The organism is Gemmatimonadaceae bacterium (genome assembly GCA_036496605.1).
Taxonomy (GTDB): domain Bacteria; phylum Gemmatimonadota; class Gemmatimonadetes; order Gemmatimonadales; family Gemmatimonadaceae; genus AG2.
In genome coordinates this window covers 1-57,671 of record DASXKV010000046.1, presented here as the reverse complement: position 1 = coordinate 57,671, position 57,671 = coordinate 1, and the positions used below count along the sequence as shown (strand labels likewise).

41 protein-coding genes and 1 pseudogene (1 of these 42 running past the window's edge) are annotated in these 57,671 nt (G+C 63.5%); 9 read left to right on the top strand and 33 right to left on the bottom strand.

Features of this window, described 5'->3' with window-relative positions:
- Both VGH98_17905 and VGH98_17900 read right to left on the bottom strand, forming a co-directional pair.
- Window positions 1-340, bottom strand: partial view of a hypothetical protein gene (locus tag VGH98_17905; GenBank protein HEY2377852.1) — the 5' end (the start) only. 2,264 nt of this gene lie to the left of the window's left edge; 340 of the gene's 2,604 nt are visible here — the first part of the coding sequence; it begins with the start codon at window positions 338-340; the stop codon falls past the left edge of the window.
- Window positions 337-3,609, bottom strand: coding sequence for a hypothetical protein (locus VGH98_17900; GenBank protein ID HEY2377851.1), 3,273 nt, complete (start codon window positions 3,607-3,609; stop codon window positions 337-339). The genes VGH98_17905 and VGH98_17900 overlap by 4 nt, the downstream gene beginning before the upstream one ends.
- Before the next feature lie 145 nt (window positions 3,610-3,754).
- On the opposite strand from VGH98_17900, the gene VGH98_17895 reads away from it, so the two are divergent.
- From VGH98_17895 to VGH98_17885, 3 genes are all read left to right on the top strand, one after another.
- Window positions 3,755-5,086, top strand: coding sequence for an amidohydrolase family protein (locus tag VGH98_17895; GenBank protein ID HEY2377850.1), 1,332 nt, complete (start codon window positions 3,755-3,757; stop codon window positions 5,084-5,086).
- A gap of 425 nt (window positions 5,087-5,511) precedes the next feature.
- Window positions 5,512-5,964 (top strand): SRPBCC domain-containing protein, encoded by a 453-nt coding sequence (locus tag VGH98_17890; GenBank protein ID HEY2377849.1) that lies wholly within the window; start codon window positions 5,512-5,514, stop codon window positions 5,962-5,964.
- A gap of 96 nt (window positions 5,965-6,060) precedes the next feature.
- A complete protein-coding gene (locus VGH98_17885; protein ID HEY2377848.1) occupies window positions 6,061-6,594 on the top strand; it encodes a DinB family protein in 534 nt (177 codons plus the stop codon).
- 73 nt (window positions 6,595-6,667) lie between these two features.
- Here the strand turns inward: VGH98_17885 and VGH98_17880 are convergent, their stop codons facing one another.
- The 20 genes from VGH98_17880 to VGH98_17785 all read right to left on the bottom strand — a co-directional run bounded on the left by VGH98_17880 (window position 6,668) and on the right by VGH98_17785 (window position 31,324).
- On the bottom strand, window positions 6,668-7,888 hold the full coding sequence (locus VGH98_17880; GenBank protein ID HEY2377847.1) for a hypothetical protein: 1,221 nt from the start codon (window positions 7,886-7,888) through the stop codon (window positions 6,668-6,670).
- Between the two features lie 17 nt (window positions 7,889-7,905).
- Window positions 7,906-8,391, bottom strand: a complete 486-nt coding sequence (locus VGH98_17875) for a hypothetical protein (GenBank protein ID HEY2377846.1) — start codon at window positions 8,389-8,391, stop codon at window positions 7,906-7,908.
- A gap of 34 nt (window positions 8,392-8,425) precedes the next feature.
- Complete coding sequence (locus VGH98_17870; protein ID HEY2377845.1) at window positions 8,426-8,986, bottom strand: DUF1629 domain-containing protein; 561 nt, start codon at window positions 8,984-8,986, stop codon at window positions 8,426-8,428.
- Between the two features lie 47 nt (window positions 8,987-9,033).
- Window positions 9,034-10,023: a hypothetical protein gene (locus VGH98_17865; GenBank protein HEY2377844.1), complete on the bottom strand. Its 990-nt coding sequence runs from the start codon at window positions 10,021-10,023 to the stop codon at window positions 9,034-9,036.
- 58 nt (window positions 10,024-10,081) lie between these two features.
- Window positions 10,082-10,465 carry a DUF4150 domain-containing protein gene (locus VGH98_17860; GenBank protein HEY2377843.1) on the bottom strand — a complete coding sequence of 128 codons (384 nt, stop codon included), beginning with the start codon at window positions 10,463-10,465 and terminating at the stop codon, window positions 10,082-10,084.
- An 8-nt stretch (window positions 10,466-10,473) separates the two neighbouring features.
- On the bottom strand, window positions 10,474-11,535 hold the full coding sequence (locus tag VGH98_17855) for a beta-ketoacyl synthase N-terminal-like domain-containing protein (GenBank protein HEY2377842.1): 1,062 nt from the start codon (window positions 11,533-11,535) through the stop codon (window positions 10,474-10,476).
- Window positions 11,532-12,551, bottom strand: coding sequence for a DUF2169 domain-containing protein (locus VGH98_17850; protein ID HEY2377841.1), 1,020 nt, complete (start codon window positions 12,549-12,551; stop codon window positions 11,532-11,534). Before VGH98_17850 ends, VGH98_17855 begins: the two co-directional genes overlap by 4 nt.
- A 7-nt stretch (window positions 12,552-12,558) precedes the next feature.
- On the bottom strand, window positions 12,559-14,667 hold the full coding sequence (tssI, locus tag VGH98_17845) for a type VI secretion system tip protein TssI/VgrG (protein ID HEY2377840.1): 2,109 nt from the start codon (window positions 14,665-14,667) through the stop codon (window positions 12,559-12,561).
- A gap of 26 nt (window positions 14,668-14,693) precedes the next feature.
- Complete coding sequence (gene tssH / locus VGH98_17840) at window positions 14,694-17,510, bottom strand: type VI secretion system ATPase TssH (protein ID HEY2377839.1); 2,817 nt, start codon at window positions 17,508-17,510, stop codon at window positions 14,694-14,696.
- A gap of 63 nt (window positions 17,511-17,573) precedes the next feature.
- Entirely contained in the window at window positions 17,574-18,599 is a 1,026-nt protein-coding gene (gene tssG / locus VGH98_17835) for a type VI secretion system baseplate subunit TssG (GenBank protein ID HEY2377838.1), read from the bottom strand.
- 44 nt (window positions 18,600-18,643) lie between these two features.
- Window positions 18,644-20,509, bottom strand: coding sequence for a type VI secretion system baseplate subunit TssF (gene tssF / locus VGH98_17830; GenBank protein HEY2377837.1), 1,866 nt, complete (start codon window positions 20,507-20,509; stop codon window positions 18,644-18,646).
- Window positions 20,502-21,035: a type VI secretion system baseplate subunit TssE gene (gene tssE, locus VGH98_17825; protein ID HEY2377836.1), complete on the bottom strand. Its 534-nt coding sequence runs from the start codon at window positions 21,033-21,035 to the stop codon at window positions 20,502-20,504. Before tssE ends, tssF begins: the two co-directional genes overlap by 8 nt.
- Window positions 21,032-22,822, bottom strand: coding sequence for a type VI secretion system protein TssA (gene tssA / locus VGH98_17820; GenBank protein ID HEY2377835.1), 1,791 nt, complete (start codon window positions 22,820-22,822; stop codon window positions 21,032-21,034). Before tssA ends, tssE begins: the two co-directional genes overlap by 4 nt.
- 8 nt (window positions 22,823-22,830) lie before the next feature.
- Window positions 22,831-23,550, bottom strand: coding sequence for a type VI secretion system accessory protein TagJ (locus tag VGH98_17815; protein ID HEY2377834.1), 720 nt, complete (start codon window positions 23,548-23,550; stop codon window positions 22,831-22,833).
- Between the two features lie 173 nt (window positions 23,551-23,723).
- Window positions 23,724-24,212: an Hcp family type VI secretion system effector gene (locus VGH98_17810; GenBank protein ID HEY2377833.1), complete on the bottom strand. Its 489-nt coding sequence runs from the start codon at window positions 24,210-24,212 to the stop codon at window positions 23,724-23,726.
- A 171-nt stretch (window positions 24,213-24,383) separates the two neighbouring features.
- Complete coding sequence (gene tssC / locus VGH98_17805) at window positions 24,384-25,871, bottom strand: type VI secretion system contractile sheath large subunit (GenBank protein ID HEY2377832.1); 1,488 nt, start codon at window positions 25,869-25,871, stop codon at window positions 24,384-24,386.
- Window positions 25,864-26,382 carry a type VI secretion system contractile sheath small subunit gene (gene tssB, locus VGH98_17800; GenBank protein ID HEY2377831.1) on the bottom strand — a complete coding sequence of 173 codons (519 nt, stop codon included), beginning with the start codon at window positions 26,380-26,382 and terminating at the stop codon, window positions 25,864-25,866. The genes tssC and tssB overlap by 8 nt, the downstream gene beginning before the upstream one ends.
- Before the next feature lie 259 nt (window positions 26,383-26,641).
- Window positions 26,642-28,249 (bottom strand): methyltransferase, encoded by a 1,608-nt coding sequence (locus tag VGH98_17795; GenBank protein HEY2377830.1) that lies wholly within the window; start codon window positions 28,247-28,249, stop codon window positions 26,642-26,644.
- Window positions 28,233-29,687: a type VI secretion system contractile sheath large subunit gene (locus VGH98_17790; protein ID HEY2377829.1), complete on the bottom strand. Its 1,455-nt coding sequence runs from the start codon at window positions 29,685-29,687 to the stop codon at window positions 28,233-28,235. Before VGH98_17790 ends, VGH98_17795 begins: the two co-directional genes overlap by 17 nt.
- Before the next feature lie 83 nt (window positions 29,688-29,770).
- A complete protein-coding gene (locus VGH98_17785; protein ID HEY2377828.1) occupies window positions 29,771-31,324 on the bottom strand; it encodes a class I SAM-dependent methyltransferase in 1,554 nt (517 codons plus the stop codon).
- A gap of 143 nt (window positions 31,325-31,467) precedes the next feature.
- Between VGH98_17785 and tssK (VGH98_17780) the strand changes: the two genes are divergently transcribed.
- Window positions 31,468-32,829: a type VI secretion system baseplate subunit TssK gene (gene tssK / locus VGH98_17780; GenBank protein HEY2377827.1), complete on the top strand. Its 1,362-nt coding sequence runs from the start codon at window positions 31,468-31,470 to the stop codon at window positions 32,827-32,829.
- A 160-nt stretch (window positions 32,830-32,989) separates the two neighbouring features.
- Here the strand turns inward: tssK (VGH98_17780) and VGH98_17775 are convergent, their stop codons facing one another.
- Window positions 32,990-34,498 carry a hypothetical protein gene (locus VGH98_17775; protein ID HEY2377826.1) on the bottom strand — a complete coding sequence of 503 codons (1,509 nt, stop codon included), beginning with the start codon at window positions 34,496-34,498 and terminating at the stop codon, window positions 32,990-32,992.
- Window positions 34,499-34,685: 187 nt separating this feature from the next.
- Here VGH98_17775 and tssK (VGH98_17770) point away from each other — a divergent pair, with 187 nt between their 5' ends.
- The 3 genes from tssK (VGH98_17770) to VGH98_17760 all read left to right on the top strand — a co-directional run bounded on the left by tssK (VGH98_17770) (window position 34,686) and on the right by VGH98_17760 (window position 40,394).
- Window positions 34,686-36,032: a type VI secretion system baseplate subunit TssK gene (gene tssK, locus VGH98_17770; protein ID HEY2377825.1), complete on the top strand. Its 1,347-nt coding sequence runs from the start codon at window positions 34,686-34,688 to the stop codon at window positions 36,030-36,032.
- A 135-nt stretch (window positions 36,033-36,167) separates the two neighbouring features.
- Window positions 36,168-36,896, top strand: a complete 729-nt coding sequence (locus VGH98_17765) for a DotU family type IV/VI secretion system protein (protein ID HEY2377824.1) — start codon at window positions 36,168-36,170, stop codon at window positions 36,894-36,896.
- Between the two features lie 42 nt (window positions 36,897-36,938).
- Entirely contained in the window at window positions 36,939-40,394 is a 3,456-nt protein-coding gene (locus VGH98_17760) for an ImcF-related family protein (GenBank protein ID HEY2377823.1), read from the top strand.
- A gap of 52 nt (window positions 40,395-40,446) precedes the next feature.
- On the opposite strand, the pseudogene metK reads toward VGH98_17760, so the two are convergent.
- The 6 genes and pseudogenes from metK to VGH98_17730 all read right to left on the bottom strand — a co-directional run bounded on the left by metK (window position 40,447) and on the right by VGH98_17730 (window position 46,830).
- A pseudogene (gene metK, locus VGH98_17755) lies at window positions 40,447-41,529 on the bottom strand (methionine adenosyltransferase).
- Between the two features lie 286 nt (window positions 41,530-41,815).
- Window positions 41,816-43,639: a hypothetical protein gene (locus VGH98_17750; GenBank protein HEY2377822.1), complete on the bottom strand. Its 1,824-nt coding sequence runs from the start codon at window positions 43,637-43,639 to the stop codon at window positions 41,816-41,818.
- A 104-nt stretch (window positions 43,640-43,743) separates the two neighbouring features.
- A complete protein-coding gene (locus VGH98_17745; GenBank protein ID HEY2377821.1) occupies window positions 43,744-44,886 on the bottom strand; it encodes a glycogen-binding domain-containing protein in 1,143 nt (380 codons plus the stop codon).
- 87 nt (window positions 44,887-44,973) lie between these two features.
- Window positions 44,974-45,642: a hypothetical protein gene (locus tag VGH98_17740; protein HEY2377820.1), complete on the bottom strand. Its 669-nt coding sequence runs from the start codon at window positions 45,640-45,642 to the stop codon at window positions 44,974-44,976.
- Window positions 45,639-46,241 carry a glycogen-binding domain-containing protein gene (locus VGH98_17735; GenBank protein HEY2377819.1) on the bottom strand — a complete coding sequence of 201 codons (603 nt, stop codon included), beginning with the start codon at window positions 46,239-46,241 and terminating at the stop codon, window positions 45,639-45,641. The genes VGH98_17740 and VGH98_17735 overlap by 4 nt, the downstream gene beginning before the upstream one ends.
- Complete coding sequence (locus VGH98_17730; GenBank protein HEY2377818.1) at window positions 46,234-46,830, bottom strand: RNA polymerase sigma factor; 597 nt, start codon at window positions 46,828-46,830, stop codon at window positions 46,234-46,236. The genes VGH98_17735 and VGH98_17730 overlap by 8 nt, the downstream gene beginning before the upstream one ends.
- 158 nt (window positions 46,831-46,988) lie before the next feature.
- Between VGH98_17730 and VGH98_17725 the strand changes: the two genes are divergently transcribed.
- Window positions 46,989-49,343, top strand: coding sequence for a prolyl oligopeptidase family serine peptidase (locus VGH98_17725; protein HEY2377817.1), 2,355 nt, complete (start codon window positions 46,989-46,991; stop codon window positions 49,341-49,343).
- A 77-nt stretch (window positions 49,344-49,420) separates the two neighbouring features.
- On the opposite strand, the gene VGH98_17720 is transcribed toward VGH98_17725, so the two are convergent.
- The 4 genes from VGH98_17720 to VGH98_17705 form a co-directional block, all read right to left on the bottom strand.
- The gene (locus VGH98_17720; protein HEY2377816.1) at window positions 49,421-51,700 is read right to left on the bottom strand and encodes a hypothetical protein; all 2,280 of its coding nucleotides are present in this window, start codon (window positions 51,698-51,700) and stop codon (window positions 49,421-49,423) included.
- Between the two features lie 192 nt (window positions 51,701-51,892).
- Complete coding sequence (locus tag VGH98_17715) at window positions 51,893-54,430, bottom strand: protein kinase (protein HEY2377815.1); 2,538 nt, start codon at window positions 54,428-54,430, stop codon at window positions 51,893-51,895.
- Window positions 54,431-54,594: 164 nt separating this feature from the next.
- On the bottom strand, window positions 54,595-54,876 hold the full coding sequence (locus VGH98_17710) for a hypothetical protein (GenBank protein ID HEY2377814.1): 282 nt from the start codon (window positions 54,874-54,876) through the stop codon (window positions 54,595-54,597).
- Window positions 54,877-54,965: 89 nt separating this feature from the next.
- Window positions 54,966-57,065, bottom strand: a complete 2,100-nt coding sequence (locus tag VGH98_17705) for a beta-N-acetylhexosaminidase (protein HEY2377813.1) — start codon at window positions 57,063-57,065, stop codon at window positions 54,966-54,968.
- A gap of 258 nt (window positions 57,066-57,323) precedes the next feature.
- Between VGH98_17705 and VGH98_17700 the strand changes: the two genes are divergently transcribed.
- Window positions 57,324-57,671 (top strand): hypothetical protein (locus VGH98_17700; protein ID HEY2377812.1); only part of this gene is annotated, 348 nt, incomplete at its 3' end.

Genomic DNA, 57,671 nt, shown 5'->3' with positions numbered 1-57,671 from the left:
CGGTGTACCCGTTAGGCGCTGGAACGAGCGCGTCGACCTGGACGGCACGAATCGCACGACGGAGCGGACGATCCGGCTCGTCGATCAGTGCATCGTGAAGTTCGGCGAAGAGCGTGTCGTACGTGAGGCCGTGGCGAGCCGTGTTCGAGAGCGTGTAATGCGGGAGCACCGCGCCTAACGCGACAAAGCCGACCACGGTGAGCAGCAGAAAGATGAGTCCGACCTGTGCCGACGACGGCAATCGTGCTTCGCGCTTCGCCGGCGCCTCCGGGTGGACCTCGACAAGCGGCGCGAAAGCTTCGCTCCTCGCGATTGGAAACTGTGTCTTCGGAGTCGTCATGCGTCCCTCTGCTTGCCTTCGGCGCGCCAGAGGGCAACAACCATCGCCGAGATTATCGCGCTGACGAACGACACGTCGCTCCAGGCGTTGAGTCCAAGGAAGGGCATGTTCTGTCCCGTCAGCGGCACAATGCCCAGATTCGACGCCGCCACGTACGCCGCGGGAATCGTCAGCATCAACGCACCGCCGACGACGACAGCGAGCGGGCTGTCGTCGGAAGGTTGACGCGTGGCGCCATCTTTCTCACCACGCGACACTCGCCACGTGTAGAGCACGACGACGAGCACGACCCACACGTAGAGCAAGAGCACAGCGATCCCGCCTAACAAGCCGTGCTCGGACAACACGTAGACCGAGAAGGTGTTCTCGGCGTACGAGATCGGAACCGGTACGCCGCGTCCAATCACGGTCGGGCCAGCGAGCCCTTCGCCGAACAGTCCAGAGGCTGCGTACGCTCGTCCACCCCACGCTTGCTCCATCGAGCGCAGGATCTCGTCGCGCTCCGGGGAGGGCGCGGCACTCACGAGCACCCGCTCGAGAAGCTCCGGATGCGTTGCTGAAAGCCCGCGCACCACTGCCCGGATCACCGGATCCGCCGTGAGCGGCCAGTGACGCAACGGGCCGCCGAGATCGGCGAACGCCGCGGATCGCGCCGCCGGAGAATCGGCGTGCTGCAGCGTCGTGAGGTGGGGACGGAGCACAGGCTCGGCGAGCGCCACGATGAGTGCGATGATCACCGCAAACGTCGCCGCCACGCTACGCGGCAGGTACGCGAGTCCCATCGCCAGCAGCAACGTCACGACGAGCGGCAGACTGAACACCAGGCCGAGGCCAAAGTCGGCGCGCGTCGCGAGGAGGGTGGCCGCGAGTGGAATCCCGAGCACGGCAATCGCCGCCCGGCCCCTGCCCAACGCGAACGAGACACCGGCGTCGCGCCCGTTGCGAACGATCAGGAGGAAGAGGAAGAAGAGCGCGGCGAAGAGCAGTGTCGGTCCGTCCAGTCGCCTAACGAGCACGACGAAATTCAGCGCACCGAGAAGCGCCAGCGTCAGGAGGGGCGCACCAAGACGAAGCCTCGGCGCGACGTCGCTGCGGCCGAGTGCACCACGCTTCAGTCGCCAGAGCAGGAGGCCGATCGCGTACAGCACGACCAGCGTGACCGTCGCGAACACCGCGAGTTGTCGGGCGATCACACTGAGGGGAACACCGCACGCCGCGATGATGATCGCAGCGCGGCGAGCCCAATCGTCGTCGCTGGGGTCGGCGCGCAGCACTTCCGCGGGTGTGGTCGCCGGCTCACGTCCGCGACGCTGTGGCCGCAGGTATTCGACGCCGATCCACGCCAGCATCGCCACGAACACGACGAGCAGCGCGCCGACCACCGCTGACGGCCGGAGCACGCCAAGCACACCGAACCCGATGAGCATGAACAGGAGCCCGAGTGCCGTCGTGCGTTGATCGGGGAGCTTCGCGGCGGCGACCGCGCCGGTGTAGCCGGTCGCCGGTTCGCGGCGCAGGCCCGCGACGATTCGCGCGGCACGATCCTCGACGCGGAGCATGAACCTGACGACGCGCGGCGCCCACGTGCTCCATTCGAGTAGCATCACCGTGCCGACAATCGTCGCGATCCACGCACCGACCGCCGAGTCGGCGCCGCGCTCGTAATACGGGGTCGCATACGTGATGCGATAACCGAGCACGAGCCGGACGCCGAGGAAGACGAGCGCGAGGTTCGCGAGCGTCCACGCGGCCGCCGTCGACGGACGGGCGCTGAGCGCCGCCGAGCTGATTCGCGGATCGGATCCGAGCAGCAGGAACGCGCCCGTGATCAGGAGCGCCAGGCCAGCGAACGTGAGATTGAGGTTGATGATCTCTCCGGTCGCCACCTTGTGAATTCTCAACAAGTATCCCGCCGTGCGGCGCGGATCGGCCGAGCGTGCCCAAACCGTCATCACCGAATCGACCGGTGCCGTGTACACGCTGTCGGATGCGATGACCTGCGCCGTTCGGTCATTCACCATGCGCACGCGGCCGAGGAATGCATAACGAGTCGTGTCGAGGCCGAAGGCGCCGAGGTAGAAGTGCGGCACGGATGGCGGAAGCCGTGACGACGACACGAGCGTGCAGCGTCGTTGCGTGCCGCAGACTTCGTCCGAGGGCAGCCAGCCGAGACGGGGGTCGGGGCCGCGAACGAAGCGCACGGCCACGCCCGGATCGCGGTTCGGTCCGCGCGAGTGATCGGCGAGGACGAAGGACCATCGCCGACCGTGTGACACGACTCGCACCGTATCGCCCATCGTGAGGAACGGTCGCTCGACTGCTGGCTTGTCGGCTTTCGTGACCACCCATTCGCCGTCACGTGATGCCAGGCGAAAGAGCAGAGGCGGCACCAGGCCCCAGCGCTCGAGCGGCTTCAGTCGCGCCTGCGGCTCGTAGATCAGTGTCAACACGAGGTCGCGGGCGGCACTCGTGTCGGGGACGTGCGTCCACGAGAGCTCGCGGAGTGGCAGCCCCTCGCCGAGCTTTCTCGTTAGGCGCCTTCCGAGGACCTCGAGCGCGGGGGAGGAGTCGGGAAGAACGAGGGTCGCGCGCTCACCGTTCCATTCGAGAAAGCGGCCGTCGCTGGACTCGATGAGACGGAAATGATGAGTCGGCCCGCCGGCACGCGCCGCCATCGCGTTCACCTCTGGCGAGGAGAGACTGAGCTCGTCGCCCCAGAGCTGCACCCACGCGGGATCGAAGCGCACGACACGGTCCCACAACTGGCGCGATGGCGATCGACTCCAGTCGCGCTTCTGCTGCAGCGACTCGACCCCTTCCATGCTGTCGACGACGACGCCGTGTCGCGCACGGTCTCGACGCAGCGTCACCGCCCAACGCTGCGCGACGTCGGGAGAGGCCTCGAAGCGGACGTCGAGCGAGTCCGGGACGCTCCCATCGGCGCTGAGATCACCGGCGCCAATGCGGAAAATACCCGAGCGCGGCGGAGTGAGATGAACGCCAACGACGTCGAAGCGCTCACTCCGCTGCCGTTGGATCTCGACGTAGTAGCTGTTGACCGCGAAGACCCAGACTGCGGCGAAGAGCGCGAGAAAGTACGCTGGCCGCTCGTTCCCGCGGTCTCGCACTCCCAGCCCCGGCAACACAGCCGCCGCACCCAGCAAGGCGACCCAGATCGCGAACCATGGTTCATCGACGTCGACAAACGAAGCGACGACGAACAACGCGATCGCGGCGAGCGCCACGATCCGGAGGCGTCGACCCAGCATGCAAGTCTGGTCTAAGGGACGAACAAAGCCGGAGATCCCCGCGGAGCGTGATCCCGGTCACGATCGGTTTGACACCGCTTCGGCCCACTACGTTGCGACTCACGCCCTGGTTCCGGGGCGAAAAGGCCAAGCGCATATTCTGCCCGTGATTCTCACGACACTCGTGGTCGCCATGCAGATCGTCGCCATCACCCATGTGACGGTGGTGGATGTCGAACGCGAGACGTCGCGGCGCGACGTCACGGTCGTAATCGTCGGCCCACGGATCACCGCCGTCGGCCCAGCCGCATCGACCAACGTCCCAGTAGGCGCGCGAGTGATCGACGGACGGGGCAAGTGGCTGATCCCCGGCCTCTGGGACATGCACGTCCACACGGCCGTTCCAACGGGACGGGCTTTGTTGAGCCTTTACGTCGCCAACGGAGTCACGGGCGTCCGCGACATGGGTGGCGATTTCGCCCTCATTAATGGTTGGCGGCGGCAGATCGCGGCCGGCACGCTCGTTGGACCGCGCATCGTCGCCGCGGGTCCTTATCTCGAAGGACACGATTCGCCGATCGCGCACATCGAGGTACACACTCCCGAGGACGCGCGCCGCGCCGTCGACTCACTCTCCGTGCTCGGCGTCGACTTTGTGAAGGTGCACAGCGCGCTGCGGCGCGAGACGTTCTTTGCCGCCGCGCGCGAAGCGCGAGCAAAACATCTCGCCCTCGCCGGTCATCTTTCGCGCAACGTGACTGTCGAGGAGGCGTCCGACTCCGGCCAGCGGAGTCTGGAGCATCTGCTCGGCTTCGTGAACGTGTGCACGCCAGCGGAGTCGGTGACATTTGCCGCCGCCGATCCGTTGCGACGGATCGTATTCAATAGTTGCACATCACGGGATCAGCGCGCGGTGTACGAACACCTGGCGCGGAACGGCACGTGGGTCACGCCAACGATGACGCCGGCGTGGGAGTTCGCGGTGCTGCCGCGCCACGACGTCCCGGGCGACTCGCTCGCGCGATTTCTCTCGGACAGCCTGCAACGGTACATGGTCGCGATCTTCGATCCGCCGCCCGAGCTACCGGCGAGCGCGACGATCCTTGGGCAGCGCATGTTCGCGAAGCGGCACGAGCTGGTGCGAGCGCTACACGAGGCGGGAGTGCCGCTGCTTGCGGGGACCGACGCACCGATGCGCAACAGTCCGCCGGGCTTCGGGCTGCACGAGGAGATCCTCGAGTTCGTGCGCAGCGGACTCACACCGGCTGCCGCGCTTCGCGCCGCCACGTACGAGCCGGCGCGGTATTTTGGCGCGCTCGATTCGTTAGGCACGGTCGCGCCGGGAAAGCTCGCCGATCTCGTCTTGCTCGACGGGGATCCGCTGGTGCGAATCGAGAGCGCTCATCGCATCGCGGCAGTGTTCACGCGGGGGCACGTGTACGACCGCACGGCCCTCGATCGGATGCTCGCCGACGCGGCTCGTGCCGCGGGAAAGTAGTTGTCATCCTGTGCGAAGCGACCGAAGCGCTTGCGAAAAAGCCGCGGCGGCGTAATACTAAACCGCATGGTTTACCACGCCAGCAGCCTCGATCACACGTTCGCCGCGCTCGCGGACCCGACCAGGCGTGCGATCATCACGCGCCTCGCGACCGGCGAGCGAACGATCAGCGATCTCGCGTCGCGCTTCGCGATGTCGCTCCCCGCGGTGTCGAAGCATATTCGCGTGCTCGAGCGCGCGGGGCTGGCGCGTGTGCGCCGCGAGGGCCGCGCTAGGCGGACGACGCTCGTCGCGGCGCCGATGCGCGACGCGTCGGCGTGGATCGAGCGCTATCGCAGCTTCTGGGAATTCCAGTTGGATCAGCTCTCGGCGTATCTCGCCGCGAGCGGCGCGTCAGGCGAAGCATCGACAAGGGAGGAACGCTCATGGCCACCGCCGCAAAGAAAGAAGAGCGCGCCGAAGCCACGCTCGAGATCCGGCGCACGATCCCCGCGCCCCGCGAGCGCGTCTTCGAAGCGTGGACGCAAGCGAAAGAGCTCGACCGTTGGAGCGCGCCGTCGCCGATGACGCCGACGGCGGAGGTGGATCTCCGTGTCGGCGGCCGCTATCGGATTGTCATGCGTGGACCCGATGGTGCCGAGCATCGCGTGGGTGGAGTTTACCGTACGATCGATCGGCCATCCAGGCTCGTGTATACGTGGAAGTGGGAAGACAGTCCGATGCCCGATTCTGTCGTCACCGTCGAGTTCCACGAACGCGGCAAGGAGACGGAAGTTGTGCTTCGGCACGAAGGCTTGACCGATTCGGAGAGCCGCGGGCGTCACGAGCACGGGTGGAATGCGTGTCTCGACAATCTCGTCACGATCATGACTCGATGAGGACGCGGCGACGCCGGCATGTTGACGAGTGTCCGTGCTATGGATAACTCAGAGGTTCAGCGAGCCAGTTCAACCTTCAACCATGAAGAGGCCTCGATGACTGCTCCTACTGCGACACCACCAGTTGGCTCGACGGCGATTCCGAGCCAGAGGCAGCAATTCCTCGATGTTCTGAAGAAGGAGCACGAGACGACGCGCAAAGTCGTCGAGGCTTATCCGGCCGATCAATCGGAGTTCAAGCCCCATCCGCGATCGAAGGCCGCGCGTGACCTCGCCTGGACGTTCGCAGTCGAGGAGGCGTTGATCCTCAAGGCACTTACGAACTCACTCAACGTCGGTGGCGGATTGCCGAAGGCGCCGGATTCCTGGAACGACGTTGTTGCGGCGTTCAAGCAGAATCACGCCGGCGTCATCGACGCGCTCGAGTCGGCGCGCGACGACGACGTGTTCGGAACCGTGAAGTTCTTCACGGGGCCGGGGGCGATTGGTGACGTGCCGAAGATGGATTTCCTGTACTTCATTCTCTCCGACCAGATCCATCACCGTGGTCAGATGACTGTTTACTTACGCATGGCTGGTGGGAAGGTGCCGTCGATCTACGGACCGTCGGCGGACGAGCCGTGGTTCTAGAGGGCAGAGGGTAGAGGGTTGCGAGTAGAGGGTGACTGCGTACCCTCTGCCCGCGACACTCTGCCCTCAACCGCTACGCCCGAAGAGGAAATTCCTCGAGCATTAGCGGTGTACCCGTCCACCCAGACGTAAGGCGGGCGCGCAGACAGAGCTCACGGCGTGACTCCATGTCCAGGAGGCCGAAGGTCTCGCGGGTGATGCCGGCACTAACGTCGACGCCATGAGCGACACGAGACGCCTGGGCGAGCTGCGGCTTGACCTTCTCCCAATGCTGTCGCGCCTTCGGCACATCGGGGAGCTGCACCTCGTCGAGGAACTCGGCCTCGAACTCGTCCGGCTCGCCGCCGTTCGGTAGCGGTACCGTCGCGCGTTTTCCTGATTCGATCGCGACGCCGAGCATCTTGCTGAACGCCGCGCCGGCTCCGGCTGCGGTAGCGGGATCGGGATTCTCCATCTCGCCGAGGAGAAACTCGATCATCACCGGATGCGCGAAGGCGGCAGCGATGCGATAGCGACCCGGCCCGAATGCCGTCGTCGACACAAAGGCGGTGACCGCCTTGTACTCGTGCGGCGGCATTGCGGCCGCGAGCATGGCGATGAGATCGACACCATCGGGGTTGGGCTGCTTGGCGATCCGATAGCAGTGCGAGAGCCAGCCCTGATGGCCATTCCACGCGGCGGCAACGAGGGCCGTTCGCTGCACATTGGGGTCGTCGTCGCTCATGCCCGCGTCGTAGGCGGTGGCCCCGACAGCGAGGCCAGTGTTCGTCACGATGCGCCAGGCGGCCTGCCTAACGGCAGGGTGCTCGTCGCGCAGGAGCGGTACGAGTTGCTCCGGTGTGACGTTCAACGCGCGATGAAACGCCAGCGCTTCGCCAGCGACGACGGCGACTGGTGGCGGGGCCGAAATGAAGAGCGACTGGAGGAGTGGAATGAGCGGTTGCGCGGGACCGTGCGCCAACGCTTCGCCGATGCCCTGCAGTCGCTTCCCCTCGGCGCCAGCGAATGCGTCGCGCACGCGCGCAATGGCATCAGGTGTGCCTAACCGCAGTAGCGCGTATGCGGCTGCGAAGGCGGGCATGGCGTCGTCGCCGTCGAGCGCCTTGCCGACGAACTCGAGCAGGTGGTCACCGAGGACGAGCAGTCCTTGCGTGTGCGCTTCAATGCGCTCATCGAGCATCCCTATCTCGCGCATGGTGTATGCGGCCGAGCGCAGCGCGTTACGGCGCTGCGACCAGAGGAACTGGAGCTCCTCGAAGTGTTCCTCCGCGATATCGGGGATGAAGGTGAGCATATCGTTAGGTGGAACGGTCAATTGATCGAGACGGCGCCGCCTTTGATGCGGTTCATGCGTTGGGCGTGGGAGACGAGGTCTTTGCCTTTGATGAGGATCTTGCCGTCTTCACGGATCGTTATGCTCCCGTCGCCGACGCGAAGGGTCAGGGAGTGCTTTGCCTCGAGGACTAGCGCATCCGGCGGAACCGTCTGGGGAGTGGAGTTAGCGGAAGAACGATCAATTTGCTGAGCGGCCGATTCCAGAGGGGGCGCACCCACTCGCCCGAGAATGAGCGCCTGCGCGTCGCCTTCGTCTTCGACCCAGCAGAGGACTGGATCTCCAACACGGAGCAGTATTGGATTTTCTGAAGCAACTAATTGGTCGGCAAGCAGCAAAGAGCTGCGATCACCGTCTCCGAGCTGAATTTCGAACCTCCCATCGGTTCGCGCCTCGACGACTATACCGCGGGTAAGCCGCCGCTCGCTAACGCTCCACGCAGACAGAAGTGAATCTTCCATCATAAGAAAACTCCATCTTTGGGGTGTTCGCGCATTCTCAACCTGACCACTTTTCAGGCTTGTAAAATTCCATCCCCGGGATGTTGCGACGCCTAACTTCACCTTTCACGATATCATCAACGATGATCGCGCTGACACTTTCTGCCAACCGAAAGAGTCGAAAGGGCATTGCCTTGCTCTCATCAATTGCAAGACTTTGGAAATCCACATCGATCATGGTAGAGTCTGTGGTCGGCATTCGAACCGACCGTGCCATGTCAGCAGCGGCCACGACGCCAACGATGTTGAAGGCCTTGTAATTGTTATGTTCCTTGTTCGTTGCTGGATCCGTTAGTGTGGCTGGAAACAATTGAAGATTGTCCACCCCCACTGCCTTGAGCGCATCTACCAAGTCATCGCGCATCAGTGGATAGGCGGTGTCGTCATACATCGCCTTTGGGGTTCCTGGGCGCGCTGGGTCTAGCGCGTAAACAACCGGAATCGGAAAATCCCCTGCTATGCGACCTCCATGGAACCAGGGTGCCTGGTTCATCGGAGGCCCTTTCCCGAGCGCGGCGCTTGGATATTCACCATCACACGTCATGACGAAAAATGGCATTGCGATTCCTGACTCCGTTGGCGACGAATTAAATCGTTATTCCGCAATCATAGGTCAATAACCTTCGATTCGTTGTAGGCTTTGACAAAGCCCTCTGTAATCTCGCCATCCTGGAAGTACTTCGCTTTCCATCTCTGAGAAGTGAACCACGGTGCAATCCACGCTTGCGGCGGACCCGTAACGAAGCCCCTGAGGGTGCGCGACAAAGCATAAAGCCGTTGCTTGATGCGGTGCGGCGGCGGCAGCACTTTCTCCTTCTTTGCGCAATCCTCGCAAGGCCCATCAAGATGCGTGCTTAGAGCAGTGACGACTTTGATGAGATTTTTCCGAACGCTCGCGCTATAAGGGTCTTCGTGCGAATCGTGGAACTGCCCTTTGCCTGCCTTGCACGTTCCAGCAACGTATTGGTACTGCCACTCTTCGTACAGTTGCGACCAGGGCTTGCCTTCGATCGGCGTAGTCCCTTCTTGCGCCGGAATTACGGCGCCGTCCTTCCTTTTTCTCTCGGGACGGGCCGCTTTGATCGCGTAATTTCCTGGTAACCAGACTCCGTTATGTGATCCGTTAACGTCATAACCGATGTGGCCCTCGATCTTGTAGCTCTTTCCGGCCGCCGTTTCCACTGTCCTACCATCTTCCATGTAGTTGATGAGCTTTACCTCATCCTTGTACAACGATGCATTACCCGGTATGAGGTGATGCGCGGCGACGGTAAAAGGAAAATCCCCAGCTACGGCGTCCTTGAACTCATCCAAGCGAATCGCAGTTCTAACGCCGTGCTTGGAGTCGTTAGGCACTTCCCTAACGAGAAACTTCGTTGGCTCAAATGGACCCTCCGTCCCATCGCCTGGCTTCGCACCTTCAAGGTTCTTACCCAGTATGCCGCCGTCGTTCTCCGGCAATCCTTCCTGGTCGTCATTCGCGATATCTTCGCCTTTCTTCGGATTGCCGCCCTTCGGCGCGTTCGTGAAAGGGCACCTGTGTTCTAATTCGGCGTCCAAGGACGGAGCGGTGATTATCTCACCGAGCTCGGGCATTTTGAGACCTCCTAAGACTCCAATGTTTCGCAACGCGGCTAATGCGTGCGACAGCAAATCAGGCAACAATGTTCTTCTTATTGTGAAACAGCGAATCGCCCATTCGACAGACGTTATTGCCTTCGAATTTTACATCGAATGAGTACAGCATAAACTCGCATTCGCTCATGTTCACGTTTGACGCAACTCCGCCGAGCGTCCCCGCTTCGTCGCCTGACGAGCGAGAATACTTAGCACCTTTAACCATTGGCATCTGCCCGTCTGTCGTCACGCTGCTCGGGCCCTGGGATGTGTCCGATGCCTGCCCGATGTTTGGGTAGGGAATCGGGATTGGCGGAGCAGGAGGTGCCGGCGTCTTACAGACATCGGGAAATGCGATGCTCATCCCTCCGCTGCCTTTGTGCGCGATCCCCCGCATGTTGCAGAATGTGGTTTGACCCATGGGCTCTCCTACGCTGTAATGACCATTGCGGCGCGAGCGCCGCGATCCGATGATCCGTACGCCAGGGCAGGGCTGCGCCGATAACGCTCATTTATGCCTAACGCGGCGAGACCGACCATCAGCGGCCCACTGGCGGCGCCAGTCTCACCGAAGCAGTCAGCCGGATGGTGCATGCCATGTCCTTCACGAAAAGCGCCGCGGGTCCGCATAAATGCTACGCCCCATTCCTTCACCCAGTGGCTCTCGCCGGTCATCGACGAATAAACCTCAGCGATGGGCGCATCGACCTCACCACGCGCGACTAGGTGTTGAAAGGTCATCGCCAGCCCATCCCCTCGATACAATTCAGAACTATAGAGGTGACCGGGTTCGAATCCCGTGACGATAGGGGTGACGCGCGCTAACACAGGTAGGCGCTGAGCAGCTGCGGCGCGAGCGCTGGCGAGCAGTAGAAAGCCCGCGGCTTCGCCCGGGATGAATCCATCGAGGTTTGATTCGGACTTCACGCGCCGCTCTTTGTCGAGCGTGCCGAGGACGAACAGGTCGCGATAGCTGTCGACACCGCCGGCGATGATAAAGTCAGCGAGTCCGGCTTGAATTGTCAAAATGGCTTGACCGATAGCTAGCAACCCGCCGGCACGTCCGACATGCTGCGCGTCGCTCTTCGCGGGGTCGAAAGGCACCCCCGTCTGATTCGCAAGATGAGAGAGAAATGCTGCGGAATCGATTCGACGCATCGTCTCCTGTTCTGGGAGCGCCAGACACAGCGCGAGCGTGACCGGCAAGGCGGTCAAAGGTCCGAAACATTCCCTCAGAGGAGGCGTCGCGAGCCTAAGCAGGCGCCGTTCACGATCGGAAAGCGAGTTGACATCGTGCAACGACCCAGCAAGCGGCGGCAGTGCATCGTTAGGTACTTCCGCGATCGTGAATGGTCGGAATTGCTTATCGCGTGCAGGAATGGCTATAAATCGGGCCGTTGCGGCGCGCACTGACGCGGCGGTCTCCCGCGCTGAAACGCCGACCGAAGTCATCATTCCAAGACCGACGATTACAACCGAATCGGCACTCATACGGCCACCACCGCGTCGCCACCGGCATTAATTTCCACTTCACGCACCTTGAGCGCTTGCTTATCACAGGGTAGCGCGGTACGCCAAACGAGGACGAGCCGGGCATTATCGGGCTCGATGATGACGGTATCCATTGATGCCGGACGCGTCTCGGTCTTGTTCGGGAGATGATACTGCGCCTCAATGCTTATACTTGGTAAAGCGAACCGCGCGAATCCCGATGGCGTCACCCCGCGAAGTTCAACGATCTCTCCGCCCTGAAGCATTCCTGGCATAACGAGTCCGAGCGGCGCGATTTGGCAAAAACGGGGGTCGAAGTCGTCCGGCAGGTAGGGGGCGCGATCGCGCTCCCACTGCTCGTCATATGTACCTGCGTATTTTCGGCGCGGCAGCCAGTGCGCGGGAACAGGACCAAACCCTGCCGGCGACGGCGTCTGCGTTGCAGAAGAGATGAGCGTCCCAGGATCCTCGATGTTCGCAATTGGGGAGCCCGTGGTTGATTTCGAGCTACCTTTGGCACGGAATCCAACGCCCACTGGGTTGCGCCAGTCCGCGACAAGTCCCTTCTCACCGATGTCGCTGCCGCCGTATGCACGCTCCCACACCAGTGGCATGCGCACGAAGGGTGCAATCCAACTTGCCGTCGTGCCGGCAACTCCTGACTCCCACACGCGATCGGCAGACACACGAACAGTTCGCGTCACCGATGCGACGGATACTGACGCGTCGGACTGCCACGCTGGATCACCGTTAGGCGCCCAGGCGCTCCCAACGAGTACCACGTCTGTCGCGGGCTTCTCGAGTGAAACATCAGAGGGCGTCCGAATACTACTCGTTGCCGGGTCACCGTGATGTTTGTCCTCCACGACGATCGGCACCTGCTCAGGCGAGAGCCTCACTCCGTCGTGGTAGGTGAATGTGCCCTTGATGATCGCGTACACAGTGTCGATGCCCTCGCGGTTCGCGAATAGCATTAACTGGGTTTTGAAGGGCGTCACGTTATTGATCTGAAGCATCGCGAACTCAGTTTGCGGCGACCTTGCTTCCTTTCAGCACTAGATCAGAAGAAGCCTTCACGTTGATTTTACCCGAACCCTCGATCGTGATGTCCTTGCCTTTGATCTGGATCTCTCCGTTTTTTTTCATTGTGATTGAGGCATCGCCCGTGGTGATGGTGATCTCGTCGCCTGCGGTAATCTCGAGCTTCTTTGATACCTCGAGAGAGTCGTTCTTCCCAACTGTCGTCGAGCGGTCCTCGCCAACCGAGATCGTTTCATTCTTCGCCACCGTCACATTTCGGTCCTTACCAACGTCGAGAGTGTCGCCTTCACTCACCGTGTGCGATCGATTTTTCCCGACGCTCACAGTCTCGTTCTCCCCAACAGTCTCCGAGCGATTCTTATCAACGCTTGTCGTTTCGTTGTTGCGTACCGCTTTTGTCCGATCATGACTCACCGTCACCGTCTGATCCTTCCCGACGCTGATTGACTGATTTCCCTTCACGCCGAGGGATTGATCATTGTCAACTGTGATCGTCTCGTCGTGACCGACCTTCTCAGTGTTATCATGTCCGACCGATGATGCGCGATCATTTTCCACAACGATCTTCTTGTCCTTCTCCGCGTGGATATAAAGTTCCTCACTACCTTTTTTGTCCTCGAACCGAATCTCGTTGAAGTTGTCCGGCGAACCCGACAGCGTGCTGCGCGTCTTCATCCCGCTCTGCGTCTTGTTCGCCGGTAACGCATACGGCGGCATCTGCTCGGCGTTGTACACGCGCCCAACGATGATCGGATCCTCGGGATCCCCATTCACGTACGCGATGAGCACTTCCTGACCGATCCGCGGCGTGCTGATCACACCCCACCCCTTTCCTGCCCACACCGTCGACACGCGCACCCAGCACGAGCTCTTGTCGTCCTTCTTGCCGCGACGATCCCAGAAGAACTGCACCTTCACTCGACCATACTTGTCGGTGAAGATCTCCTCGCCCGCCGGCCCCACGACGACCGCTGACTCGTAACCGTACGCGCGCGGCGCCTTCGCCGTGCGGTCCGGCCGATACGGCGTATCGAAGGGAATCGCCGAGAAGCTGCTCATGAACGCGAGACCCGAATCGCCTCCGGTGCGAAAGTCGCCGAGCTTCGCCGACTGCTTCACGCTCGTGACGAAGTAGGCTGCGTTGAGCGCCTTGTTCGGATGCTTCGCGAGCTCGATCTTGCCGCCTGCCTTGAGTGCACGACAACGACCCGCACCCTCGGCCTCCACCTGCTCGGCGACGATCTCCTGGTATCGCAGGGCCGCCAAGGGATCGGCGTCGTCGCGCTTGTCGAAGCCGCCGGGAAACTCCACGACCTCCGACGCGTGCTTGCCGCTGTGCTGGCCCTTGAGCTGTGTCGATGGCGTTTCGAAGTTGTAATCGATGTGCGTGTACTTTCCCGGACGCACGTCCTGGCTCACGTTGAACCACTGGAGGACGTCCTCCTCTTCAGTATCGTGCGCGATCCCCGACAGGCGCAGCTTGAGCGGTGTCTTCGCGACGCTGTTGTCGTCGGCCATCACCATGTTGCACTTCTCACCTTCGTGCTCGGCAAACCAGAAGATCCCCTCCTCCTCCATCAAGCGAGCGATGAAGTCGAGGTGCGACTCGCCGTACTGCACCCGATACTCGTGAGGCTTGTGCGGCTTCGTGAGACGAGGAACGAGATCGGAGAATCCCTGCTCGCCGCACACCGCTTTGACGATGTCCGGCACCGATTTGTCTTGCCAGATGCAGAAGTCGCTCGTCAGCGAAAGGAACCAGAACCACGGACGGATCTCCGCCTCGTACACGGTGAGCCCTTCGGCCTGATCGAGCTGCACGAAACGGCTGACGAGACCCGTGATCACGCGATCGGATCCGTCGCTGAGATGAATCGTCACGGTCATCGGCGTGCGAATCAATTTCGCCGCACCGATGGCGGGATCCTTCGCGAGCAGTCCGAGCCTGTATTTGAAACCGCCCGCGATCTCCTCCTCGCCTTCGATGCTTTCGAGGAGCAAGGCATCCGGGCCGAGCGTCGTCTTGACGCTGATCGCGCGGCCCTTCTGCGTGTACGTGAGGCTCGACGTGGCTTCCAATTGCGTGGGCATCGTTCACACCCTCCGAAGTTCCGAGATCACGCCTGCACCGTCGGCTCCGCCGCCGGCATCGTGTAAGATGGAGCCGAGACGGCCGGCGGTGTCGCCACGGCTGCGCGACCGTCGACTCGATAGGCAAACGCGCCGTCGTCCGTGACGCCAACGCTGATCGCCAGAATCTCGTCTCCAGCAGCCAACTGTTCCAGAATGCGGACCGAGACCTCGGGAAGCAACGTGTTCGTGAGAATGTTGTCGACGTTGCGCGCGCCGCTCTCGACTTCGGTGCAGCGGGCGGCAACGGCGTCGACGAGCGCCTCGTCGAAGCTGAAGCGGACGTGGTGCGTCTGCTCGATCCGCTTCTGGATCTTCGCGAGCTTGAGCCTGACGATTCTCTTCATGTTCTCGTCGCGCACCGGGAAGTACGGAATGATGACCATGCGGCCGAGGAATGCCGGCTTGAATGTCTTGTCGAGCTCGGGCTTGAGCGCCTTCACCAGCCCATCGTGCGACGGAAGCGTCTCGGGATCGGCCGTGAGCTTCATGATCGTGTCCGTCCCGGCATTCGTCGTCAGGATGATCACGGTGTTCTTGAAGTCGATCTGACGCCCTTCGCCGTCCTCCATCCGCCCCTTGTCGAAGACCTGGAAGAACAGCTCGAGCACGTCGGGGTGCGCCTTCTCCACCTCGTCGAGCAGCACGACCGCATACGGTCGACGCCTAACGGCTTCGGTGAGCACGCCCCCCTCGCCGTATCCCACATAGCCCGGGGGCGAGCCCTTGAGCGTCGAGACGGTGTGTGCCTCCTGGAATTCGGACATGTTTATTGTGATGAGGTTTTGCTCACCACCATAGAGCAGGTCCGATATCGCCAATGCCGTTTCGGTTTTGCCGACGCCGGATGGGCCGACGAGCATGAACACGCCCTTCGGCTTGTTCGGGTCCTCGATCCCCGCGCGCGTCGTGCGCACGCGGCGGCTGATGTACTCCAACGCGTGGTTCTGACCGATGACGCGCTGCTCGAGGTGACGCTCGAGCTGCAACACCATGCTCAGGTCGTCGCGCAGCATCTTGCCGACGGGAACGCCCGTCCACCCCGACACGACTTCACCAACAAGAGACGCGTCCACACAAACGCGCATCAGCGGCGCGTCGCCCTGCACGGTCTCGAGCTGCATCGTCAGGCCAGCGAGCTCCGCGCGGAGCTCGTCGGCGCTCGCCGTCGCCTGGGCTTCCGCCGTTTCTGCGTCCTTCACCGCCGCGGCGTTCGTGGCAGCGCCATCGGTCGTCACGGCCGCGATCTGCGCCGACGCGCGACGCTTTTTCGTCACCTGCTGCTCGAGCTGCTCGCGGATCTCACGAATGCGCTCGACGAGCCCCTTCTCCTGCTCCCAGCGGGCATTGAGCTCGGCGAGCTCGTTCTCCGTCTTTGTGCGCTGCTGCGCGATCGACGCCAGGCGCTCATCGTGGTTCGCGCCGACAGCAGCTTCACGCTCGAGCACGCGGCGCTGCACAGCGAGATCCTCGAGGCGGCGCTGCGCTGCCTCGATCGCCGGCGGTGTCGTATTCTGGCCTAACGCGAGCCGCGCGCACGCCGTGTCGAGAACGCTCACCGCCTTGTCCGGAAGCTGGCGGTCGGGCAGATACCGGTGCGAGAGCCGCACCGCTGCCTCGAGACCGTCGTCGAGAATGCGAACCGTGTGATGGGCCTCGAGCGACGGCACGACGCCGCGCAACATAAGCGCGCACACCTCCTCGCTCGGCTCTTCCACTTTTACGAGTTGGAAACGCCGCGCGAGCGCCGGATCCTTCTCGAAGTACTTCTTGTACTCTGACCAGGTCGTCGCCGCGAGCGTCCGCAGCTCGCCGCGCGCCAAGGCGGGCTTGAGCAAGTTCGCGGCATCATTCTGGCCCGCGGCGCCACCCGCCCCGATCATCGTATGCGCCTCATCAATAAAGAGAATGATTGGCGTTGGCGAGTTCTTCACCTCCTCGATCAATCCCTTCAACCGGTTCTCGAACTCGCCTTTGACGCCCGCGCCCGCCTGGAGCAGCGCGAGGTCGAGCGTGCGCAGCGTGACGTTGCGCAACACCGTTGGCACGTCGCCGTTGGCGATGCGCAGCGCAAAGCCTTCTATTACCGCTGTCTTTCCCACGCCGGCTTCCCCGACAAGAATGGGATTGTTCTGCCGACGGCGAAGAAGAATGTCGATTACCTGGCGAATCTCGAAATCCCGGCCGAGCACCTGATCGATCTTCCCCTGCTTCGCGCGTTCGGTGAGGTTGACCGTGTACGAATCCAGATTCGGCGTTTTCCCGCCGGCGCGCTGCGCGTTAGGCGCGGCGCCTTCCTCCGCCGCGGCGGCGCGCTGCGTGAACGCCTCTTCGGAAGAGTGTGCAGTGATCGCCGGCAAGTCTTTTCGCAGCGACTCGACGGGGATTTTCGTAAACTCGCGGCTGATCTCTTTCACCATCCTGCCCAGATCCTCATCGGCCAGGAGGGCCAGCACAGTATGGCCGGTCCGGACCTGTCCCGCGCCGTAATCGACAGACCCCAGCGTCCACGCTTCGGTGAGCATGCGCGCGAGGTGCGGGCTGAACGCCGGCGTGCGCGCGTTGCCCGTTTTCAGGTGGTCGAGACTCTTCGCGAGATCCGATGCGAGACGTGAGCGATCGATCGCGTACTGCTTGAGGATGAACGCGAAGTCGCTGTCGGTCGCGTCGAGGAGCTTCACGAGGTAGTGCTCGACCTCGACGTCGTAATGCGTCCGCGAGAGGCAGAGCCCTGCCGCCGCTTCCACAGCGCCGCGCGTCGTGGGGTTGAGCTTGGCGATGAGTGCACGAAGGTTGACGGGCATGAGACGAGGGGCTAGGGGCTGGAAAGTGTCAGGTGCTGGGTGCTGGTTGCAGGCACGCGGTGATCAGAGGGCGAACTGGGTATCATCTGCATCTTTGCCTAACGGTTTTGTCGCCAGCCAGGTACACCAGCTGAGCGGCAGCGGCGTCTCGTCGGCGATCCGGAACAGCGGCACTTCGTCCTGCGCGAGCACGAGCTGAATATCGAAATCGATCAGGTCGTTCGTATACAATCGCGTCAACGCCCGGAGCGGCTCGTGCGCGCTGCCGCCGGGCAAGAATTCATCGTATTGCCTTCGCGTGAGCGGTCCGATGCGGACGCGAGCGCGCGATTGCTGATCCCAGATTTCGTCGCCAGCAACGGCACCGAACCCCAGCTGCGACGACTCGCTGTCGTCGTCGCCGAGCTCGGACTGGGTGGCGCGTTCGAGCGGATACCATGCGCCGACGAACTGTTCGATGCTCACCGGCACGCCGAAGAAATCAGCGAGCAGTTGCTCGAGAGCGCCCGCCGGGCGTGTCGGCAGCGAGAGCAGGCCCGCGTAGAAAAGCAGTGCCTGGTCGCCGAGCGGCAACCGATCGCGAAGCGCCTCGTTCCCGAGCCCGACGATGTCGAGCAGATGCCGAGTCAACCAATCGCGTTTTTCGTCGCCGTGCGAGACGCTGATGTGCGTCTTTTCCCATGCGCGATAGAAGAGCGATAAGACGCGATGGTCGAAGATGCCGAGAAAGTCCTTGAGTGCGTGGTCGCCGGCGCGGACACGTTCGGCCACGTACAGGCTGTACGCGAGCGGCAACGCTCCTTGCGGGCCGGTGAGGCCGAGGAAGTTCACGGCCATGCGCGGCGGCGTCGTTGCCGTATTGAGCGCCTGGATCTCGCTCGCCGGGAACGCGACACTGGGGCTCGCCGTTAGGCGCACCGCCTCCTGCCGCGGATCGGCGAACTCGCCCACGGACGCGCGGTCCGGTTGCAACCGCTCGAGCAGGTGCAACGCCTGGAAGAAGTCGAACGACCACGGCTCGGCGTAGAGCCGCTCGAGCAGACGACTCTCTTCCGCCGCGCGCGGCGCGGCGGAGGCAGCGAGCGCCACGTCGTCTCCAGCCGAAGCCGGAGGGACGTAGGGGAGCGCGCCGCCTACAGCAGCGGTTTCCAGCCTGCTCTCGCGGGCCATTCGCGTATCCCCCCCTTTCGCTGCCGCGACCGCGCGGTGAGCGTCGAGAAGCTGTTGATCGAGGCGTACAGCCCGAAGAAATGTTCGAGCACACTGGCGAACAGATAGGCGCCAGCGCCTGTGAACTGCTCCTCGTCCAGCTCGAGCTCCACGCGGCGGCCGCGCGCGAAGCTCAGACCATGTTCGGTGGCGATCCGGGCGAACGCGGGCCCGCTGCGCACGGCGAGAACGCCTTCGATTTGCCGCCTAACGGCTGGCGACCCGCTGAAGTCGTGGAGGCGAAGCACTTCGCGCAACGCTTCCGTCCCGCGTCCGGCGCCGTCCTCACCGACGCTCGCTTCGGTGTCGGTGAGTGACAGATAATTCAACGAGAGTTGCGACACGAGGCGCCAGACCTGCGGTGATCCCAGCGGCGGCTGAATGACGCGCGTCGGCTTCACCAGCGCGACGATCGCGCTCACCGGTCCACCTCGATCGAGCTCGAAGTCGCCCCGCTCGTTCCCGAATGGCAATCGGCTCGGCAGATCGCTATTGAAGCACGTCAGGCGCGCCGTGACGACCTCGAACTCGGGATACACGACGCGGCCGGAGAGATCGACGAAGGAGAGCGAGACGTCGGTTCCGACGTCGCTGCGCCAACCACTGAAGTGACGATTCGCCGTCCAGAATGCCGTGTTGCCGTTCGTCGCGTGGCGGTGCGAATAGAGCGGCTCGAAATGCTGTGTTGTGCCCGAATCCGCGGCGATGGCGACGACGTCATCGATCGAGAAGACCTCGGTCGTGACGCGGCGGTGTGCGTCGGGAACGAGCGTGTACTCATGGCGGCGCTGCGTGAGCAGCACCGGCTCGGCGACCTGCGGAAAGAGATTGACGATTGGCGTACACCCGATCCGAATCGTCGACTCGCTGATGCCAGCCTCGAGCATCTGTCGCCATTCGGTTCGCTCGAAGACGCCAATCGGCACGATGATCTCGATCGCGCTGCCCAAGCCGGACGAGCGCAGTGCCTCGAGGCCACCGAGATCGAAAAAGAGATACTTCTCCGGGAACGCAAAATATTCCTGGAGGAGGCGATAGGCTTGAAACGACCTGCCCGGATAGGGCAGCATGCCTTCCTCGGCGCCGAACCCGGTGGGCTCGAGCTCGTCGGCGTCGATCGTGATCGATCTCGGCTTCGCGACTCCTGTTTCACGAATGATCAAGTCGCGGCGGTGGCTGGCGAGCAGCTCGTACAACGGGTATACGAGATTGCTCTCGCCGTTGAGGAAGAAGCGGAGCGTCTTGATGTCGAGCTGCGAGAAGGTGACGCCGGGCAAGCAGCGCAGCTCGATGCGCAACGCAGCGATGGCGTCGCCCAATCGCACCGCCGGTTTGAGCCGGTCCGGCGTGAGCCATTGCACGCCGGTGACGGTGAACGGCCACAGCGTCGTGTCGTAGCAAGTTCTAAACTTGCACGGGACGCCGTCGACGGGCCGCGAGTAGAGCGGCGTTCCGCGCGGCACGCGGAAGCCCGTTGGTGGCACGCCCTGCTCGACATCGATGCGCATTTCGGCGATCGACATCGACGGGATCGGCCGCACATAGTGCGGGTACACGATGTTGAGGATCGACTCCGTGACCTCGGGGAATTCGTCGTCGATCTTCAGGTGAACGCGCGCGGTGAGAAACGCAAAAGCCTCGATGAGCCGCTCGACGTGCGGGTCCTCGCATTTCGTCGGCTCGAGCTGGAGCCGGCTTGCGATCTTCGGATAGCGCTGCGCGAATTCCGCCCCCATGCGGCGGACGTATGCGAGCTCGCGCTCGTAGTAGTGAAGGAGCTCCTCACGCACCGCGACCAGCTCCCGCAGAGGGCGCCTTGTCGCCTCCCGCTCCACCGACTTCGTATTCGCCGCTCGAGAAATGAAGCACCGTGTCGAAGATCACCTGCTCCGGCGTCGGATCCATGAGGAGCGTGCCTTCGACATGGAAGCGCAGCTCGCGACGATGCTCCTCGCCCTCCACTTCGAAAACGTTGATCGCGACATTGTCGAGTCGCGGCTCGAACAGCGCGATCACGTCCTCGACACGGCGGACCAGACGATCGCGGGCCTCGTGCGAATCGCGACTGATCGACGTGAGATCCGGCAGACCGTAGTGATAGACCGAGCGCGTTAGCTCCTCGAATTCTTCCGGCGCCGTGACCGGGATGCGCCGTGTGTTGAGCAACCACTCGAGATCACGCTGCAGTCCCATCTTGAACTGTCGAACGGACTCGAGATAGCCCACGCGGCCCTCGCTGTTGTTGCGTGGCTCGTAATCCGTCAGACGGTCGAGCAGTGACGGCTGGACGGTGCGCTCGATCTCACGCTTCGTCATGCCGACGCGCCTCCGCCATTGGCAAAGCCAATTGCCTGCACCGGATCGAGCCGGCAGATGCGAAGGTAGAGTGCCTGACGAGTGCTCGGGTCTCCGTCGACCCGCTCGAGACAGCGATAGAGTAGCGCGAGCGGTTTGGCGACGACGTCTCCGCTCTCCCAATCCTCGAGCTTGTGCCCTTCGACATGCGCGATGAGCTCTTCGAGAATCGGCTGCGCGACGACGTGATGTCCACCATCGACCATGATGCTCGCGAGCTCGGTCTGTACCAGGAAGCGCCCGCGTTTTGTCTTTTCGCTCGCCGCCTCACGCATGAGCAGCGCGATGGCGCGATCGGTGCGGCCCGCGCGCACCTCCGCCATCGCCGCGCTCCGGCCGCCGCGTGGGCGCAACGGCTCGTGCGCGACTTCGTCCGCGCTCTGATCAGCGGCAGGGACGGCGACTTCTGCGTCGACGATCGCGCCTAACCATTTGCGCGTTTCCGCGTTCGCCGTCGGCGTGTCGTCCATGAGCGTCATGTCGACAAGGCCGGTGAGGTCGGCGAGCAGCGATCGGAGCGCGCCTCTCAACGCCGCGCCGACGATCTGGAACTCCGCACCGAGCTGCTCACACGCCGTGAGCGCGTAACGCTGGAGGTCGAGCCAGCCGCGACCTTGCGGCGTGGCCATGACGCCTTCGCAGGCTTCGAGCAGCTGTTCCCACTTCGAGTCGAGAAGGAGCGTCTTGAGGTGAGTGCGCGTCGCGGTCGCGGGCGCCTCGAGTAGTCGTGGATCGGGGGAACTGCCGGACGCGCGTAGCTCACCCCAGCGGAGTCCACGCAACAGAAGGTAGGCGGCCGGATTTGTCGGATCGGTTTGCCGCAGATACTTGGCGCTCGCCGCAATTCGACTCGCGGCGTCCTCACGCGACGTGGGGACGGCAGACAGCTGCGCGCCGACGGACCCCGGCAAGAGCATGCCCTCGGGCACGACGACTGGAGCATCCGCTTCAGTCGCCGTCGTCCCAACTGGATCCGGCTCGACCTCGAGCTTCCGCTTGAGTAGTTGCTTCGAGGTGCGCTGCACCTCCTCGAGCGCCTTGCGGACTGGTTCGTAACTTGGACCGTCATTCTTGAAGCGCTCGGCACAGACCTCGTCCAAATTCTGAAGGAGCTGGAGACACCCATCGATGTCAGATACGAGCGCCTTGAACCAGGGCTTTGGCGTCGCCCGGAAACCACTCTCGACATCCTCGGGCGTCGCCCTCCCTTCGGCGACGAGCGTCTGACGAAGCTCCGCCTTTGTGGAGTCGTTGGCGGCATCGGCCTCGGTCGGGACGCGGTTCGCTTGCTGAATCTGACCCACGTCGTGTCCAGCCTTGTTGAGCGGCAGGCGACGGACGCGCACGGCCATTTTTTCGCCGCCTAACGAACCGAGGGTGTTGGCGCGTGCCTCGGCATCGCCGTCGTCGATCTCCGGGTAGAGGTGTTCCCAGTGTTGCTCGAGCAGGCCGACGATGGTGTCGAGTGCATGGCGGAAGCCCGCGAACCCTTCGCGGACGAGGATCGCCTCGGCCATCCACACAGCGAGCTGAAGGTCCTTTGATTTATTGGCGATCGCGTCTTTTGTCAGCTTTATGACTTGCGACCAGTCTGCCGTCTTGCGTTCGGTCTCCCAGCCGCCTTGCGGCATGTCGTCGTCTTCGCGCCGCGCAAATTTGATCTTGTCGTAGACAGGATCGGAGCGCAGCTCGATCCCGGCAGGATTCCCGCCTGGAATTGGCGTCAGGAGTTCGTCACGCAGCGACATGGTGATACTCAATCAGCGGTGGTTGGTGCGGATGACGTAATCGTCAGCTCACGGACTTCGAGGATCGGAAACTCCTCGCCGTCCACGAGCAGCAGCTTCTGGCCGATGGGTGCTTCGGTATCGTCGTCGAGCAGCTGCCACTGCGTGACGCGACCGAGCCGCACCGGTCCGTCCGCGTGACGCCAGGTGAGCGGCGCGATCGCCGGAACAATGACCTCGCCCATCTCCATGCCAGAGAACCGTTCGTTAGGCCGAACGATGGCGGGCGCCCAGAGCATGTCGCGCAAGCGCTTCGGCGGCAGCATCTGGACCGTTTCGACGTGCTCGAAGGGAAGCCAGGTATACTGGCCGGCGGCGAAGAGCTCGAGACGCGCTCCGATGCGAGGATCGGCGTCGGTGAGCGATTCGAAGGGCTGCCCGTTTAGCGTTCCCGAAACTGGCTTTGGAGGCGTGCTGAGCGGGAAGGCGTTCTGCTCGAACATTTGCTGGCGGAGCCGTTCCGCGTGAAGCGCGCTGTGATAGAGGAGCGCGCCCATCTCGGCTTCCTTGCCTCCCTGGCCGACGACGTCGAGCTGCTTCTCGGCGCGATCGTACTTGCCGGCGAAGCAGAGGAGCTCGAAGAGGAACGTGCGCCGGCGCGAGTCAGTGGGATTGTCGCGCAGCTCGGCACTGAGCGCGTCGATGGCTTCGTCCAGCCTACCGGCCTGCAGAAGATCGCGAGGAGTCATTGTCGTACCCATGAACGAAGGAGCTAATTACGCGTGCCAAGGAGCAGGAGCGAGTGCGAAGCACGAGCGACTTCGAATAGACTTGGCGCGAGCGCCAGCGAGCAGCCTGGGAAGGCAACGGCCGGCCGCCCCTGGCGGCCGGCCGTTTGCCTTCAGCAGCGAAGCGAAGCTGCTCAGACCTTCTTGTTGGCCTTGATGTCCCAGCCAGCTTTCGCCGGCGAATCGAGCGTGCCATCCGCCTTCTGTGGCTTATACTCGTATTCGATCTTGCTGAAGTTGAGCGAAATCGAATTGACCGGGATGATCTCGGCGCCCGCGCTACCGCCCGTCTGATACGAGCTGACGAGGAGATCCGAGAACTTGATGACGAGGAACTCCTGCTGATCCTTGCCCGCCTTGCGGCAGGTGAGCTGCGCCTTCTTGATATGATCGCCGCCGGCGCACGCCAGCATCAGAAGGGGCGAGGCCTTGTTCTCGGACATCGTGAAGTGGAAGTCCTGCATCTGGACTTTCCCGGCGCCGCCGCCAGCACCGACCGCGTGCGAGCCCGAATTCGCCTCACCCCAGCTCCAGCTCGAAATCTCGATCTCGTCCTTATGCTTGTGGTCCTGAGATTCGCCGGCAATGCCGTCGATCTTGAGGAAATAGTCAACCGAAGCCATGGGAGTTCTCCGCCAAACGTGATGAGGTGATGAACCGGGAGTCTTCGCGAGGGCCCTCTGTGCTTTGCGCGCGAACACAGTAACACTGCGTCCTCGCGCGTGCCGTATCGGCGGTCACGAGCGCGTTGTGAATTTCAGTGATGCGCTCGTGACACACCGCGACAGCGACTGCTACTTCGCTGGTGCCGGCAGATCGGCGACCAGACGCATCGACATCGTCAGCTCGTCCAGCTGGAAGTGCGGCCGGAGGAACGCCACCGCGCGGTAGCAGCCCGGTTTCCCGGGAATCTCCACCACCTCGATGCGCGCTTCCTTCAGCGGATTCTTTGCCTTCATCTCGAAGCCGACGTCGTCGTTCGCTACCGTGTAGTTGTTGATCCAGTTGTTGAGGAAACGCTCGACTTCGGACCGCGACGTGTAGCCGCCGATCTTGTCGCGCATCATCGCCTTCAGATAGTGCGCGAACCGAGACACGGCGAAGATGTACGGCAGCTGCGCCGAGATGCGCGCGTTGGCCGTTGCCGCGTCGGAGTCGTAGGTCTTCGCCTTCTGCGCCGACTGCACGCTGAAGAAGGCGGCGTAGTCCGTTCCCTTGCAGTGCACGAGCGGAACGAAGCCAAGATCGGCCAGCTCCTTCTCGCGACGATCGGAGATCGGAGACTCCGTCGGGCACTTCATGGCGACGTCGCCCGACTCCGTCTTGAAGTTGTGGACAGGCAGCCCCTCGACGAGGCCGCCGCTCTCCACCCCACGGATCGTGGCGCACCAGCCGTAGAGCGCGAACGACTGCGTAATGCGCGACGCGAGCGCCCACGACGCACCGGCCCAGGCGTACTTCGAGTGATCCGTGCCGTCGACCTTCTCCTCGAAATCGAAGTCCTCCACCGGCACCGTGTCGCGGCCGTAGGGCTGGCGAATCAGGATGCGCGGCAGGGTGAGGGCGACGTACCGGGAATCCTCACTCGACCGGAAGCTCTTCCACTTCGCGTACTCGGTCGTGTCGAAGATCTTCGCCATGTCCCGGGGAGCGTCCAACTGGGTGTAGCTCTCCATGTTGAACATGTCGGGATTGGTATTGGCGATGAATGGCGCGTGCGCCGCCGCCGCCACCTGCGAGATCTTCTCCAACAGCTCCACGTCCTGCCCGCCCCTACCAAACTCGTAATCTCCGACGAGCGCACCGAAGGGCGTGCCGCCGAACACGCCGAACTCCTCCTCGTAGACCTTCTTGAAGAGCGCGCTCTGATCGAACTCCGGCGCCTTCTGGAGGTCCTTGAGCAGATCCTTCTTCGAGACGTTGAAGACCTTGATCTTCAGCTTCTCGCCCGTCTCGGTATTGCCGAGCAGGTACTTGAGACCGCGCCACGTCCCTTCCAGCTTCTGAAAATCGGGGTGGTGCATGACCTCGTTGAGCTGCGTCGAGATCAGGTCGTCGATCTGCGCAATGCGGGCGTTGATCATCGCCTCCGTATCGGCGGCGATCGTCACCGTGCCCTTGAGCACCTCGGTGACGAAGTTCTTGACCAGATCCTTGCCCCGTTCTTTGGCGGCAGCGTCACGGCCGAGCCGCCCCTGGTCGACAATTTTGTCGAGAAGACTGCCTTCCGCCGCGGCGTCGAAGGTGGTCTGTTGCTGGCCTTGCGCCTGCATCTCAGGCATCGGAGCCTCCCTGGAGTCCGACCTCCGACTCGAGCTTCTTCATCGCGTCGGCGTTGTTGAGCGTACTCTGAAGAATCTCCTCGAGCTTGTCATTGCCCTGGAGACTGCCGCGGAGATCCGCAAGCTTAGTCCTCAGCTCGAGCAGCTGTTTGAGCGGACCGACGTTCTTTGCCACTGATTCCGGATTGAAGTCGTCGAGCGACTCGAACGTGAGGTCGACGCCGATCTTCCCGCCCGACTCCGGGTTCAGCTTGTTCGCGACGGTGAACTGGACGCGCGGCCTCATGCTCTTGAGGACCGAATCGAAGTTGTCCGGGTTGACCTCGACGAACTTCCGATCCTTGAGCCGCGGCAGTGCCTCCGCCGGATTCCCGCTGAGATCAGCGAGAACGCCCATCAAGAAAGGAAGCTCCTTCGTCTCGACCGCGCCGCCGGTCTCCACATCGTAGCTGATGTTGACGCGTGGCGGCCGGACACGCTCCAGCTTTTTCTGTGTGCCCTCGCGTGCCATATGGTGCTCCGGGTCTTGGGAAAAAAGTTGCAGCGTCACGCTCGAGGGGGCGCAACGTGCTTGATGTCTGCGCCGCGTAATGCCATCGAGGGGTGCTAACACACTCGCCGGTGATCGTGCGCGGCCGCACACTGATGTCGACCGCATTGGTGACTAAGCGGTCGTCAGTGGGGCCTATCATGCACTCGTTGCGGCCCATCGTCAAGCGAGTTGACAAGGGCGAAGTCGTTGCCCCTGCGGCGCCTGTGCAACAGAACCGCTAGTCGGCTCGTTCGACCGGGCGGCTTCCGGTAGGCCGCTCTCGAACCCCGGCACTCTCCCGCATTGCCGTCGAATCCGGCAGCCGAAACTCGTCGATCTCGATCAACCCCGCGTCCACCAGCTGGCGAATCATCATCGCGAACATGTCCTCCGGCGCCGCATCCGGCACCGCCCGGGTGTCCCGCAGGTACTGGAGGTGCTCGCGGGCGGTCATTCGCCCATCGCAGAACTGCAACAACGTCGCGTACCAGTTCGGGCACGCCGCCTCTACCGCGAACGGCGCGAGCGTCACCAACTGACACTCGTCCACCGACCACTGGCCATCGTGCAGCATCGAGCGCGATCGCAGCTCGGTGTGCGGCAGCGTGCGCGGACGACTCGCCAGCAACCGGCGGGACAGCGCCGCGTCCCAATTGGCCGTACCGACCATCCAGCGCAGCACCCACTGCAGATCGGGCGAGCTGGTGAGAGGCGACAAGGCGCGCCGCGTGGTAATCACCGCACGGTCCGTCGCCCGACGCTGGAAAAGGATCGAGCAGAACACCAGCTGCTGAATGCGCAATCGCTCGAGCGTCTCACTCATCTCCGCGAGTCGTTCGAACGGCGCATATCCCGCCTTTGCCTGATCCGCGAAAAAGTGCATCGGATCAAGACCGCGTCCCTGAACCAGAACGACGTCGAAGTCGTCGCTCGACTCGGCAAGCATGGATCGCAGCCGCTGCTCGAGCGTGTCCCCTTCGCGCTCGGTGAGCATGCACTCGCAGAAGAACTGCCCGCCCGGCGTGAGATGCTCGGCTAGCCCTGCGATAATCTGGCGTGTCACCTGCTCGCCGTCCTCACCCGCGTCACGAAACACGAATTCTGTCTGGAGCGCCGGCACATAAGGCGGATGCGCGATGATGACGTCGCAGCGCTGGTCGCCTAACGCGGAGTAGACGTCGCCCCGCAGCACGCGCACATTCGCGAGACCGTTCAGCGCCACGTTGAATTCGGCGAATCGAACCGACCGCTCGGCGATATCGACGAGCGTGGCGCGCCGGGCAAAGCGCGCCGCGGCGACCAGTCCCGCGATGCCCGTACCCGTGCACAGATCCAATAGGTGCTCGCACGACTCGCGCGGCATGAGTCGAAGAAAGCGCTGGGTTTCGCGCGTCATCGGCGAGAAGACAAGATCCGACGGCGGGACCTCCTGCGTGCTCTCGAAGCCGTGACGACGGTCGGACGCGATGTAGAGCTCCTCGACGGGGTAGATCGCGACCGTCGCCGTACAGAGTGAAGGCTCCTCGAGCACGGCGTGGAGGAGCCCGAGATCCTCGAGCACTGTGACGTCGCCCGGCGAGAGCATCGATTCGGCAACGCTCCGCGCGACGCGATCCCCGTCCACGAAGAGCCTCACGAACAACGATTGCGCGTCAGAAACGTCCTTGAACGCGCTCCGCCCCTCTGGACGAGGAAACTCATAAATCGAATCAACCCCGGCGCGAGCGCAAACGGGGGTCTCCTCGAATCCGCTCCGGAGGAAGAGCTCGCGGACGCGCGCGAACTGGCCCGAATTGCCGGGCCGAAAAGGTTCAGACGTCCAACGGCTGTCAGTCGCCGTCGGCATCGTTCGATGTGTTCCAACGACCGCGCAGCCGAGTCAATGGCTCCGCGATCGATTGCAGGCGCGGGAAGATCACGGCGTCGCTGTCGCGCACCGTGAGCAGCGGCGACAGTCCGCTTTCCAGCAGCCGTTCCGCGGCGCGCTCACTCAACACCGCCTCCGCGCATGGTGTCGCGATCGTTTCGCCGTCGGCGCGATAAACGTGGAGCGGGAGATTCGAGATCTCGCGTCCGGGCCGGAGGTTCCAGCCGTATTCGCTGAACCCCTCGCCGATGAGCAACGCGGCCGCGACGCCGCCGCTGCCCCAGAGATAACTCTCGTGCTCGGGACGTGTGTCCGGCACGTTTTCCTCGAACTGAATGAGCTCGCATTCGTCGGTGCGCTTCCCGTACGGAAGCCTCAATAGAATGCGCGGTGCGATGAGAGACACGTACGGCGCGATGCTCGAGGCGCGCAGGGCTGGCCAGCCGTTCGGTGCCTCGGCCATCCAATCATCGCAATCGGGCGTCGCCGCGATCGATTCGGTGCCGACGAGCGCAGACGAGCCACCGGACACAAAGGGGGCCCCTGCATCACGAGCGACGCGTCCCAGACGGCCGAGGAGCGCGAGATCGTTCTCGTCGCGACCTAACGTGGACAAAGCGACGAGCAGCGCCCACGGATCGCTCCCGGGTGTTCCGACGCTCTGCTCGACGAGGAGACGATGTAGACCCGAGCGCTCGATGTCGTCCGTGGCGAGATCGGCGGCGAGCTCCTCGCGAGAGATATCGACGACGTGAACCTGAAGAGCCGAATCGGTATCCAGTCGCCTAACGAGGAAGGCGGCTTCTCGCCATGCAGCCTCGAGCGCCTGATAATCCGCATCATGCAGGATCGCGCGCAACTCGGCCGTCACCGCGGCGTCGACGCCGGCCTTGATCTCCTGGGCGGTAGGGTCCGGAGTGCGAACGAGATGAGGCGCCACGGCGCGTTGGACAAACTCCGACAGGGCGCTGTCCGAAGGTTGGAGCGTTGGTCGCGCCGGCGCCTTTGCGAGGGCGGCACCGCCGGGTGGCATTGGGGCGTCGCCAAGAATTGCGTCGAGAGCGCCGGCTGGCGTCGGCGGCGTTGGCATCCGCGAAGACAGGAACGACGCCGACGCGAGCGCGCGCGCGCCCGCGTCGCGAAGAGCGCGAAAGCGCGGAAGCCGCTCATAGAGACCATCCGGATGAAAATCGTCGAGTGCGGTGAACCCGATCTCGACACGGTCTCCTTCGCTGCCGACGTTGAGTTGCAGTCGTGGAGCAAAGTGCGCGATGGCATCGTCGATCGAGTCGCGATCCACGCGCACGGATCGACGCGCAGCGAGCGCCTTCCCCTTTTCGAGAATGCCGCGATTCGCACGACCGCTGAAGTCACCGATCAGCGCAATGCGAAAAGGACCATAGGCCGGCGGCTGCACGGTACACCTCGTAGGCCGAAGGATGCTGCACGAGCCATTCTGCTACGATAGCACCCCGTTTCAACCGGCGCACCAGCGAAACACTAGGCGATGAGTAATCCCGACAGTCGAAATTGCTGAAACGCGTGGTCCACGGCCAAGGCGACGGCGCCGCGCTCCGCCGGTCCCAGATCGAGCTCGCGTCGGGCAATCGCTGCCATGACTTCGTCGACGACCTTTCCATGATCTCGTGTTCCGTTCAGTTGCTGGAGCACAAATCGATCGAATGGAGAGAGCTCGACGGCCACGTGCAGGAGCGACGTCACGAGAGACTCGTTGCGCGATTCGAGGCGGGCGAGCGGACTCGCGACTGGTTGCAGGCTGAGCGTCGAGCAGCATGGCGTCGGAGCCATCGTTAGGTCCACGAGTCGGACCAGCGCGCAACGGAGCATCGCGTCGGCGAGTGTCTCGCGGGAAAACCCGTCCCCGCCCTCCATGCGCTCCTGCGTCCGGGCGGCGAGCGCCTCGAAGGACAAACCGCTTGGACGCGCATCGATGAGCGAGTGCAATGCAGCGCGCGCGAGCGGATGGGCCATCGTTGCAGCGACGCCTTCGTGCGTGCGAAAGACCTCGACTCCTGGTTGCTTCGCCTCTGGTGCCTCCGCGTCGACATAGCAGCGGGCTCGCGTGACCATCTCCGGCACCCACGTCGGCACCGGCTCGCTCTCGACGCCTCGGCCGGCGTGGCAGAGCACCGAGCGACGGAACGTGCGATTTCTGACGTAATCGAAGTACTGCTCGTACTGGAGATTATCGGTAGACCAGGAGCGCAGTTTGGCCCGGAGCTCCGGACTGAGTTGCGTATCGGTCAATGACGCTGTTGCCTCGGTGACGTACTGAAGCCCGACCGCCGCCGCGCGACGCGCGAAATCGATGAAGTAGACTGGATGGTTCTCCGACTCGAGCTCCTCGTGCATGAAATAGGACTCGCTCGCGTCGCTGAGCGTGTGAATCTCCTCCTGCAGAACGGCGGCGTACACCTCGTCGGATTTCGGCACCGCCTTCGCGACGGACTCGAGCAGATCACGGGCGCGCTGCACGCGTTCCGAGGGACTCAGCTGCGGCCGATCATGAAAGAGCATCATCTCGCGCACGAGCCCACGCGCGTGCCAGCCGGGATATGTGTTGTAGCTGACGTACGCGATGCCGTCAGGAACGAGATTGCGTGAGCAAACACTCAGAATCGCGTGCTGGACGTCGGGTGGAACCCACGAGTAGACGCCGTGGCTCACGATGTACTCGAAGGTGCCGAAATCCTCGTCGACATCCATGACACTCATCGCCTCGAAGCGAACGTTCTCGAGGCCGATGGTTCGCGCCGCGGCTCGCGCGCTCTCGATCTGTCGCGGCGACAGATCGATGCCCACGAAGTTGCTCTCGGGGAATGCGAGCGCCATCGATAGCAGATTGCCACCAGTGGCGCAGCCGACGTCGAGCACGCGGCACCGCCTAACGTCTGGCGTCGAGAGTCCGCGGAAGCGAGCGACCGCGGCGAGGTAGTCGGGCCGCGTCCCCGCAATCGCGCCTCCGCCATACGGCACGGCGTCGTAACTGGCGAGAAGAGCAGCTGAGGGCGAATCGGCGACGTGAGCGCACATGCGATTTGGGGGGAGAATGCGGGGAGCCAGTATGGGGAACGGGACGCTCGAAGTGCAACGGTTGGTAGTTGGTGATTGGTGGTGTGTTGCCCTAGCCCCTGGCCTCTAGCACCGAGCCCCTTCGCTCGCCTACCTTAGGGCCCATGCGGCAGATGCAGCCCGTGCTCTGGACGAAGGGCGTCCTGCTCAGTCCTCAGCACTTCCAGACCCAGGACCGATTCCTCGAGGACCTCCTCGAGTTCCAGCTCTCGTCGCTGGTTTTCAGTCCGTGGGGATTTCGCCGGCTGGAGATCGATCGCGAGGCACTCGCGGGCGGCAGCTTCGCCATCGCGTCCGCCTCCGGGATCTTTCCGGACGGCCTCCTGTTCGACATGCCCCTCTCGGACCCGACGCCGCCTCCAAAGCAGCTCGAGGGTGCGTTTGCTCAGGATCAGGAAACGCTCGACGTCTACCTCTCGATCCCTGAATACCGTTACGGTGGACACAACGTTTCCGCGGCGCAACGTGAGCGCGACACGCGGTATCGCGCCGAGGAGCTGCTGCGCCGCGACGAGACGACCGGGCGATCCGAACGGCCGATTCAAGTTGCCCGGAAGAACTTCCGCATCCTCTTCGAGGGGGAATCGGCCGAAGGCAGCACCATACTTCGGGCCGCACGCCTAACGCGAACCACCACCGGCGATTACCAGTTGTCGTCGGCGTTCGTCCCGCCACTCATAGACGTGGAGGCGAGCGAGTACGTCATGGCGATCGCTCGCCGGCTCATCGAGATCCTGTCCGCGAAGAGCACCCAGCTTTCCGGCATGAGGCGTCAGAAGAATCAGAGCCTCGCCGACTTTGGGATCGCGGACGTGGCGAGCTTCTGGCTACTCTATACGGTCAACAGTCATCTCCCGCTGCTGCGGCATCTCTACGAGACTCGGCGAGGACATCCGGTCGCGCTCTTCGAGATGATGCTCGAGCTGGCGGGTGCGCTGACGACGTTCTCGATGCGCATTCATCCGCGCGATCTGCCGGCGTACGAGCACGACGAGCTCGGCGCCTGCTTCACGAAGCTCGACGAGCAACTCCGTGAGCTCCTCGAGACCGTCGTGCCGGCGAGCACCGTGTCGATTCCGCTGCGCGTCGTGCAGCCGTCCGTGCACGCAGCCGCGCTGGATCAGGACAAATATCTTGCGGCACCGCAGATCTTCCTCGCGGTCTCGTCGTCGTCCACGGTTCCCGCGAACGAACTGGTCCAGCGCGTACCGAGTTTGCTGAAGGTGAGCGCCGCCGGTCAGCTGGATCACCTCATTCGTCAGGCACTCGCCGGGATCGCGCTCACCTACGTTCCGACGCCGCCGACGGCCGTCCCCGTGAAGCTGAACTACCACTACTTCCTGCTCCAGAAGGCAGGACCAGAGTGGGAGGCCGTTTCGCGCGCCCGCAACATTGCCGCGTACGTACCGGCGGGACTTGGGGACGTGCAGCTGGAGCTGGTGGTGTTGCTAGGGGCTAAAGGGTAGAGGGCAGAGGGTTGCGGGTAGAGGGTTGAGGGTTGAGGGTTGAGGGTTGAGCGTTGAGGGTAGAGGGTTGAGCGTTGAGGGTTGAGAGCGAAACCCTCTGCCGACAACCCTCAACCCTCCGCCCATAACCCTCCGCCCATAACCCTCTGCCCATAACCCTCTACCCTCTACGCAAGACCATCCACGCGACGATCGCGACCGTCGCGAGGATCACGACACTGAAAGCGATGACGAGTGGCAACATCGACTTCGACGCCTTCGGAGCCGGCGCGGCCGGGCTCGCGGTGGGAGGTTGGATCGCGATCGGAGGCGGTGGCGGCACCACCACTCGCCCCATTATTCGTGTGTAATCGCTCTGCGGTGCCGGGCTGCCGAACATGCCGGCGGCCGGCGCGACGCCCCACGGCGACGGCGGTATCATTGGGGCGTTAGGCGCCGATGGCGGCGCGTTAGGCATTGCCGGCGTGTCGGGAAGGCGCGAGGCCGTCGGCGAACTTGGCGGCGGCGTCATACCGAACGACGGAGCAGGAAGGACGCTCCCGAAGGAAGGCGCCGGCGGCGCGGCGCCACCTAACGAAGGTGGGGGCAGGATCGTGGACGGGATCGCCGCCATCGCGGGTGGCATCAGATCGATCCGTGGCGATGGATCGAGCGGGCCTGCCGCGTTTGCCGGCGACCCGAACGCGGGCGGCGGCATCATCGGCGGCGCTGCCTGGGGCGCTGCAGGAGAAGGTGCCGACGAGGGCGCTGTCGTCGCCGACAGTCGCTGAAACAGCTGCGTGAACTCGCCGCCGCTCGGCTGCGGTGGTGCATTCGCCGGCGGTGCCGACGATCGATCGAATGTGGGATTTGGGGCCGGTTGCATCACGCGTCCAGCTCCCGCCGCCGGCGCCGAGGGCTTCGGCGTTTCCGCTGGTAGCTCGTCTGGAAGACGCGTCTCACCGATACGACCGAAGATCGCGGTGAATCCCGCGCCCTCAGCCGGCGCCGGAACCGGAGCTGGGGCCGGAGACGGAGGCTGCGCGACCGGAGACGCCGGACGTGGCGAAGGCTTCGGTGCGGCGATAATCAGTGTCGGTGAATTCAGTTGGTCCGGGGATGGGGCCTTCGAGGCTGGCTCCTTGTGCGCGGGAGCAGGAGCCGAAGCCGCGGCGCCCATGTTACCGAAGATGCCCGTGAACTCGCCCGCTGATTTCTGTACTGGTCTGGCTGGCGCAGGTGAAGGCGCAGCCGGGATCGATGCTTTTCGCGCGGGCTCGTGCTCGACTCGGTGCGCCATGACCGGCGGTGCAGCCGGCGTTTCGATCTTGTTGAACGCGCGCGTGAAGTCACCGGGGGCCTTGACCGGTGACGCGAGAGGTACCGAGGTGGCAGGCACACTGACCTGATCGAGCCAGGTCGAAAAGTCGGCGAACGAGCTAATGAACAACGTGACGGCGACAGGCGAGCCGTCGACATCGATGATCTCGAGCATCTTCTCGCGCGCGGGGGGCTTTAGCGAGTCCAGACGAGCGACCGTCGCCGATCGCTGCTCGGGAGTCTCGGAGTCCAGATAGTGCACCATGACCATCCGCCCGAGCGCGACCTGCTGGGCAAGAAAACTCCGCGCGCCACGCGTGGCGACGTTCTTCAGTAGTCGGTATCTGGCAGCGAATTCAGTGCTTGTCATCGGCGACCCGCAGGGGGTACGTTAACGCCCAGCGGCTGACGCGAGCCAGCGATGTCCATCCGGGCAATGACGAACCGAAAATCCCCCAGCAGTTTCCCACGGGGGCAGGGGCACGCAATATAGTGCCGGTGCTCGCCGAGCGCCTCACATCGCCGGCAGTGCCAATAGATCGAAGGACGGAGCGGAGATGAAGCAGCTTTCGCGCGTGGTATGGAACGAAGGTATGCACCTGGCCCAGCATCATTTCCAGGCGCAGAGCCGGTATTTCGAGGACGCGATTCAGTTCGCGATCTCGAGTCTTTTCTTTGCGCCATATGGGCTGGCTGGCTGCGAGCTCGACACCGAAGCAATCCGAAACGATGCGGTTTCCCTCATTCACGCCCGCGGAATGATGCCGGATGGCCTGCCGTTCGACATTCCCGCGAGCGATGCCGCGCCTGGCCCACTCGACGTCCGCGAGCTCTTCTCCCCGACGCAGCAGTCACACCTCGTTCTTCTCACGATCCCCGCGTATCGCGCCGATCAACCCAACTTTGGTCAGAATGGGGAGACGAACGGCTCGGGCGCCCGATACCGAGCTGAGGCCGCTCCGATGCTCGATGACACCACCGGCCGCGACGAAAAACCGGTGAGCATCGGACGCAAGAATCTGCGTCTCGCTCTGGATATCGAGCCCCTCGATGACGTTGTCTCGATTCCGATCGCTCGCGTCAAACGAGATGGCGCCGGTCACTTCATATACGACCCTGAGTACGTGCCCCCGTGCGTCCAGGTCGGCGCGAGTACGCGGCTCATGCATCTACTCGGACGTCTCATCGACATTCTAGACGCCAAGAGCGATTCGATGGCGCGTGGCCGCCGCGGCAGCGCGGAAGAATTTGCGCGGCAGGAAGTCGCCAGCTTCTGGCTTCTCCACGCGATCGACTCGACGCTCCCTGCCCTTCGGCACATCGCTCAGGTGAAGCGCGTCCATCCGGAGCAGCTCTATGTCGAGCTCTCTCGACTGGCGGGCGCCCTGTGCACTTTCGCGCTCGATGCGCACCCGAGGGCGCTGCCGCTCTACGATCACGATCATCCGCAGGAATCCTTCGACGCGCTCGACAAGCATATTCGCGCGAACCTCGAAGTCGTGACTCCTGCGGCGCGAACCGTCGTACAACTGAAGGCGACGACTGCCTTCCTGCATACGGGCGCGATTGCCGATCAGCGAGCGTTCGGCCGGTCGCGCTGGATTCTCGGAGTGCGGTCGTCGCTCACCGGCGTGGAGCTCGCCGCGCGCGTTCCCCAGCTGGCAAAGGTGTGCTCGGCCAAGTTCACGCTCGAGCTGGTGCGCCGCGCATTCCCCGGACTGCGCATACAGCACATTCAGTTTCCGCCGGCCGCGATCGCTCCGCGCTCCGATACGCAGTACTTCTCCATCGACCGCGCGGGACCGTGCTGGGAGACGCTCAACACGACGCACGAGATCGGGGTTTACCTGCCGGACGCCATCCCGAACGCGCAAGTGGAACTGGTGATCGTCGCCGAAGATTGACACTGGCTGCCTCGTGCGCTTGGGCGCTCGATGCAACAAGGGCCGGCTCCTCCCGCGATGCCGGCCCTTTCCTTATGTTAGCCCGCGATTCAGTCGACTTGCCTCACGATCACAGTTGCAGGACGGGGTGGTTTCATGACAGCAGTGGCAACCGAAAGACCGCGCGGCGTCGGTTCCGACGCGACGCGTCGAGGTCTGTTGGCGCTTTCTCTCCAGGAGCCGTTCACGACGATCGCTCGCCTGCGCGCGAACCGGCAGGTCGCGGCCGACGGCGAGTCCTTCCGCGCGCGCATCAAGCAGGTCCTCGCGGGCGCCGAGCAGGAGGCGAGACAGGCGGGCTACGCGGCGGACGACATCCGGCTCGGCCTTTTCGCCGTCATCGCCTTTCTCGATGAGACGGTACTCAACTCGGGGCAGGCCATGTTCGCCGATTGGCCCCGCCGGCCACTCCAGCAGGAAGTGTTCGGCGTTCACATGGCCGGCGAGTTGTTCTTCCAGTACCTGCAGCAACTGCTCGGGCGGCAGGATTCCGAGGATCTCGCCGATGTGCTCGAGGTCTACGAGCTCTGTCTGCTCCTCGGCTACAAGGGACGCTACAGCGCGTCGCAAGGTTCGGAGCTACAGGTGCTAGCCGGACAACTCTCGGAGAAGATCGATCGGGTGCACGGGGGAGTTGGCGAGCTCTCACCGGAGTGGCGTCCGTCGTCGACCGAGATTGGGCAGCCACGCGATGTATGGGTACCACGCCTCATCGCGACGGCCGCCGCGGCTGGCGTCCTCGCTCTGGTGCTCTATGTCGGTTTTGCGATCTCGTTGCATTCAGGTAAATCCGATCTCGCGGTCGCGACGCAGCTCGTTCGCTGACGTCGAGTTGACTGGCGGATCGTCGAAGCATTTGGAGTGATCATGACGCGACGTATCAAGATCTGGATCATTGCCGCCGCGGTGCTGCTGGTGTACGTCGTCGCGGCGATCGTGGCGGTGCGACTACTGCATCCGACGGGTGGCGGCGCCTGGCTGCTGCGTGGTGGTCTGCCGCTGCTCGGACTCATCTCCGCGGCTCTCATCCTCTGGTTCTTCCGCGATCAGACGCCGGCTGGTCCGGCGACGCCGGAAGCGAAGCTGGCGGGTGAAGTTGAGCAAGTATTCAACACGGCCCGTGCTCAGCTCGTCGCGGCGAAGCCTGGCGGCAACAAGGACGCGCGCTTCGCCAAGCTGCCTGTCGTGCTCATCCTCGGGCCGCAGGGGAGCACGAAGACGACCGTTGTCGTCCGCTCCGGCCTGGAGCCCGAGGTCCTCGGCGGCGAGACGATGCGCGGTGACACCGTTGCGCCGACAAAGACCGCGAACGTGTGGTTCGCGCATGGAACGGTGTTCGCTGAAGCCGGTGGATCAGTGCTGGCCGCACCGGAGAACTGGAAGAAATTCGTGCGTGCGCTACGCCCGCGCAGCCTGGTCGCAGCACTCACGGGCAAGCCGCAGGCGCCGCGACTCGCCGTCGTCTGTTACGGTTGCGACGAGCTGCTCAAGGCCGGAAACGGCGAAGCGGCCGCCGCCGCCGCGCGGACGCTGCGCGAGCGCCTCGGCGAGGCATCGAGTGAGCTCGGCGTCCAGCTTCCGACCTACGTGCTCTTCACGAAAGCGGACGCGATTCCGAACTTCGAGGCATTCGTCCGCAACTTCTCGGCGGACGAGGCTCGCGAGCCGTTAGGCGCGTCGCTCCCTCCGGACACCGAAACCGGCGGAACCTACGCCGAGCGCATAACGCCTCGCCTGGAGCGGGCGATGCAGGACATTTATCGCTCGCTGGCTCGCCGGAGGCTGCCGGTGCTGTCGCGCGAGCACGCCGCTGAGTGGAAGCCAGGCGCGTACGAGTTCCCGCGTGAAGTGCGGAAGGTCGCGCCGCTCATCGTCGAGTTCCTTCGCGAGATCGGAAAGCCGAGTGCGCTGAAAGGAAGCCCGGTGTTGCGGGGCTTCTATTTCACTGGCGTCCAGGCGGTGTTCGTGAGCGACACCACGCCGGAGTACACTCCGGCACTGCAGCAAGCGCGCGAGATCGTCGGCGCGCGCTCGGCGACCGGCGTCTTCTCGGTGCAGCAGCTTGCGGCGACGGCAGGCGCTGCCGCGGCGCCGAGCACGCCACGGACGCGCAAAGTGCCGCGCTGGGACTTCCTGCCGCGGCTGTTCCGTGAGGTCATTCTCGCCGACGATGCCGCAATACGCCTAACGCAAGGCGGTGAGCGCGTTGGATTCCTGCGGCGCGCCACGCTCGCCGGCGGCGCCGCATTGGCGCTATTGCTCTCGATGGCGTTTGCGATTTCGTACAGCGGCAACCGCCAGCTCGAGCGGCAGGTGGGGGACGCCGCGCGCGGGATTGCTGCGATCTCGCCGAACAACGTCGATTTCCCTCCTCTCGACGCGATGCGAAAGCTCGACACGCTGCGTGCGCAGATCGACACGCTCAGCGAGTACGAGCATCATGGTGCTCCGCTGTCGCTCCGTTGGGGACTCTACAGCGGATCGTCGATTTTTTCCGAGGTGCGCGACGCGTACTTCGCCGCCTTCAATCGGCTGATGTTCGCGAACGCCCGCGCGAATCTCCTGCAGTCGCTTCGCAGCTTGCCAGACTCGGCACGGACCGGCGAGGATTATGGGACGAGTTACAGTTTGCTCAAGGGCTACCTCATCACGACGACATATCCGGAAAAGAGCACGGTCGATTTCCTGTCGCCGGTATTGATGACGCAGTGGTTGAATGGCCACACGCTCGATTCCGCGCGAGTGCAGATCGCGCAACGGCAGTTCGACACCTACGCCCGCGAGCTCCCGTTCCACAATCCGCTGCCGCAAAAGGCGGACAACCTCGCGGTCACGCGCGGGCGTGCCATCCTGCGGCAGGGCTCGGGCTCGGAGCGCATCTATCAGTTCATGCTCGCTGAGGCAAACAAGGCGAGCCAGTCAGTGCAGTTCAATCGGCGCTATCCCGGCTCGGCGCAGTATTTAGTAAGCTCATACGAAGTGCCGGGAGCGTTCACGAAGGCTGGTTATACGTTCATGCAGGGCGCGTTCAAAGGCGTCGATCGCTACTTGCAGGGCGAGAGCTGGGTCGTCGGCGAAGGCGCGCCGCAGCCAAACGAGACAAAGCTCGTCGCGGATCTGCGCGCGCAGTACACGAGCGACTACATCGAGAACTGGCGGCGCTTCCTGCGCTCGTCGTCGATCGCGCATTATGCCAGCGTGCGCGACGCGTCGCAGAAGCTGACGGCGCTGAGTGGCAATCAGTCGCCCTTGCTGACGCTTTTTTCGATTGCATCTCGCAACACGAACGTCGCGCCCGACATCGCCACGGTATTCCAGCCGGTGCAGGCGGTAACTCCGGCAGCCGATACGACGAAGCTGATCGGTCCGGGGAATCAGGCGTACATGAGCGCGCTCGTCGCGTTCCAGACAGCGCTCGACCAGGCGAGCGGTCCGGCGCAAGTCCAGACCGCCGCGTCGGCAGGCGGTAACGCGAAGTCGGCGGTGCGCACGATCGCGGCGTCGTTCACGATCGATCAACAAGGCCAGATCCAGAGCACCGTTCAGAAGCTGATGGAAGACCCGATCAACAACGCCGATCCGTTGCTCGCGCACTTCGGCGCCGATCAGGTCAACGCGCGCGCGCGCAACTTCTGCGCAGGCACACGCCTAACGCTGAACAAGTTCCCCTTCAATCCGGCGAGCACGATTCAGGCGTCGATCTCTGAAGTAACTTCGATGCTCCGGCCGGGATCTGGGTCCCTCTGGACGATGTACTCGGAAGTACTCCAGAGCTCTCTGCAGAAGCAGGGAAATTCGTATCAACAAGTACCGAGCGACGTGAAGCTCCTGCCCGGATTCGTCGACATGTTCAACCGGCTGGCGGCGTTTTCGGATCTGCTCTTCGCCGGAGGCACGCCGGATCCCAAACTGGAGTTCCGAGTCGCGCCCATCTTTACCCCGGGCACGAATGGCGTGCAGGTGATGCTGGAGGGGACACTGGTCGAGACGCGAGGCGGCAACACGCTGACCCAGACCATCGACTGGCCCGCGACGAACCACGACGGGCGTGTCTCGGTGCTGCTCGGACAGCTTCCGTACAACGTTGTCGGGCCGTTCAGCAGTCCCTGGACGGTGTTCCAGGTCTTCTACGCCGCCGATTCATGGCAGCAGATCGGGCAAGTCAGTCGTGCCGAATGGATTCTGCGCTCCGGAACGCAGGGCGTCTCGCTCCCCAATGGCGCTACGCTCAAGGTGTCGGTAGACGTGACCCCGACAAACGCAGCGAACGTATTGCACAGGAGCTACTTCTCGGGCATCTCGTGTGGCGAGGCTGCCCGATAGACGGGCGGCCTGGAAAGGCGAGACTTATGAGCCGTCCGCCGTTCGATCGTTAGGCTTCCCAGGCCAATCCCTGCCGCCCGAAGTGACCGTAATTCGTCGTCTGCTTGTACATCGGCTGGCGCAGCTGCAGCCTCTCGATCATCGCTGACGGACGGAAGTCGAACGTCTGAACCAGTTGCTCCGCCGCACGCCAATCGCCGGTGCCGAAGGTGTCGACGCGAACCGATACCGGCTCGGCGCGGCCGATCGCGTACGCCACCTGCACCTCGGCGCGCTTTGCGATCCCCTGCTTCACTACCTGGCGTGCAACAAAACGACCGAAGTACGCGCCGCTGCGGTCGACCTTGCTCGGGTCCTTCCCGCTGAACGCGCCGCCGCCGTGACGACCCATGCCTCCGTACGTGTCGACGATGATCTTCCGGCCCGTGACGCCGCAGTCGGCCGACGGACCACCCTCGATGAACTGGCCAGTCGGATTCACGAGCACTTCGACGCTCGGATCGAACCAACTGCCAAGGACCTCGGGACAGACGCAGCCGGAGACGTAATCACGAATCTCCTGCTGCGACACGTCGGCAGTGTGCTGCGTCGACACGAGCACCGTCGTCACTCGCACTGGCAGGTGATCCTCGTACAGAACCGACACCTGTGTCTTTGCGTCGGGGCGAAGCCAGTCGCGCTCACCGCGCTTCCGCGCGACCGCGAGGCGATGCGAGAGTTTGTGCGCGAGTTGCACGGGCAGCGGCATCAGCTCCGACGTCTCGTCCGTCGCGAAGCCGAACATGAGGCCCTGATCGCCCGCGCCGCCCGTGTCGACACCCATCGCGATGTCGGGTGACTGCCGCGAAATGAATTGCGTGACCTGTACGCCGCCGGCATTGAATGGCTCGTTAGGATCGACGTACCCGATCTCGCGAATCGCGTCACGAGCGATCTTCTCGTAATCCACCGACGCGCTCGAGGTGATCTCCCCCGCGAGGACGACCTGTCCGCTCTTGCACAGGACTTCGCATGCAACGCGGCTGCGTGGATCCGCGGTGATATGTGCGTCGAGAATGGAGTCGGCGATGTAATCGCAAACCTTGTCCGGGTGGCCTTCGCTGACCGACTCGGAGGTGAAGATGTAGTTGCTCATTTGAAGTCTATAGAAAAAAGAAACAGCCCCGACTCTCGTCGGGGCCATTGCCACGACTTAGACGGGATTGGCGGGCACCAGTCTTGGCAGGAGCCCGGCGCGCGGCCCGTCAAATCGGGAGAAATCACCGTGCGCGGTTGGAAGCTAGGAGCGACGGTCTCGCAGTGTCAAGTGGGTGGTTGGTTGTTGGTTGTTGGTTGCTCGTGGTTGTCAGCAACCAACCACCAATCACCAAACATCAATCACCAACCACCGATCACCAATCACCAACGACCAACTACCAGCATCAGCTCTTTGGACAGAAGGCGTCGATCTGTCGCTGGACGTACGGCTCGAGTTGTCCGAGGTAGTCCAGGAACTGCTTGGCCGCGTCCGGTGAGACCTCTTGGCCAGCCTCCAGCCCGGCACGCGCGACGGGAAGCGTCTCCGCGCCGAGATGAGAGAGCTCGCAACTCTGGGTCTTCTCGGTCATCTTCGGGGCGTCGGCCACCGCCGACTGCGTGATGCTGTACGCCGCCACGCCGAGGAGAAACGCCGACTGCGGAGTCCGGCGCAGCGTATCGGCGAGCGCGAGGAATCGCATCGAAAGCTGGAAATCGTCGCGCGACTTGGTACCGTTGGCCGCCTTGAGCAGAGCGTTTCCTCGGCCGAGCGCGAATTGGGCGACGAGTGCGGTGTCCTCGCCGCGCCCGAGGGCCCGCCGAAGCGCGGCGAGCGCGCTGTCCGGACGGCCGAGCTCGATCTCGCCCTGAGCAATCATCAGCTCACCGCGCTCAAGCGTCGAGTCCACCGCGAGCGCCTGGCGCGATGCGGCAAGCGCTTCGGCGAGCTGACCCTTCGCCCGGAGATCGCGCGACTGCATCGCGAGCAGTTCGGCACTCCGTGGGAAGAGCGCGATCCCGCGTGGGACGACGGTGTCCGCCTCGCTCCGTACGAACTGGGTGTAAAGGGTGTACAACTTCACGTCACCTGGGAAAGCGACGACGCCGCGCGCGGCGAGTGCCAGGGCATGGTACGTATCCCCATTCGCACGGTATGCCGAAGCGAGACGCAGGGTGAAGACGGAATCCTTCGCCGTGGCCGAATCGGTAGCGAGGAGGGCCTCGCCTGCCTTGATGGCGACAGGCCAATGTCGATTCTCGTAGGCGACGCGCCACTCGAGTCGCCGCAGCCCGAGACTGTCCGGATGCGCGTCCGCAGCGCGAACGATCAACGGCTCGGCGCGTCGCGAGCTGCCGCCCAGCACCATGGCGAATACGACACGTTGCGTCAGCTCGAGATCGGCAGTGTCGGACGCGGCGAGCCGCAGCCAGTAGCTCGCCGACTCGTCGCGCCGATGCAACGAGTCGAGTGCGATCGCGGCATTCTCGAGGCCGTGCGGATTCAACGAATCGCCCGCGAGCACCTCCTTGGCCGCGGTCAGCACCTCCGTCGACGGTGCGCCCGTCGCGCGGAGCGCCCACGTTAGGCAGACGTGCGCGAGGACGCCTGGCGGATAGGCCGCGACGGCCTCGCGCGCGGACTGGAGCGCGCGTTCCGGCTGCAGGTCGCGGAGCGCGTTCTCGCACCGGCGCTGCGGTACGAGCTCGCCCCTCGCCGCCGCGAGCGCGCGCCCGAACTGGTCGGCGGCGAGGCCGAGATTTTCCGCGGTGGCCGCCGGCAGCGGTTCCGACATGCGCTGGTCCCGCATGAGCACGAGGCGTCCCGAAAGCCGCACGCGGTGCGGCGCTCGCTCGACGCTGCCGACGACATACTCGTCGGCGCGCATGAGCTTACCCAACGTGCGGATCGTCGGCTCGTCGAGCAGCGTGTCTTCCGGCATGCCGGCCTTGGTGAGCTGCCAGCCAATGTCACCGCCGGAAATGACGTCGACCTCACGCTTGTTCGAGAACTTCGCGACGCGTCCACGAATCTCGTCCGCGGCCTTGTTGCCAAAGCCGAAGTCGGCCGTGCCGCGCGGGACGAAGGTCGTGATGAGTAAACCCTGACGGGTGAACTCGGGAGTCTTCTTTTGCGCCTCCGCCGGAGCGACGAGAAGCGCGCCGAGCAGGAGGGTCAAAGCGAAGTTGGCGATTGCAGCGCCGCCGTTGGCGCGCAGGATCGATTTCACGCGTTCTTTCTCCGAAAACCGTGCATCACGAGCATCCATCGAATGTCGCCGGCGAGACGGAAGCTCGCCAGCAGCCAGGGCCGAACTGTCGATAACGAGCCGTGCTACGGCACGACGAGCAGGCCAACGTCGCCGCCAAATTCATCCGAGACACGAGGCAAATTCGGCGGAACGCCCCACGCGCCGCCATCGACGCGAATCGCGACGCGATGCGTCCCCCGTGCGATGATCCGCTCGATGGTCCAGTCACCGTTAGGCACTTGTGACATGTTGACGGGCTCCCAGTCGGTGAAGTCAGCCATCAGTTCGACCATCTTGGCCGACCGAAGACGCACCGTAACGATACGCACCGAGTCACCCCTAACGTTGACGTCGATGCGGCCGCCATCCATGTCCGGACGGTCACGTACAGGGCTCGTCACAAGCCCTGGCCGGGCGCTCGAGGTCCCGAAACGCATTGCCACCGATAGATAGCGGGTGGTCGGCACGCCTCGAGAAGCATCCTCCAGCGCTTGGCCGCCAGCGAAGACAAGGGCCGCGCCCCTCGCGAACCAGAGGACGATGCTGGCCGAACCCCAACTCTGGTACTGCGATTGCCTGATCGAGACGGCGCGGAGGCCACCGCCGAGGAGGAGCTCCACGGGCCCGTTTCGGTGCGTCCAGTACCCAATCGCGTCACCGTATCGATCGAGCAGACCAGTGTCGGCACGCATGCCGGCATCTGTGAACGCGAGCGCGATGGACAGCTCGTCGTGCCCCAACGGGTCGAGGAAGACGTAACCACCGGTGTGTGCATTCAGCACTCGCCTGCTGACATTGCTCTGGGTGACCGCGCCACCAGCTGCGCCGAGAAAGACACCGCCTAACGAGCCAGTGAAGTGCTCACGTGCCAGCAGCTGCCAGCCCAGCGACGGCGCGGCATTGCTGAGACCAAAGGCACTCGCCATTCCGCCAAGCTCCCAGCGCAGCCGTTGCGATGGCGCGGCATACCGTGACGCAGAAAGGACGCCCTGCCCGCTGTAGAGATCGTTGGGCGTGCGGGCCGCGATGCCGTTCATCGTCAAGGCAAACTGCGGCGTCAAATAGCGGAGCTGTCCGGAGGCAGTCAGGACGCCGTTCGAGAGGTTCGACTGGCTGAGAAGCGCTCCGCCAAGGTCCAGAAAGCCATCGGCGACACCCGCCGCCTGACAGCGTCCGCGGACCGCCATAGCGACGAGGAGAAAGCCGGTGAGCGCAAGCCGATGCACCGGCTAAGCGTACAGCCGGGAACACGGGCCGAAAAGGCGGTTGCGCAGCCGTCGCGATCGGTGTCACGCGGCCCCGGCAGGCGCCAATCAGGGCTTCTTGCCGCTCCCCGCCGTCATTTGGCCTGGCGCCGCGGCGTCGCCCGTCGCGATGCCACCGCCCGGCGGGAGCACGGCATTCAGCCCGCGCATCCGAACATCCAGCGCTGCCTGAGGCGAAGCACCAGCGGCGACAAAGGTGCGAACGTCGTTATTCAGCGCGATGAGCTGCTCGTCGCGCGCGCCGCGGCGTAAGAGATCCGCGACGACGCGCGTGGCGCGAGCCACGGGCACACCGCTGGCAACCAGTTGCGTGAGCACGCCGAGCGGGACGGCAACCGATTCGTTAGGCCGGATGGCGCGCATTGCCGCGAGCGCTTCACGCGTCGCGCCGTAGGCGAGAGCATCGGCGCCCGCAGCGATGTCGCGCGGCCCCGGGTTGGGCGCGAGTGCGTCGCGGGCGACTTCGAGGCGCTGCATGAGCGCGGCCACGGCAGCTTGAATGCGTGGACCAGCGGCGCGCTTCGTCGCTCCCTCGAGCGCCTTGTCGAAGATTGGCTCGGTCGGCAGCCCGCGCGTGCGAGCGCTGTCGATTGTGCGCAGCACGGCGGTTTGCGTCTCGACGTCGAGCTTTCCGTCGAGACGTGCACTCGGCGACTCCTGCGCGGCGAGGCGCAGCGGCAAACCGACGGCTACGACGAAGACGAGAGCGCGCATCATGGCCGGCCGACGAGAATCACCGATCCGATGACGCCGAAGTCGGGATCGCTGGCGACTGGCGCATGCTTGTCGACAGTCCACACGGAATCGACGAGAAACGCATATACATGCCGGCCGCGCTGGATCGGCACGGTCACCGACCAGAGCGTGCTCCCAGGTTCTCGCTCGAGCGTCGTCGCATGCGCGTCCCAGTTATTGAAATCGCCGACGAGCACGACGTGACGTGCGCGCCCGTCGTAGACGAACTGCGTCGGCACCGGAACCGCATCCGCGCCGAGCGCCGGATTGCTCGCGGGCACAATGGGAGCGGCAACGATCGGTACGTCCTCGCGGCCGGATCGTGATCGCACGAGGCTCACCGCGATCGCGCCGCCGAGCATGACAACGACCGCCGCCGCCGTCACAACAACTGGCCAGTAGCGGCGCCCGAGCCGAGGCGGCCGGAGGAGATCGTCTTCGTTAGGCGCGATATCCTGCGCACGTGTTCGCGCCGCCGCTGCCACGACGCGCGCGACGGCGTCGTCGTCGACCGCGGGGAGTTCGCGCAGCGTCTCGAGCGCACGATCGACAATCGGGCCTGGCTCGCCGCGGTCAGTCACGGTGCACCCCTGCGAGACGCGTGCGTAGATAATCGCTCGCGCGCTTCACACGCATCTTGAGCGCCGATTGCCTGACGCCAGTGATGCGCTCGATTTCCTGATAGGAGAAGCCTTCCACGTAATGCAGCAAAAAGATCTCGCGATTGTACTCCGGCACTTCGGCCAGCGCGCGACGGACCTCGGCACCCCATTCATGATCGAACGACGCATCGGGACGGTCGGTCGACGGGACGTCGAGCAACGCGCCTTCGTCCAGCCGGTCGAAGGATTCACGCCGCTGCTGCAGCAGGTTCGCGGTTCGGCAGCAGTTGCCAAGGATACGGAAAAGCCAGGAGTCGAAACGCTGTCGTTCCTCGTAGCGGGGCAGGGCTCGATAGAGTCGGACAAAGGTTTCCTGCACGACGTCGTCCGCATCCGCGGAATCGCGGAGCATCCCCTGCGCGAAGCGCATGCAGCGCGCGTAGAAACGCGCGACGATCGCCTCGAAGGCCTGGATGTCGCCGAGCTTTGCCCGATCGACGAGGGCAGAGTCGACGGCTGGCCGTGCCGGTTCGGGATCGGGCAATTGGGAAGCGGACAGAGCGTTCATGCGGTCACCGATAAGCTAAACCGGGGCCCACCGCCTCCCGTCACCGCTCTCTGACAACGAGAGGTCATTGGGTGCGCGTATTACTCGACGGACCGCGCACCGGACATCAGATTCCGATGCCCCCGTCCGTCAGTCCTTAACCTCTAGCCCGTACCCCCGTGCCTAACATTCGCGCCTGGCGCGCGTGGACACTGATCGGCGCAACGACGCTCATTGGGACCGCGGCCTCCGCCCAGTCCAGGCGTCCGATGACGTTTCTCGATGTCCAGAATATGCGGCAGGTCGCCACGCCGGACCTGAGCACCGACGGTCGATGGCTCGCTTACACCATCAGCGTCCCCGACTGGAGAGAAGCCCGTCGGCAGTCCGACGTCTACATCGTGAACACCGAGCGCGGCATCGCGAGCACGCGCCAGCTCACGTACACAAAAGAAAAGACGGAGACGACGCCGCGCTGGTCGCACGATGGGAGCTACCTCGTTTTCGCCTCCGACCGCGATGCGACGGCGCGCGAGAATGCGCCCGGCGGATCGGTCGCGCCGCGCGCGGTCGCCGCGCCGAACCTGCCCGCGGGTGGCGCGTTCGCTGCCGCGGGCGGCGGTGGATCAGGCAACCAACTCTACGTCATTCGGCCGGATGGCGGCGAAGCGCGCAAGATCACCGACGCGCGCGACGGCGTCTCGACGTTCGCATTCGCTAAAGACGGCAAATGGCTCGTCTATCGCTCGGGCCGCGCGGAGGAGGAGCAGCTGTACGCGTTGTCCGCTTCGGCGATCGCGAGCGGCGACTCGCTCAAGCCGGTGCAGATCACGCATCACCCGACGGGCGTTGGCCTCTGGCAACTCGCCCCCGATTCTCGGCGCATCTACTTCGTTACTTCCGATACGGTCGACAAGGACGAACGCGCGCGCTTCGACAAACGCTTCGATGTTCGCGTCCGCAATCCGGAGACGCCGATCTCGAGCCTCTGGATGGTCGATCTCGACAGTAAGCAGACGACGCGTCTGACGCACGACACGTCGTATAGCGTCGGCAATTTCACGATTTCGGACGATGGCAAGTGGATCGGCTTTCATGGCATGTCGCCCAATCGCTATGAGCGCAACATCCTCGAGCAGAACGACAACGCCGACCTGTATCTGCTCGAAGTCGGGACGGGCAAGATCGAACGCCTAACGAACAACAAGGACATCGGCGAGGGGCCGGTGAGCTTCTCGCCTGATGGACGTTTGGTTGCCTTTAGCGCGCCCGACGACTTCCAGTTCATGCATCTCAACAAGATCTATGTTCGTGAGCTCTCGAATCGCGGCGGTCAGTTCAGGAAGATCGGCGGAAGCTTCGATGGGGACGTGACTATTGGCTGGTGGTCCAAGGACGGCAGGACCATCTACTTCAACGAAGGGATCAAGGCGACGGATCAGCTGTGCTCCATCGACGTCGCGTCCGGCGAGGTGAAGCAGCTCACGCACGAAAAGGCGGCGCTACGCGCCGCGGAAGATGGGGAGAGCGGCCGCATAACGATCACCTACTCCGACCCGAAGACGCCGACGACGCTCTTCACGGTCGCGTCGGTTGGGGGCATCGCCGATCGTTCGAAGTGGGTGCAATTGACGGATGCCAATCCGTGGGTCCGCAACTCGATCGATCTCGGCGAGGAAGAGGAGGTAACCTGGAAGTCACGAGACGGCCGCATGGTCGGCGGCGTGCTGGTCAAGCCAGTCGGTTATCAACCGGGGAAGCGCTATCCGCTCATCGTCGCCATTCACGGAGGCCCTGCCGCGGCAGACGTACTGGGCTTCAATGGAGGCTACGGCTCGCAGGTGTACGCGGGCGCGGGCTACGCCGTGCTCATGCCCAACTACCGTGAGTCGACGAACTACGGTCAGCGTTTCAAAATCGAGAGTCAGGGCGATTACTTCACGAAGGGATTCGACGACATCATGACCGGCGTCGACTACCTCATCGGGCAGGGGATCGTCGACAGCACGCAGATGGGCGCGTTAGGCTGGAGCGCCGGCGGACACTACTCGGACTGGATTCTCACGCACACGAACCGGTTCAAGGCGATCAGCACCGGCGCGGGCACCTTCAACTGGATCTCGATGTACGGCGAGAGCGACACGCAACGTCTGCGTCAGTGGTACCTCGGCGACAAGCTCTGGTACGACGACATGGAGCACTGGTGGCGCCAATCGCCGGCGGCGTATATCAAGAACGCGAAGACGCCGACGTTCATTCACGTCGTCGACGGCGATCCGCGCGTGCCGCGCCCGCAGAGCGAGGAGCTCCACATGGCGCTCAAGCGGTTAGGCGTGCCGACCGAGTTCTGGGTGTATCCGGGAAATTCCCATGGGATACCCGATCCGCGGAATCAGTATCTCAAGTCGGTTGGCGAGATGGCGTGGATGGATTATTGGGTGCGTCACAGCGGTCGCAAGTTCCAGTGGCGCGACGTGCTGAAGTCCGTGGAGGATGCGCCTAACGGGAGACCGACGGTGTCGATGACCCCGTAAGCGTCGCGAGCCGCTACCTAACGTGAACGGCGGCTCCGTGCGAGCCGCCGTTCACGTTTCAGCAACCGCCATGCTGATCAGCCGATCGGCGCGGGAACAGTTGGGAATGTGGTACCCACCGGCAGCCCAGCATCGGGCGCGATATCAAGGAATGGAGTGATTTGCCCAGTGCTGAGGAGCACTTCGGACTCCGCCTTGAAATTCAGGCTCCCGTTGCTGCCCAGAGCAGACAGTGGAATCGTGACGTGGATCTCGTCACCCACGTACTCGGCGGCGAAGTTGCCGACGCTGACCGATGAAGTCCCTTGAATCTCGATCAGCTGTGCATTGCCGCTATTGAAGCCCGAACCGACGAGCATGACATAATCGACGCCGATCTTGTCGGCATCGGTGTGGGCGGCATCGAGACCGGAAAGTCCCGTCGTAATGTCTTTATCGGTGTCGAACGAGATGCGACCTATCGTGCTACTGACACGGGAGCCGGGCGCAAATCGGATCACTATGCTCAGATTGCCTCTGGCTGCTGTCAGCGACGCAGAGATGAGGTCCGGAGCCGGGATTTGTTCCGGAGGCTGCGCCGCATCTCCGGTGGAGTCGCCCACCTCGCCAGAGAAACTTTGCGTGATGGTTATTGTCGCGTCGGCATGCTTGGACGGATCGGCAACCGATGTCGCGCGGACCGTCGCCGTACCGAGTGCGTTTGCGATCAATTCCACGGCGTTGCCGGCGGGCTTAATACCGATCGCGCCACTTGGATTGCTGCTCAAGATCGTCCAGTTCACCGCGGTCGAGGCTTGGGTACCCTGTGTCAGCGCCACGGTTGCATTCAGTACGGGCTCGTCATCCACCTGAAGGTTCAGCGAAGGCTGATCGATCGACACGCTGGCGATTGGCGATACAATGCCTTGCTCCGTGAACGTGACGCTTCCCTGCAGCAGAACAGGTTCGTCGCCGGTATCGAACAGCACCGCGTCGAGGAGACCCGCGGCGGTGACCTTGAACTGATTCGGGCCTACGGTTTGAGAGAGGAAGGGACTACCGCAGGAGTATCTACCATTACCCAGTTCGGTCGCGGCAACGCTGCTGATGTGAGCGGCTGTAAAATTGGCTCCCGCGGTGAGGGCCGTACACGTTAGGCTCGCACCCAGAACATCCGGACTGAGTCCCCCTTCGCCAACATCGTGCACATACGCAAGGTGCACGACGAGGTCACTGCCTGTTTGGGTGCCGGCAACCGCTTGCTGCGCGTCGCCGCTGAAAATCGCCATCTGCTCGGGGAAAGCCGGGGAGATTGAGCTGAAGCCGTCGCCGCTCTGGACGATCCCACCCACGCCCGTATCGAACGCGTACACGGTACGCACTCCAGCAACCCAGCTCAGACCGCGACCCAAATACGACAGCGTGCTCGCGGCAAATCGCACTAGCGGATTGGATGAATGAATCGCCGAGCCGATCTGCGGCGGAGGACAGTTGCTGGGCGGCGGCGCATCCGCCAAGAATCGGGTTGGCTCCGGATGATTCGGATTGGTGCTGTACTTGACGAGCAGCTGTCGATCGTCACCAGGATTCGCCAAGCAGGTGCCGACGGTCGCCGGCGAGGCGAGCTTGATTACCGGATCGGTCGTGATCTGCACGCAATGATTCTGGCTGAGCCGAATGCCGAGGCCACTCGCGCAACCACCCGACGACTCGGAATGGAGGCTCGAGATGTCCTGAACGGTTACGGTTACGGGGCCAGTCAGGGGAGATCCATCGACATTGGTCGCCCAGATCCCACTGCTGTTTGATGTGAATCGGACAGAGTTGGGTAACGTGCCTCCCGTGGTCACGGTCACGGTCTGACCCGAAGGAATGGTCGTCGGTACGACCGCCGTTACGCAGCTCGTTTTGTCCAGACAATCCCAGCCCTGCTCGATGCGCACCTTGATGGGAAGCGTCTGGCCATCTACGAGCGTGATGAAGTCGTCAGTATCGACATTCTTCAAACTGCGCGCGTCGGCACCGAACACCACGTCGGCGTGCGCAATGTTCTTCGTCCCGACGGCCACCTGAATACGGTATTGGTGTGTGAGGTCGATCGGAGTCCCTTTGGTGTTCCAATTTGCAGAATAGAACTGGTTCGTTAGGTCGACCTGAACGCCCGATGGCGGAAATGTCTTCACGACGGCGTTCGTGCTCTGGTCCGTGATAACAAACGAAACGGGCAGTCCGGCCTGGAACGGATCACCGTAGCCCGGTGCCTTGTTCGGGTTGCCGACAATCGGAGGCAGGAAGAACACGTCGGTATTACCGCCGTGATTGCCGTCAACGATCTCTTTCCCCGCTTGTCCCGGACGCAGCTGCCGCGGATCGGTCATGCGGTCCGAGCAGGCCGAGACTCCGAGAGTTACCAGCAGCAAAAGGAGCGGGAAGTATCTTCGCGTTAAAGAGTTCATAGCAACCATCCTCGGTTAGTGAAAGCAAATGAAAGGCGACGGAAGATGTTAGCCGTCGGTAGAGCGCAGAAATTCTGTTGCTGATGCTGGCGCTTCGCGTGGAACTCCGCTTACTCAGCGGCCGGATGCGATCAGCGTCTTGAAGCGGGGACTCTTCTGCAGATCGCGCCACCACCAAGCATTCATCCGGCCGAAGCCGGCGCGGTGCTCTGGGTGTGTCGCGAAAGCTTGTTCGATGAGCGTGATTGCCTGGTCGGTTTCGCCGAAGTTTTCGTGGGCGAGAGCCCGCAACGCAACCAGCTCTCCACGCGGATCGATGTCTGGACCCGCTGCCGTTCGCTCGAGAACGTGGTGCGCGCTGTCACTCAAGTTCGCGCGATAGAGAACGATTGACGTGAGGATCTCCGCCTCACGCTTCTGATACTCCCACATCGGCTTCGGTGTGATCTGCTCCAGCTCACGAACGAGGTGCCAGGCCTCATCTGGATCCGGCGTGACTGCTTTAGTGAAGGACAAATACAACCGGCAGCGGACGAACGCCGGAGTCGCGGGGAACCGGCGGTGCCCTTCATCGCACCAGTGAAGGGCGTCGGAGAACTGCTCGAGATTGTACGACGTCTGGAACATCGACCAGAGAATGGTGGGCGCGGCGCGGAGGTAGGCATCGGTCTCGTACGCCTTGCGCGCAGCTACCATTGCCTCCGACACATTCTTCTTTGCGTCTTCGATGACGCTGAGCGCCTGCCATGCAGTGGCACGCCGGGGCGCGAACGTCACCGCGTCACGAAGGTCGCGTTCCGATTTGTCGAGAATCGCGTCGATATCTTGCTGGTTTCGAACCAGTCCAAGAGACACGGGATCATAGATGAGCCGAGCGCGCATCTCGAGCGCGCTCGCATCGCGGGGATCGAGCTCCAGCGCCCGGGCCACATACCGCAGACCGGTATCGGCGTGGGCACGAATCTCAACTGGATCCCTCGTCAAACGCGCTCTGATATGAGCGATCGTGGCGCGTTGGACGAGCGGCTCCGACCACTGTGCATCGAGTTCCGCGGCTCGTGCGGCAAGCGAATCGGAGATGGCGTACTGTCGCGCGGCGCCGACGCTGTCACCAACCTCGCTCAATTGTTCGGCTTGGCGTCGACTATTATCGACGCGCTGCACCAGCGCCCACGCCTCGACATTCGTCGTGCCGCTCCGCAACTCGCGCATCCGTACTTCTTCGCCTAACCGCTGGCGCAACAGGTCCGACACCCGTTGCACCAGCGAATCGCGCGCACTCAGAAATGCTCCCTTGGGCACGTCGAATCCCGAACGGTCCAGATCAACGCCACTCGATCCATCGACGAGCCTAACGGCGACGTGCAATTGATTGCCAGCCGGTTCGATGCTGGCCCGCACGAGCGTTCCCACATGCAGTGCACGCGCAATGCTGTCGGTCGCAATGGACGTTTTGGCAAACGGTGCCACGCCCTCAACCGATATCACCTGAAGCCCCTCTACCTCCCCGAGGCGATCGATGAGGGACTTGGTCAATCCAGTCGCGACATCATGGAGCGACGAGTCGCGGCTCAGATCTTCCACATATAACACGGCCAAGCGGCGGAGATCGACGTCGCCGGAAAGGACGTGGCCGGTCTTCGGCTTCGGCGGCCACAAATAGTACCTCGCGGCAAGGCTTCCAGCCGCCAGTAGCAGCATCGCCGCCGCACCGTACGCCAGCGTGCGACGGCGTCGCCTCACGACTTTGATTCTTGCGGTCTGCGCTTCGTGCTGCCTCGTCTGTGCGCGCGTCCGCCGCGCGTACGTGCTCGTCGCGCCCTGCCCCAGCAACGCGTCCTTGAACTGTGCAACGGTCGCGAAACGGTCCGCCGGTACCTTCTCGAGGGCGTGCATGATCGCGCCCTCCAACTCGTCAGGCACTGTCCCACGGACGATCTGGATCGACGGCGGCAGCTCCATCGTGTGCCGCGCCATGATCGCGATCGCGTTAGGGCCCGTGAACGGCACCTCGCCCACCAACATCTCGTACAACACGCAGGCGAGGCTATACAGATCGCTCCGCCCGTCGATGTTCTCGCCGCTGAACTGCTCGGGGCTCATGTACGCCGCGGTGCCCACCGACATACCGGTCTGCGTCAGCTTTTCCCCGCCGGCATCCTGGATCACTCGCGCGATTCCATAGTCGGCAACGACGGCGTGCCCACCGTGCAGGAGGATGTTCTCGGGCTTGATGTCTCGATGGACGACGCCAAACGAGTGCGCATACGAAAGCGCGTCCGCGACCTCGCACGAGATCGCTATCGCGTCGTCGATCGGCAGTTGCATCTCGCGCTTGAGCCGTCCGCGGAGCGACTCGCCCTCGACGAACGGCATTACGTAGTAGAGCAGTCCGTTCGCGTCGCCCGAATCGAAGACCGGCAGAATGTGCGGATGGTTGAGCCGGGCGGCGATCTGGATTTCGCGTTTGAAGCGATCGCTGTCGATCGACGACGACAGCTCCGGGCTCAGAACCTTGATCGCGACGCGCCGGCCGTGCTTGAGATCTTCGGCCAGAAATACCGTAGCCATCCCGCCGCGCCCGACCTCGGACTCCACGGCGTAATGCTCCTGCAGTGCTTCGCGAAGCTCTTCGAGTAATTGCGACGACACAGTCGCGACACCTGAACGAAGAAAGGTTAACGCGCTCTAACGTACAGGTGTTTGGGCAAGGCGCCAGAGCGATGTTATCCGCCGCCGCAGGCCCAGTAAATGATACGGCCGGGACATGACATTGGGGTCACATCCCGGTCCTGGGTCTGTCGTGTGTAGTTTGACTACGACCGCGGCTCGGCGCGCTCGAAGATGGAGGTCAGCTCGCTTTCCGGCAGCGCAGGCCAGTCCTCCGGATAATTCCGGACGTAGCGCGACTCGGCGCCGTTGAAGAACCGAAGCGATGATTCGCGCGGATCAGGACCCGTGCGAACTCGGAACACGGTGCGGACGACCCATCGTTGATCGTCGATTGTAACTACTCGCAGCGAACCTGGCTTCATGTGCACCCCCAAATCGGTGATGCACGCCAAGGCAAAGTTCATGCGCGGTGTGACCGCAGTCACGAAAGCGCGATCGCCCAGCGAAATCGTTGCTGCGTGGGGCTAACCGTGCCTTTTGCGAGCGGACGTTTGTCGCGAATCCGCTACAGGAGCTAGCGCAAACTCGACACTGTTGAACCCGATTTCGGCAATCGAATTCCCACCGAATCGGGCGGCGGAAGCCGACGCGTCCGCGACCACTCGCGGCGTGCTTGCGTCAGCCGATCCATGCGATCGATCCAGAGCTGGGTCGCCTTGTCGTAACGGGCAAGCACATTCCCTTCCCAATACGGCTTGTTCTCACGTCCCCATGCTTTGTCATAGAGCTCTCGGCCGAGCGTGTACCCGTCGCGCAAGTCCTGTGTCCGTCCGTTTGTCCCGCTGATGTCCGAGAGGTCTCGGCCAGCGTTGGTCCGGCCCTCCCGCGACGTGTCCGCCGCGGCGGCTCGGGCGTACATCGCCGAAATCTCGTCCGCGAACTGGAATTTCATACCGATGAAGTCGACCCGACGGGCACCGAGCTCCAGCGCGTCGAGCGCATCGGCCTCGCGGAGTCCGGGTTGAGCCTGGCGCGCCCTGGCGACGTTCACGAGCGCGGATTCGGCAAGTACTCGCAAATCGTGAAGCGCCGGCCGAATGCGATCGGCCGTTAGCATTCCCTCATCGGTGTATGGATCGAGCCAGTAGAGGAAATCGTTCGCGTCGCCGACGCCCTGGCGCTGCAGCACCGTGTGCGCGGCGATCAGTTCCCGCTGCGCGGCGTCGATGAGGCCGGTGGTATCGCCATGGAAGACGCGGCCGAACGAACGCTGGAAGTCATCGATGCTGCTCTCTCCCTGCTGCCAGCTTGCCGCGGCGCCGAAGAGTACCGCGTACCAGGTCTGATTGAAGAGCGCCTCACCGTCGTCGTCCCAGCTCGTGTTGAGAGCGCCCGTAACGCCAAGCCGTTGGCCGTCGCGAATGAATCCCTGGATGTTGGCGAGGGCGTTGGCGAAGTTGGGCCAGACGCGGCTCCAGTTGTTGACGCCGGGCGCCACCCACGTCTCCAGACCCGCGTCGGTGAATGGCGTGATCAGGCGATCGAACTTTGGCGCGGGATCGTACTCCCACGCGACGGCGATCATGTCCTTGGGCAGCGTCTTTACGAGATCCGGGCTATTCTGCGCGATGTCGCCCCAGAAGAGGAACCGCTTGCCGGTCGGCCGGAGCGCCTGCTCGATCTGCTGGAGAAAGCCGATGTAGACGGCGCCGAGTCCCTTGGCGCGGACGCTATCCATCGTCTGGCCGCGGCCGAGCTCGAAGGTCTCGTCGGCGCCGAGGTGGATGAAGCGGCTCGGAAAGAGGGTATCAATTTCGGCGAACATCTGCTTGATCAGGTCCATCGACCCCGGCTGTCCCGGCGCGAGCACGTGCCCGTGGGGCGTCTCGGCGAGCGGCGAGTAGATCTCGTACTTGAGCAGATGGTGGAGGTGCCCGAAGGCCTCCTGCTCGGGGATCACATCTATATGGTATAGGTTGGCGTAGGCGACGAGTGCGCGGACGTCGCTCGCCGACATCGCCCCGCCCGGCGGCGCGGCAAGGGGGTTCGAGGCGTAGGTGAGCGTTTGCTCGAAGTAGGGTGAGTAAACGTTGATTTTGTACTCGGCGAAGGTACGGACCTGTTTTTTTTGGAACTCCAGGGTTGGCACAGGTCCGCGTGACAAGTCGTCGTGGAGGCCGCGGTAGCGAAGCGCGGGCCAGTCGCGGATGCGGACCCGGTGGAGCGTCGCGCTCGGACCACTGCCTTCGACCAGTTGCTTGACCGTCTGCGCGCCGTAGAAGACGCCGGCGCTCGTCGCACCGATCACCGTGAGGTGCGTGCCCTCGCTGATAATGACGTAGCCTTCGTCGCGGGCGGGGCCGGTGAGGGTCAGCTTCTGGGCGACGAGGAGCCTCTGGGCAGTTGGCGAGCTGGCGCGGAGAAGAGTGATGCGCGCACTTGCCGCTCCAGTTGCGACGCGGGCATTGACGCCGCGGTCGCGGAGGGTCGTCGCGAGGTCGTTCGCGGCGAAGCGGTCGTCGGCGTTGGCGGGAGCGTCGATCGTGAGGCCGTTACGCAGCGCGGTCGTGCCGAGCGGCGTGATTTCGCGTGGCTTCGGAATGAGAGCCAATTGAGCATTCAGCGCCGTGGTGGCGACGAAACTCAGAAGAAAGAAAGGGCTTCGTAGCGTCATGAGAGACTCGCACCAGTAGAGTGTAGAAAGTATTGGGCAGAGGGTAGAGGGTGGAGAGTATTGGGTAGAGGGCAGAGTGTAGAGTGTACAGAGTGGCCGTCTACCCTCTACCCTCTACCCTCTACCCTCTACCCTCTACCCTCTACCCTCTACCCTCTACCCTCTACCGCGGTTAGGCCGCCGCAGCCGGCGTGCTTTCGCTCACCGGAAGCGTTACAGCTGATGCTTCTACTCCCGTAGGCGTCGGTGCTACTGCCGGTGCCTTTGCAGCACCGGTTCTCCGGCGTCTCGCACGGCCTGCCACGCATGCAACAGCGATTCAGTGAGACGAACTCCGGAGTCGTTCGGAGATTCCGTCGTGCAATGACGGCGACGGGCTCCATCTGGGTGTCGGCGCAGCTCGAGACGAAGCTGGCGCTGCTTCGCGGTCTCCCCTTTCGCGCCGCGACTGCCCACGTCCTGATGGAACGCGTGCGCGGTAAACGTCACCACGACGTCGTCGAGTCGCTTGCGGGCGGCGGTGAGATCGACGCCCGTGAGCGATGCGGCATTCTCGTCGAGAAACGGTTGCGCGCGGAGCAGCGCATCGAGTACAGCATTCTCTTG

Coding starts and splice junctions, on each gene's coding strand:
- VGH98_17885 (HEY2377848.1), top strand. CDS start 6,061: ATGACTGCTCCTACTGCGACACCACCAGTTGGCTCGACGGCGATTCCG.
- VGH98_17850 (HEY2377841.1), bottom strand. CDS start 12,551: ATGCTTCAGATCAATAACGTGACGCCCTTCAAAACCCAGTTAATGCTA.
- VGH98_17890 (HEY2377849.1), top strand. CDS start 5,512: ATGGCCACCGCCGCAAAGAAAGAAGAGCGCGCCGAAGCCACGCTCGAG.
- VGH98_17860 (HEY2377843.1), bottom strand. CDS start 10,465: ATGGGTCAAACCACATTCTGCAACATGCGGGGGATCGCGCACAAAGGC.
- VGH98_17775 (HEY2377826.1), bottom strand. CDS start 34,498: ATGACAAGCACTGAATTCGCTGCCAGATACCGACTACTGAAGAACGTC.
- tssB (HEY2377831.1), bottom strand. CDS start 26,382: ATGGCACGCGAGGGCACACAGAAAAAGCTGGAGCGTGTCCGGCCGCCA.
- VGH98_17705 (HEY2377813.1), bottom strand. CDS start 57,065: ATGACGCTACGAAGCCCTTTCTTTCTTCTGAGTTTCGTCGCCACCACG.
- VGH98_17900 (HEY2377851.1), bottom strand. CDS start 3,609: ATGCTGGGTCGACGCCTCCGGATCGTGGCGCTCGCCGCGATCGCGTTG.
- tssC (HEY2377832.1), bottom strand. CDS start 25,871: ATGCCTGAGATGCAGGCGCAAGGCCAGCAACAGACCACCTTCGACGCC.
- tssK (HEY2377827.1), top strand. CDS start 31,468: ATGCGGCAGATGCAGCCCGTGCTCTGGACGAAGGGCGTCCTGCTCAGT.
- VGH98_17760 (HEY2377823.1), top strand. CDS start 36,939: ATGACGCGACGTATCAAGATCTGGATCATTGCCGCCGCGGTGCTGCTG.
- tssI (HEY2377840.1), bottom strand. CDS start 14,667: ATGCCCACGCAATTGGAAGCCACGTCGAGCCTCACGTACACGCAGAAG.
- VGH98_17855 (HEY2377842.1), bottom strand. CDS start 11,535: ATGAGTGCCGATTCGGTTGTAATCGTCGGTCTTGGAATGATGACTTCG.
- tssK (HEY2377825.1), top strand. CDS start 34,686: ATGAAGCAGCTTTCGCGCGTGGTATGGAACGAAGGTATGCACCTGGCC.
- tssA (HEY2377835.1), bottom strand. CDS start 22,822: ATGTCGCTGCGTGACGAACTCCTGACGCCAATTCCAGGCGGGAATCCT.
- VGH98_17795 (HEY2377830.1), bottom strand. CDS start 28,249: ATGCCGACGGCGACTGACAGCCGTTGGACGTCTGAACCTTTTCGGCCC.
- VGH98_17815 (HEY2377834.1), bottom strand. CDS start 23,550: ATGACTCCTCGCGATCTTCTGCAGGCCGGTAGGCTGGACGAAGCCATC.
- VGH98_17785 (HEY2377828.1), bottom strand. CDS start 31,324: ATGTGCGCTCACGTCGCCGATTCGCCCTCAGCTGCTCTTCTCGCCAGT.
- VGH98_17730 (HEY2377818.1), bottom strand. CDS start 46,830: ATGAACGCTCTGTCCGCTTCCCAATTGCCCGATCCCGAACCGGCACGG.
- tssH (HEY2377839.1), bottom strand. CDS start 17,510: ATGCCCGTCAACCTTCGTGCACTCATCGCCAAGCTCAACCCCACGACG.
- VGH98_17870 (HEY2377845.1), bottom strand. CDS start 8,986: ATGCCATTTTTCGTCATGACGTGTGATGGTGAATATCCAAGCGCCGCG.
- VGH98_17765 (HEY2377824.1), top strand. CDS start 36,168: ATGACAGCAGTGGCAACCGAAAGACCGCGCGGCGTCGGTTCCGACGCG.
- VGH98_17875 (HEY2377846.1), bottom strand. CDS start 8,391: ATGATGGAAGATTCACTTCTGTCTGCGTGGAGCGTTAGCGAGCGGCGG.
- tssE (HEY2377836.1), bottom strand. CDS start 21,035: ATGACGAAGCGTGAGATCGAGCGCACCGTCCAGCCGTCACTGCTCGAC.
- VGH98_17740 (HEY2377820.1), bottom strand. CDS start 45,642: ATGATGCGCGCTCTCGTCTTCGTCGTAGCCGTCGGTTTGCCGCTGCGC.
- VGH98_17865 (HEY2377844.1), bottom strand. CDS start 10,023: ATGCCCGAGCTCGGTGAGATAATCACCGCTCCGTCCTTGGACGCCGAA.
- VGH98_17880 (HEY2377847.1), bottom strand. CDS start 7,888: ATGCTCACCTTCATCCCCGATATCGCGGAGGAACACTTCGAGGAGCTC.
- VGH98_17810 (HEY2377833.1), bottom strand. CDS start 24,212: ATGGCTTCGGTTGACTATTTCCTCAAGATCGACGGCATTGCCGGCGAA.
- VGH98_17720 (HEY2377816.1), bottom strand. CDS start 51,700: ATGACCGATCCGCGGCAGCTGCGTCCGGGACAAGCGGGGAAAGAGATC.